General features: G+C 46.6%; 34 protein-coding genes (2 of these 34 cut by a window edge). 18 read left to right on the top strand and 16 right to left on the bottom strand.

Translation table 11 applies throughout. The features are described from left to right. From QUA27_RS07065 to treZ, 6 genes are all read right to left on the bottom strand, one after another. Positions 1 to 1,573: the 5' portion of an efflux RND transporter periplasmic adaptor subunit gene (locus tag QUA27_RS07065; RefSeq protein ID WP_333067164.1), read on the bottom strand. Its footprint begins 209 nt before the window's first position; only the first 1,573 of its 1,782 coding nucleotides appear in the window; it begins with the start codon at positions 1,571 to 1,573; its stop codon lies off the left edge, out of view. A gap of 273 nt (positions 1,574 to 1,846) precedes the next feature. Next, positions 1,847 to 2,455 carry a helix-turn-helix transcriptional regulator gene (locus QUA27_RS07060; protein WP_333067163.1) on the bottom strand — a complete coding sequence of 203 codons (609 nt, stop codon included), beginning with the start codon at positions 2,453 to 2,455 and terminating at the stop codon, positions 1,847 to 1,849. Positions 2,456 to 3,173: 718 nt separating this feature from the next. Further along, positions 3,174 to 3,686: a DUF4112 domain-containing protein gene (locus QUA27_RS07055; RefSeq protein ID WP_333067162.1), complete on the bottom strand. Its 513-nt coding sequence runs from the start codon at positions 3,684 to 3,686 to the stop codon at positions 3,174 to 3,176. 197 nt (positions 3,687 to 3,883) lie between these two features. After that, complete coding sequence (dnaK, locus tag QUA27_RS07050; protein WP_333067161.1) at positions 3,884 to 5,791, bottom strand: molecular chaperone DnaK; 1,908 nt, start codon at positions 5,789 to 5,791, stop codon at positions 3,884 to 3,886. Between the two features lie 541 nt (positions 5,792 to 6,332). Next, positions 6,333 to 9,128, bottom strand: coding sequence for a malto-oligosyltrehalose synthase (treY, locus tag QUA27_RS07045; protein WP_333067247.1), 2,796 nt, complete (start codon positions 9,126 to 9,128; stop codon positions 6,333 to 6,335). 233 nt (positions 9,129 to 9,361) lie between these two features. Next, positions 9,362 to 11,185, bottom strand: a complete 1,824-nt coding sequence (gene treZ, locus QUA27_RS07040; protein ID WP_333067160.1) for a malto-oligosyltrehalose trehalohydrolase — start codon at positions 11,183 to 11,185, stop codon at positions 9,362 to 9,364. 316 nt (positions 11,186 to 11,501) lie between these two features. Here treZ and QUA27_RS07035 point away from each other — a divergent pair, with 316 nt between their 5' ends. Then, on the top strand, positions 11,502 to 13,562 hold the full coding sequence (locus QUA27_RS07035) for an amylo-alpha-1,6-glucosidase (RefSeq protein WP_333067159.1): 2,061 nt from the start codon (positions 11,502 to 11,504) through the stop codon (positions 13,560 to 13,562). A 35-nt stretch (positions 13,563 to 13,597) separates the two neighbouring features. Next, positions 13,598 to 14,638: a glucokinase gene (locus QUA27_RS07030; RefSeq protein WP_333067158.1), complete on the top strand. Its 1,041-nt coding sequence runs from the start codon at positions 13,598 to 13,600 to the stop codon at positions 14,636 to 14,638. Between the two features lie 84 nt (positions 14,639 to 14,722). On the opposite strand, the gene QUA27_RS07025 is transcribed toward QUA27_RS07030, so the two are convergent. From QUA27_RS07025 to QUA27_RS07005, 5 genes are all read right to left on the bottom strand, one after another. Continuing rightward, on the bottom strand, positions 14,723 to 15,172 hold the full coding sequence (locus QUA27_RS07025) for an EVE domain-containing protein (protein WP_333067157.1): 450 nt from the start codon (positions 15,170 to 15,172) through the stop codon (positions 14,723 to 14,725). Next, a complete protein-coding gene (locus QUA27_RS07020; protein ID WP_333067156.1) occupies positions 15,169 to 17,520 on the bottom strand; it encodes an FHA domain-containing protein in 2,352 nt (783 codons plus the stop codon). Before QUA27_RS07020 ends, QUA27_RS07025 begins: the two co-directional genes overlap by 4 nt. Positions 17,521 to 17,597: 77 nt before the next feature. Then, positions 17,598 to 19,337, bottom strand: a complete 1,740-nt coding sequence (locus QUA27_RS07015; RefSeq protein ID WP_333067155.1) for an ABC-ATPase domain-containing protein — start codon at positions 19,335 to 19,337, stop codon at positions 17,598 to 17,600. Positions 19,338 to 19,529: 192 nt separating this feature from the next. Next, entirely contained in the window at positions 19,530 to 20,567 is a 1,038-nt protein-coding gene (locus tag QUA27_RS07010; protein WP_333067154.1) for a M28 family peptidase, read from the bottom strand. 352 nt (positions 20,568 to 20,919) lie between these two features. Further along, positions 20,920 to 21,498: a hypothetical protein gene (locus QUA27_RS07005; protein WP_333067153.1), complete on the bottom strand. Its 579-nt coding sequence runs from the start codon at positions 21,496 to 21,498 to the stop codon at positions 20,920 to 20,922. 786 nt (positions 21,499 to 22,284) lie between these two features. Here QUA27_RS07005 and QUA27_RS07000 point away from each other — a divergent pair. After that, positions 22,285 to 25,182, top strand: a complete 2,898-nt coding sequence (locus QUA27_RS07000) for a sensor domain-containing protein (RefSeq protein ID WP_333067152.1) — start codon at positions 22,285 to 22,287, stop codon at positions 25,180 to 25,182. A 381-nt stretch (positions 25,183 to 25,563) separates the two neighbouring features. After that, entirely contained in the window at positions 25,564 to 28,122 is a 2,559-nt protein-coding gene (glgP, locus tag QUA27_RS06995; RefSeq protein ID WP_333067246.1) for an alpha-glucan family phosphorylase, read from the top strand. 676 nt (positions 28,123 to 28,798) lie between these two features. Here glgP and mnmG read toward each other — a convergent pair. After that, on the bottom strand, positions 28,799 to 30,715 hold the full coding sequence (gene mnmG, locus QUA27_RS06990; protein ID WP_333067151.1) for a tRNA uridine-5-carboxymethylaminomethyl(34) synthesis enzyme MnmG: 1,917 nt from the start codon (positions 30,713 to 30,715) through the stop codon (positions 28,799 to 28,801). Between the two features lie 568 nt (positions 30,716 to 31,283). Here mnmG and QUA27_RS06985 point away from each other — a divergent pair. The 10 genes from QUA27_RS06985 to QUA27_RS06940 all read left to right on the top strand — a co-directional run bounded on the left by QUA27_RS06985 (position 31,284) and on the right by QUA27_RS06940 (position 48,205). Then, positions 31,284 to 31,613, top strand: coding sequence for a hypothetical protein (locus QUA27_RS06985; protein ID WP_039887994.1), 330 nt, complete (start codon positions 31,284 to 31,286; stop codon positions 31,611 to 31,613). A gap of 198 nt (positions 31,614 to 31,811) precedes the next feature. Beyond that, on the top strand, positions 31,812 to 33,341 hold the full coding sequence (gene psbB, locus QUA27_RS06980; RefSeq protein ID WP_333067150.1) for a photosystem II chlorophyll-binding protein CP47: 1,530 nt from the start codon (positions 31,812 to 31,814) through the stop codon (positions 33,339 to 33,341). Between the two features lie 144 nt (positions 33,342 to 33,485). Further along, positions 33,486 to 33,581 (top strand): photosystem II reaction center protein T, encoded by a 96-nt coding sequence (locus tag QUA27_RS06975; RefSeq protein ID WP_006635641.1) that lies wholly within the window; start codon positions 33,486 to 33,488, stop codon positions 33,579 to 33,581. Between the two features lie 194 nt (positions 33,582 to 33,775). Then, the gene (gene nrdR, locus QUA27_RS06970; RefSeq protein WP_333067245.1) at positions 33,776 to 34,333 is read left to right on the top strand and encodes a transcriptional regulator NrdR; all 558 of its coding nucleotides are present in this window, start codon (positions 33,776 to 33,778) and stop codon (positions 34,331 to 34,333) included. Between the two features lie 266 nt (positions 34,334 to 34,599). Then, complete coding sequence (locus QUA27_RS06965) at positions 34,600 to 35,676, top strand: 30S ribosomal protein S1 (RefSeq protein WP_333067149.1); 1,077 nt, start codon at positions 34,600 to 34,602, stop codon at positions 35,674 to 35,676. A 373-nt stretch (positions 35,677 to 36,049) separates the two neighbouring features. After that, positions 36,050 to 37,459, top strand: a complete 1,410-nt coding sequence (locus QUA27_RS06960) for an adenylate/guanylate cyclase domain-containing protein (RefSeq protein WP_333067148.1) — start codon at positions 36,050 to 36,052, stop codon at positions 37,457 to 37,459. 233 nt (positions 37,460 to 37,692) lie between these two features. Then, positions 37,693 to 41,916 carry a chemotaxis protein CheB gene (locus tag QUA27_RS06955; RefSeq protein ID WP_333067147.1) on the top strand — a complete coding sequence of 1,408 codons (4,224 nt, stop codon included), beginning with the start codon at positions 37,693 to 37,695 and terminating at the stop codon, positions 41,914 to 41,916. 410 nt (positions 41,917 to 42,326) lie between these two features. Beyond that, positions 42,327 to 46,484, top strand: coding sequence for a chemotaxis protein CheB (locus QUA27_RS06950; protein ID WP_333067146.1), 4,158 nt, complete (start codon positions 42,327 to 42,329; stop codon positions 46,482 to 46,484). A 396-nt stretch (positions 46,485 to 46,880) separates the two neighbouring features. Beyond that, entirely contained in the window at positions 46,881 to 47,264 is a 384-nt protein-coding gene (locus QUA27_RS06945) for an endonuclease domain-containing protein (protein WP_333067145.1), read from the top strand. Positions 47,265 to 47,464: 200 nt separating this feature from the next. Then, on the top strand, positions 47,465 to 48,205 hold the full coding sequence (locus QUA27_RS06940; RefSeq protein ID WP_333067144.1) for an HAD family hydrolase: 741 nt from the start codon (positions 47,465 to 47,467) through the stop codon (positions 48,203 to 48,205). 46 nt (positions 48,206 to 48,251) lie between these two features. Here the strand turns inward: QUA27_RS06940 and QUA27_RS06935 are convergent, their stop codons facing one another. Both QUA27_RS06935 and tsaD read right to left on the bottom strand, forming a co-directional pair. Further along, positions 48,252 to 48,743 carry a GNAT family N-acetyltransferase gene (locus QUA27_RS06935; protein WP_333067143.1) on the bottom strand — a complete coding sequence of 164 codons (492 nt, stop codon included), beginning with the start codon at positions 48,741 to 48,743 and terminating at the stop codon, positions 48,252 to 48,254. Between the two features lie 102 nt (positions 48,744 to 48,845). Next, on the bottom strand, positions 48,846 to 49,919 hold the full coding sequence (gene tsaD, locus QUA27_RS06930) for a tRNA (adenosine(37)-N6)-threonylcarbamoyltransferase complex transferase subunit TsaD (RefSeq protein WP_333067142.1): 1,074 nt from the start codon (positions 49,917 to 49,919) through the stop codon (positions 48,846 to 48,848). Between the two features lie 330 nt (positions 49,920 to 50,249). On the opposite strand from tsaD, the gene QUA27_RS06925 reads away from it, so the two are divergent. From QUA27_RS06925 to ilvN, 4 genes are all read left to right on the top strand, one after another. Then, positions 50,250 to 50,738, top strand: a complete 489-nt coding sequence (locus tag QUA27_RS06925) for a Photosystem I reaction center subunit III (protein ID WP_333037176.1) — start codon at positions 50,250 to 50,252, stop codon at positions 50,736 to 50,738. A gap of 117 nt (positions 50,739 to 50,855) precedes the next feature. Next, entirely contained in the window at positions 50,856 to 50,984 is a 129-nt protein-coding gene (gene psaJ, locus QUA27_RS06920) for a photosystem I reaction center subunit IX (RefSeq protein WP_333037175.1), read from the top strand. 258 nt (positions 50,985 to 51,242) lie between these two features. Then, complete coding sequence (locus tag QUA27_RS06915; RefSeq protein ID WP_333067141.1) at positions 51,243 to 52,055, top strand: carbon-nitrogen hydrolase family protein; 813 nt, start codon at positions 51,243 to 51,245, stop codon at positions 52,053 to 52,055. Between the two features lie 351 nt (positions 52,056 to 52,406). Then, positions 52,407 to 52,925 carry an acetolactate synthase small subunit gene (gene ilvN, locus QUA27_RS06910; RefSeq protein ID WP_333054405.1) on the top strand — a complete coding sequence of 173 codons (519 nt, stop codon included), beginning with the start codon at positions 52,407 to 52,409 and terminating at the stop codon, positions 52,923 to 52,925. 127 nt (positions 52,926 to 53,052) lie between these two features. Here ilvN and QUA27_RS06905 read toward each other — a convergent pair whose 3' ends face one another. Next, entirely contained in the window at positions 53,053 to 56,598 is a 3,546-nt protein-coding gene (locus QUA27_RS06905) for a sensor domain-containing protein (RefSeq protein ID WP_333067140.1), read from the bottom strand. Between the two features lie 179 nt (positions 56,599 to 56,777). Further along, a protein-coding gene (locus QUA27_RS06900) for a transposase (protein ID WP_333067139.1) crosses the window boundary here: on the bottom strand, positions 56,778 to 57,671 show its 3' portion. Its footprint extends 345 nt past the window's final position; only the last 894 of its 1,239 coding nucleotides appear in the window; the start codon falls outside the window, past its right edge — the gene reads right to left on this strand; it ends in the stop codon at positions 56,778 to 56,780.

Below are 57,671 nucleotides of genomic sequence, written 5' to 3'. Positions count from 1 at the left end.
TTTGCTGTTCCGGCTTTTGAGCTGTGAACACAAAAGTTTCCCCACCTAAGCGAGTGACTGCTGTTACTGGAACTAAAATTCCGGGGTTCTGTTTCCAGATGACTTTAGCTTTTACAAACTGGAGATTAAGCAGTTCGCCACCGGGGTTGGGAAAGGTGGCTTTAGCTAAAATTGTTTGGGAATTGGCGCTGACGTTTGGGGAGATAAAACTGATTTGACCTTGGGCGATCGCCTTACCTTGAGCGTCGAGCATTTGTACTGGCAGCCCTAAGCGTAATTGAGGCTGCCGTTCCAAAGGAATTGATAACCGCAAGTCTAGCAATTGATTCTCTGTCAGGGTGGCAATGGCGTTACCTTTTTGCAAGTAATCACCTACTTTCACTGGTATGTCGCCGATGACTCCCGCGAAGGGCGCGATGACAGCAGTTTCTTGCAGTTGTACTTCAAAGCCGCGCACTTGAGCGGCGGCTTCGGCAACTTGCGCTTCAGCTTGATCGAGCTGTTCTTGGCGCGTACCGTTGGCTAACTGCGCTAATCTGCTCTTGGCTTGTGCGACTTCTGCTTCGGCTTTGGCTATTTCCTCTGGGCGCGAACCGTTTTGCAATTGCCGCAAAGCTTGGCGCTGCTGTTGCAAGGCTGCTGTCCGGCGCTCGATCTCGGCTTGTCTGTTCTTTTGCCGCTGCTCGAACCGCCTTTGAGCTTCTCGGAGATTGGCTTTGGCGGTGCCTTCTTTTTGGGTGTATTGTTCGAGGGTGTTGGCGGATTCTGCACCTTCTTTTGCCAAGGCCTGATATCTGGCAAGCTGCTGGCTGGCTAATTTTGCTTCGGCTGTGCTTGCCTCTATTTGCGCTCTTGCTTGGGCAATGTCTTCTAAGAGGCTCCCTGTTTGAGCGTCGGCGAGGTCGGCTTCAGCTTGGCTAACGCGGGCTTGGGCTTGACCAATTTCTTCTGGCCGAGAGCCCGATCGCAGTTGGGCGAGGTTGGCTTGGGCTTGGGCGACTTGGGCTTGAGCTTGGGCGATTTCTTCGGGCCTTGCTCCTGCTTGCAATTCGGCTAAATGGGATTGAGCGCGAATCAGGTTGGCTTGGGATTCCCTCAAGTCAGCTTGGGCGCTGTCGCTTTTCATGCGGGCGATGGCTTGCCCTTTGTTTATGAAGTCCCCGGATTTGACAAAAATCTCCGTGACTAGCCCTTCTACTTGGGGTTTGATCTCTACCGAACGCTTGGCTTCTAAGCTGCTGACAAATTCTGAGGCATCTTGGACTGAGCTGGTTTGTACGGCTGCGAGCTTGACTGGTATGCCTGGGGGTTGGGCTGCTGCTGCCGGTTGCTGTGCGCGATTATGACCCGATTGCCATGAGTACCAGCCGAAACCTGCGGCGCCTGTGGCGATCGCGAGCGCGGCAATTACGGGCCACCGCGATCGTGGTTTAGCAATAGGTTCGGGGCGACCGGCAACGGCCGCAGAATCCTGCTGTTGCTCGCTGTCTGCATCGGTTGGGTGCAGTTCCGGTGTGAGAGATTTTTGCTCTTGGGCTTCAACGACGGATTCTGGGGATTTAGAATAACTCATGGGCAGCACCACTTAGATTTTTTTTTAACATCGGACTTACTGAGACTTTGGCGGAATTAAAGATTCCTCCGGTGCCCCTCAAACAGGGGGGGAATAAGGACAAGCGATTTTAAACAGGATGGAATTGAGAAAGTCCCTTTTTAATGGGGTTGGGGTATGTGAAGCGCTTTAGTCTGCCGATCGCAGTTAGCCAAGCTAGGGAGGGATTATTTTTAGGAAAGCTTTTTGTTATCTCTCAAAAGTTACGATGCCAGAGAAGATTACACATCCTTCTTATGACTCACCTGAGTGGGTGAGTTGGAAGGATTTTTCCTTGGAGTCGGCGGATTCAGGGAAGGTTGGGGACTCACGCACTCCGGCGATCGCGCTTCTTTCCTTGGCTAGCTGCTCGGTTAACCACTCTATCTCTGACGCCAGCACTGACTTGCAGCGATCGCGAGAGGCGAATTGATAGCCGTCGGTTAGTGGGTATTCGCTCTTGAGGCTTTCGATATGGTCTTGCCGGGTGTAACAGGCTCGCAAGCGGTGTTCCAACAATTTCATCCGTTCTTCGGGTTCTAAGTCCCCAAAAAAGAAAAACTTAATTCGGAACCGGGAACCACTGTTAACCCAGCTTTCTTGAGGGTGTTCGAGCATTTTTTGCCGCCAGAGTTCGCGCCCTTTGGCGGTAATTCCGTAGATTTTGCGCGGACAACCCGCATCTCCGGCTTCTTCGGCAATTACCGAAATCTCCCCTCGCTCTTCCAAGCGCTTCAGCAGCGGGTAAATTGCTCCGTAGTTGACGCTGATGCAACTGCTCATAAACAGCTCCAGTTGTTGCTTTAACCGATAGCCGTGCAGGGGTTGCAACTGTAGCAGCCCAAGGGCTGATAATTCAAGCATTTATATCAAATTGATATTATAGTCTGAATTATATAACTATATCTGACTCAAGGGCGATCTGGTCAATAGCTAATTTGAAAGAAATTATATGATGCACAGAAACTAATATTTGTCAATATCCTTAATATATATTTTTTGTATTTCAATAAAGGGCGATCGCTTTATAATTATAGAATCCATTTGAGAAATAACAATAGTGCTGATTTACCTCGATTTCGCTCAGAGGAACGGCAGAATCTCACTTGTGTTCAAAGTGAGATTCTGCCGATCTTGGATGTGTCCGAAATGATTTAAGAGACTCTGCTCAATAGGTGCGATTTCTGCCACATATCTCTTTTGGGTAAAAGCACCAGAACTTTTCTTGGCATGGGTTGGTTGAATTTTAAAACCTCATATATTTTAGTATTTCTTGAGGAGCTATCGCAGCCGCTGTTTTTTCGTAGCTGATAGTCATATCATTTATGTATTTTTTTGGCTACTAAACAAGTGTTGAGTGGATTTTAAGGTAGCGTGTTTCTAAGGTTAGAGTGTGTGAGATTGTCGCTTTTTATTGAGAAATTAAAGAATAAGAATGCACTCTATGCGTCACTTAAACTCAGATGTTATTACCTGTGAACAATCATCCTCAAATATACTTTATTAAGCACAAATTATCTCAAATAAGATGCTTTTGACATGACACCAGTAGAGTGATTTATCTCGATCCTCAAACCAAAACTCAACGTCCTGCAATCACTTGAAATAGCCAGCCAAAAAGCATCACACTCAAGAATATCACGCCTCCGACAATTAACATCAAACCCAACAGCAACACCGCCACAAATAGCCAATCGGCTTTTTTGCCTTGTTCGGGGGAACCTAAATGAGCATCCAGCAATTCTATATTTTTGACATTAGCTTTCCAAGCAACATCCAACAAATCTCCGGCTACCGGTACAGTACCAGCAACTGTATCAAATACGATATTAGCTGCCATTTTTACTAAAGTCTCTTGAGGCACTCCCATTTGAGCGGATTTAAAGACAACATATCCTGCAAAAATTGAACTAATTAAATCGCCGCCGCCCGGTATAAGTCCCAATATCGGATCGAGTCCAATGCGGTATTTTGTGCCGGGAATCGGAATTGCATTGTCTAGTAAATGGCTGATCCGGCGGAGTCGGCGCAAGGATGCAACATGAGATGGGCTGGGAGTATTTGGGGAGGAATTCTGTATAGGAGAACGTGACATTTAATTGCTCTCGATTGCTATATTACTGCTAGTTTATGATATTTATTGAACCATATTCAAGTTTTTTCACTCTGCCTCAAGCAGATTTTTCCTGATTTGGGCCGATCGGCTGTTGTTTGTTTTTGAATGAACAGAAACCCGGTTTCTGTTCAAAACCGGGTTTCTTGCTTCTAGCTACGGGCTTTTAGTTAAGCCTGTTATTTGTTGCCTTCAGTGAAGTCGGCGTCAATTACGTCGTCGCCGCCGCCTGTCGGGCCGCCGTCTCCGTAGCCACCAGGGCCGCCAGGGCCATCAGTTGGGCCGCCTGCTTGCTGGTACAGGTTGCTGCTGACAGCGTAGAATGCTTGCTGCAACTCTGTTGTTAGGGTTTTGATGCGATCGTCATCTTCACTGGCGATCGCCTCGCGCAAATCCTTGACCAACCCTTCAATCTTAGTTTTGTCATCAGCGGGAACTTTATCGCCCAATTCGGCCAACTGCTTCTCGATTTGATAGGCTTGAGAATCAGCTTGGTTTTTGCGATCGATCCTTTCGCGACGCTCTTTGTCTGCAGCCGCATTCGCCTCGGCTTCCTTGACCATTTTCTCGACTTCATTGCTGGGCAAAGTAGAAGCACCAGTAATGCTAATCGATTGCTCCTTACCAGTACCTTTATCCTTAGCAGCTACATTCAAAATACCGTTAGCATCGATATCGAAAGTAACTTCAATTTGAGGTACGCCACGGGGGGCTGGAGGAACTCCATCTAAGCGGAAGGTTCCCAAATCCTTATTATCATTCGCCATTTCCCGTTCGCCTTGCAAAACGTGAATTTCCACGTTTGTTTGGCCGTCTACAGCAGTCGAGAAAGTTTCCGACTTCTTGGTAGGAATAGTGGTGTTGCGGGGAATGATTTTGGTCATCACGCCGCCCAAGGTTTCGACGCCGAGAGACAGCGGAGTAACGTCGAGCAACAGGATGTCTTTGACTTCGCCGGAGAGTACGCCTGCTTGAATTGCTGCACCCACTGCGACCACTTCGTCCGGGTTTACCGTTTGGTTGGGTTCTTTGCCAAGGAGTTTTTTGACCAGTTCTTGCACCGCAGGAATCCGCGTAGAACCACCAACTAAGACGACTTCATTAATTGCAGATTTGTCTAATTTGGCGTCGCGGATCGCATTTTCTACGGGGATGCGAGAGCGATCGATCAAATCCGAGCACAGTTCTTCAAACTTGCCCCGCGTCAAAGTCGTGTCCAAGTGTTTTGGCCCGTCTTGAGTCGCGGTAATAAACGGCAGGTTGATTTCTGCTTGGGTAACGCTCGAAAGCTCAATCTTGGCTTTTTCTGCTGCTTCCGTCAGGCGTTGCAGTGCTTGTTTGTCTTTGCGGAGGTCAATGCCTTCTGCTCTTTGGAATTCGTTAGCAATGTAATCGACGATTTTTTTGTCGAAGTCGTCACCGCCGAGGTGAGTGTCTCCAGAAGTTGCTAACACTTCAAACACGCCGTCGCCTACTTCGAGAATAGATACGTCGAAAGTACCGCCACCTAAGTCAAATACGAGGATGGTTTCGTTGCTCTTTTTATCTAACCCGTAAGCTAAAGCTGCTGCTGTAGGTTCGTTAATAATCCGCAGCACTTCTATACCAGCAATTTTTCCCGCGTCTTTCGTAGCTTGGCGCTGGGAGTCGTTGAAATAAGCGGGAACAGTAATTACCGCTTGGGTAACTGTTTCGCCGAGGTATTTGCTGGCGTCTTCTACAAGTTTGCGGAGAACTTGTGCAGAAATTTCTTCTGGGGCAAATTGCTTGCCGCGGGCGGGACAGTCTAGTTTAAGGCTGTTGCCAACTTTGAGGACTTTGTAGGAAACTTCAGTGGTTTCATGGGCTACTTCATCAACCCGACGCCCGATAAACCGTTTTACTGAGTAAAAGGTGTTTTCGGCGTTCATCACGGCTTGACGCTTGGCGATTTGTCCGACAAGTTGATCGCCATTTTTCGCGTATGCTACTACAGAAGGTGTGGTGCGACCCCCTTCGGCGTTGGCTATGACGGTGGGTTTGCCGCCTTCCATAACTGCGACGCAGGAGTTTGTCGTACCTAAGTCAATTCCAACTACTTTTCCCATAGGGGTGTTCCGGCTCCAATCTCTACAAAATTTTGGTGTTTTATCTGTGCGATAGTCTGGTTATTCAGGACTGCGATTTTACCTCGCGGTTTACGGGTAGTGAGTCCTGCTTTAATACAGTCTTCGATAGGGTGCTGATCTCTATACTGCGGGCGGTAGACCTTGCGATGAAGGGGTATTTACCGAACCTCTTGGGGGACGGTTGCATCCGTGAGGCTTGCACCGCTACAGTTGTTGACTGCTTTGCTTTTCTTTACTCTTCCCAATGTACGGTGTGCGATCGATTCGGGTATTGTGGCAAACCGTATACGTTGTGTTGTATTTGCCGTCTTTGTTGTATAAATTTTGTTTGGTTGGTATGGGCGATCGGTTTTTTGACTTCAAATCAGGTTTAATATCAATTCTAAAAAGGGACACGGCATTGCCGTGCCCCTATGGGTTTACTTCCAGGCTGTGCCTGGGAAGGAATATATTGAGGGAGAGCCTCAAGTCCGCCTGCTGGGAATCTCGGATTATTCGGGAATTTTCCAGCTTTTAATTGCTATTTTTTACCGATCAGCAGAGCTGCTGGAAAGTAAGTCAGAGCTTCACCAATTGCCAACGTACCGTTACTTTCTACCGCCTGATTTGTAATTGCATCTTTCCAAACCGACGGCATTTGCTCGGATAATTTCAAATTAGTATCTTTCCAGACTTGTTTGCCGATCGGCATTTCTTCCGGTTTGACAATTCCCGTCAAAAACCGGGGAGCAATGACAATAACCGTAGTCTCTCCAAAGCTTCTGGCAAAGGCAACAACATTATCTTTAAACGTGCCAACTGTTTGCAGGGGCAGATAATCGCCTGATTGAAAAACTTGCAAGTATTTTTTTCTCGCTTCTAGGGCTCTTGCCGTCAAAAATAACTTAATTCTCGCATCTTCTCGCGTCGCAATCAAATCTTCAACCAGTTGCAAAATATCCGTCTGAGCTTGCTCTTTAATTTCCCGCAAAACCTCGATTCTGCGGTCAAAATCAACGGGACGGCGGTTATCCGGATCGACGTGGCTTAAATCCCAAAATTCCGTCCCTTGATAAATGTCGGGAACGCCCGGAGCCGTGATTTTCAGCAGCGTTTGAGATAAAGAATTGAAAATTCCGTAATTAGCTACTTTTTTACAGAAAGGTGTAAATTTATTGAGAAACTGATTTTGTTCCGAAGGTTCGAGAACGCTATCGACAAAGGTCATAAAACCAGCTTCGTAATCGTTATCGGGTCTCAGCCAAGCCGTATAAACTTTGGCTTCGCGGACGGCTTTAATGACATAATCTTTCAGGCGATCGACATAATCAGTGTTTTCAATTCCCTCAAAGGGAAAACTGCCGAGCAGAGTTTGGTACAGGAAGTATTCGTCATTAGTATCTGGAACCATTCGATTCACAAAGTTGACTTTCTTAGAGGAGTTTACCTCTCTCCAAGACCTGACTTGCTGTTCCCATTCATCGGGAATTTCTGACAAAACGTTTATTCTGGCTCGCACATCTTCGCCGCGTTTAGTATCGTGGGTAGCTGTCGCATTCATTTTGTGTGGCCAAGCGGCTTGCTGTTGTTTGTTGAACTCGTGAAAATCTCCCAGGGACACGCCAAACTGACTGGGATTTCCTCCCACTTCGTTGAGGGATAAAAGCCGATAGTAGACGTATAAAAGCGTGTCTTCAACGCCTTTTGCCATTAATGGGCCTGTCAACTGCTGGAGTTTCATTACGAAGTGCCTGCGCTGCTCTTTTTGTTCGGGTGTTAGAGTTTCTTCTTCTTCGAGCAACAGCACCGTTTCGATAAAATTAAGTTCCTTGAGGAGTCGCGGTACTTGTTCTTTGGCATGGGCGATCGCATATTTTACGTAAGTGCGATCGGACTCTCTCAAGCCATCTTGATTGATGTAAGTTCGGTAGACTGGAAAAATCGTCAAAACAGCCGCCAATGCTTTTTCCAAACCGGGGCGAGTAAAGTCATTCCCCTGTCTCGATTGACCGGAGATATTCTTCAAAAGTTGAGCTAGATTGTCTACATCTCCCGCCAAGTTTTTCTCAACAATCAGCCCTTTTTTATCTAAAAACAACTGTTCGTAGGGAACATTCAAGCGAGTAAATCTCTGATATATTTCGCTAAATTGCTGTTCGCGATCGCACCGACAAAAAACGCCGTTTACATAATTCAAAAAGTCGTAGCCGCTAGTTCCCTCAATCGGCCAATATGACGGCAAATCTTCTTCGTGTTCCAGAATTTTTTCAACAGTAATATAAGTGTCTCCGATTTTCTCCCGGAGCCGTTTCAAATATTCTGTGGGGTCGTAAAGTCCATCGATGTGGTCGATTCTCAATCCAGTAAACTTTCCCTCATCAACCATGTCGAATATCAGAGCATGGTTTTTGTGAAAAACTTTAATTTCTTCAACTTTTACCGAAATAAGTTCGTTTACTGTAAAAAACCTTCGGTAGTTAATTTCTTCGGCCCCGACTTTCCAGAAAGACAGACGGTAAAACTGCTCGGAAAGCAAATCGTCTAGCAGATTAAAGCTTTCGGCATTTCCCTTTTCTCCGTTAAAAACTTTGATATTTTCATCAATGAATTCCTGTACAAGGGGATTTTGATTGTAGAGTTCCCACAGCAGTCCTTTGACAAAAGCTATCTGATCGTATCTGGTTTTACCTTTAGTTTCGGAAGGTGTATTTTTAATCAAATAAAGAATTCCTAAAAACTTGATAAAATCTGGATGGCGTCTGCCTAATTCCCTGGCTAAATGCCCCAAATTATGACTGATAAATTTAGCATAAGATTCAATTCTTACTGGCAATTGTAAGCTATAATAATTTATGGTCAGCCCTATTTCGCTGTATTTGAGTTGAATCTCGCCATTTTCCAAACACTCTCCATAAAAATTGCCCAGCAGCGGAGCCAGCACTCGACCTCTGAGATGTTCGTAAGCGTGATTCCATTCAATATCGAAGTAATCGAAATAGTCGGAATCTGGCCCGTGTTCCAATACGTCTAACAGCAGCAAGTTTTGAGTGTCGTAAGCCATGTGGTTCGGGACAATATCTTGCAGCCATCCCATGTTCCGTTTCTTGATTTCGTAGGTGAGGGCTTCAAAATTTTCTGATGTTCCCAATTCGGGATTGAGCTGATTTGAGTCAACGACATCGTATCCGTGAGAGCTGCCTTTTCTTGCTTTAAATATCGGTGAAGCGTAAACGTCGGTAATTCCTAAATCTTCCAGATAGCTAAGGATTTGTTTGGCGGCTTCAAAGTTAAAACCTCCATGAAATTGAATCCGATAAGTTGTTGTGGGAATTCTCATCATGTTAATTTTACTCCAGGTTTTTTAGGGTTTTCTTTTTTAATATATGAGGCAGAGCCTCCTCGACTGCATTCCTAGGCCGAGACGGGGAATGAGAGAGGATCTGCCTCCCGTTTCTTGTGGGACTATATTCTGCGGCAGAGGCTGAGAACGAGACAGGTTCTGCCTCCTGTTTCTTGTTCCTAGGCTCTGCCGGGTAACGCCTGTATTTGAGGCTCTACCTCTGGGTTTAATTACTGTAATTCATAGAGTGCGAAACTCTGCGGTTTAATGGTCAATTTTTGCTCTGAAGTTATCTTTTCAGGCAAGCTAGAACCTGAACCCATCCATTTTTCATCAGCAGAGTCTAAAATTTTGTGACCGTTGCCTTGGGGAAGTGCAGCCGTAAAAGCTACCTCTTGCCTGTTGAAGTTTAGAATGCAGAATATCTGGCTGTCATCTGTCCAGCGACGTAGAAATAAGATTTTTTCTGCTTCAATGCTTGACACTTCTAGACTGTTTTTGTCGAGTTTTTTAAGTGCCGGTATTGTCCGCCGCAGTTGAATCAAATGTTGATGCCATTCCCAAAGGATTTTGTGTTTGCCTTCGGTTTGTTTTTCCCAGTTTAACTTACACTTATTGAAAGTCTCAGGACTCTGGGGGTCGTTAAACTCGCCTCTGCCTTCAAAGATTTTAAATTCTTGTTGTTTGTCTTTGCGGACAGCTTCAATTAAGTTTTCGTCCGAGTGGGAAATGAAGTAAAAAAACGGTGCTTCTTCTCCGTATTCTTCTCCCATAAAAAAGAAGGGAATGTAGGGAGAAATTAAAACGGTTCCGGCTGCGAGTTTCAATCCTTCAAGGTCAACTATTTTGGATAATCTGTCGCCCAAAATGCGATTGCCAATTTGGTCGTGGGTTTGGGAAAATACTAGAAATTTATGACCCGGTTCATCCTTAACAGAATTGCCGTGTTTCCGCTTTCTGTGGGGGGCGTACTGGCCGGAGTAAACAAAGCTTTCTTTGAAGGCTTTTTCTAAGTGTTCGCACTTGCCGAAATCTTGGTAGTATCGGTCGTCTTCTCCGGTGAGCAAGGCGTGCAGTGCGTGGTGGAAATCATCGCACCATTGGGCGTCTAATCCGAAGCCCCCCAGTTCTTTAGGACGTATAGTGCGGACATCATTTAAGTCACTTTCGGCTATTAAGTAAAGTTGCCGTCCAAGTTCTTGGGAAACCTCGGCTGTGGCATCGGATAGTTCTTGTAAAAAAGGTCTTGCACCTACTTCAAATATTGCTTGAATTGCATCTAATCTCAGGGCATCGATGTGATAGTCTCGGAACCAGTAGAGGGCGTTTTCAATAAAGTAGTTACGCACGCCGTCGCTGTAGGCATCGTCGAAGTTGAGGGGGTCTCCCCAAATCGAGCCGTATTTTGAGGTAAAGTAGGGGCCGAAGTCCCTGAGATAATTTCCTTCGGGGCCGAGGTGGTTGTAAACTACATCGAGAATTACTGAAATACCGTGTTCGTGGCAGGCGTTGACGAGTGTTTTGAAGCCTTCCGGGCCGCCGTAGGAGTTTTGAACGGCGTAGGGATATACGCCGTCATATCCCCAGTTTCGCTCGCCGGGGAATTGGGCTACTGGCATTATTTCGATGGCGTTTATTCCCAATTCTTTAAGTTGTTTTAGCTGGGGAATTACTGCTTCAAAGGTTCCGGCTTGGGTGAATGTACCAACGTGCAGTTCGTAAATAATCATTTCGGCTAGCGGCACGCCTTGCCAATTTGTGTCAGTCCAAGTAAAGATATTTTCATCTATTACTTGCGACGGAGCGTGTACGCCTTGGGGTTGATATTTAGAGGCTGGGTCTGGTCGGTCGGTTTTTCCTTCGATTTGGTAGGTGTAAAGGGTTCCTGGTTCGATGTCTGTAGCTGTGGTTTGCCAATAACCTTCTGCTGATTGTTGCAGGGGTATCAGGCGTTTTTTTGAGGAAACAATTTGGACTGCGATTTGTTTGACGGTGGGCGCCCAAACGGTAAATTCACATTGGTTATTGCCGAGGTAATTTGCTCCTATCTTCACTTTGAGCTGTTCTCCTTATAAAATAGGTTGGTAGTTCGATCGCCCGACGCGCTATCAAATGCTTTGCCCTTAATGTTCAGCGCCTGTTTAGACGGTAATATTACTTAATATAACAAACAACTAACTTTAGACAGAGGCATCAAAGGCTAAAATCATGTATTGGGCAAAAGTAGCGGTTAGTAATGTCTAAATTAGAGCAGGAATCGGCACGGGGGCGATCGCCAAATTAGCCACTTGCAAGGGTTAATATTTCTTTTGATATCATGTCGAGAATCTACCTAAAGGTAGGTCAAAAATCAGCGCGAGTGGGGATTGTATGGTTATTGCTTTTGGACGGGAAATCTGCTGCAATCTCGACTCGGCGGAGTCTCGGGAGTGGTTGGTCACAAACGGGATCGGCGGTTACGCTAGCGGGACGATCGCAAATCTCCTCACCCGCCGCTATCACGGCTTGCTGGTAGCTGCCCTCAAACCCCCGCTGGGACGCACTTTGATGCTCGCCAAGCTGGACGAGACGGCTGTGTATAACGATCGCGCCTATCCGCTTTATACAAACCGCTGGGCCGACGCGACGATGGAACCCCACGGCTACAACTACATCGAAAGCTTTCACCTCGAAGGAACGACGCCTGTTTGGAGGTTTGCTCTCGCTGACGCTATCCTAGAAAAGCGGATTTGGATGCAGCAAGGTGCTAACACAACATATATTCAATACCGCTTGCACCGCGCCTCACAACCGATCGCCCTCGCTGTCAAAGCCCTAGTCAACTACCGCGACTACCACCACACAACTCGCGCCGACGACTGGCAGATGAGCCTAGAAACCTTGGAACGCGGGGTTTGCGTGACTGCATTTCCCAAGGCTGCACCCCTGTACCTGCTGACGGATGCCGAAGCCGAGGCAAAATTTCGAGTTTCTGCGGCTTTATACAATTGGCATTACGGATTGGACTTAGCAGCCGAAAAGCACCGCGGATTGGATTGCTGCGAGGATCACTTGCACGCGGCGACTTTTCACATGACCATCGCACCGGGAAGTTCTCTCACATTGATAGCCAGCACCGAGAAAAATCCCGAACTCAACGGCGGTAAAGCTTTAGAAGTGCGCCAGACTTATGACCAACAACTGCTGCAAAACTGGTCAAAAGTGAGCGAATCTCCCGACTGGATCAATCACTTAGTGCTCGCCGCCGACCAATTTATCGTCAGCCGCCCGCTACCGGAGGAACCCGAAGGCAAAACGATCATCGCCGGATATCCCTGGTTCAGCGACTGGGGGCGCGATACGACGATCGCCCTACCCGGTCTCACAATCTGTACCGGGCGAGCGGAAATTGCGCGATCAATTTTGCGGACATTTGCACGGTATGTCGATCGGGGAATGCTGCCGAACCGCTTCCCGGATGCGGGCGGCGAACCGGAATACAACACTGCAGACGCCACGCTGTGGTACTTTGAGGCAATTCGCGCTTATATCGATGCCACGGGCGACGACGAACTTTTGACCGAACTCTGGCCTGTGTTATGTGAGATTGTTGACTGGCACTTGCAGGGTACTCGGTATAACATCCGCGTCGATCCCGATGACGGTTTAGTCTACGCGGGCGAAACCGGCGTGCAACTGACTTGGATGGATGCGAAAATCGGCGATTGGGTGGTGACGCCTCGGATTGGTAAGCCGATCGAACTCAGCGCGCTTTGGTACAATGCTGTACAAGCAATGGCAAGTTTTGCTCGAAAACTGGGCAAGCCTCACAATGAATACCAGCAATTGGGCGATCGAACGGCCGCCGGGTTCCCTCGCTTCTGGAACGCCTCAACCGGTTACTGTTACGACGTTCTGGACGGCCCAGACGGACACGATAGCTCCTTGCGGCCCAACCAAATATTCGCCGTATCCTTGCCCCTAAACTCGATTTCTCCTCACTGGGCCAACTCCTTGTCAGGGGGGATGCGCCAGGAAACTCGCTATACACCGTTACTTACGCCCATCCAGCGTCGCGGCGTGGTGGACGGCTGCGCTCAACAGCTTCTGACTTCTCACGGCCTCCGCAGCCTCTCGCCGCAGCACCCGCAGTATCGCGGCGCATACGGAGGCGACCAATTGCAGCGCGACAGTGCCTACCACCAGGGTACAGCTTGGGGCTGGCTGATTGGCCCGTTTGTCTTGGCGCACTTGCACGTATACAAAGACCCAGCAGAAGCTCGCGAATTCCTCAAACCAATGACACATCATATAATGACCGGCGGAGTTGGCAGTCTAGGCGAAATTTTTGAGGGCGACGCCCCCCACTCGCCGCGAGGCTGCACGGCTCAAGCTTGGACTGTGGCTGAGGTGCTGCGGGCTTGGTTGGCAATTAATACTGTGGGTGTTTAAATGGGGAATGTTATCTTTGGTGGAAAAAAAGATTTATGGCATTATTATTAGCGGGCGATATTGGCGGAACTAAGACTATTTTGCGCTTGGTGGAAAGGACTGTTAACGGTGAAATGAATGCTCTTTACGAGTTTCGCTATCCGAGCGGGGAGTTCCCTGATTTAGTACCGATGGTGCAGCAGTTTTTGACGGAAGCTGCTACTAAGTTGAATTTGGCACCACAACCTGAAAAAGCTTGTTTTGCGATCGCAGGCCCGGTGGTTAACAACACTGCAAAACTGACTAATTTGCCTTGGATGCTGGAGGCGAAGCGTCTGGAACAAGAATTAGGAATATCCCGCGTCAGTTTAATTAATGATTTTGTTGCGGTTGGCTACGGCGTTTGGGGTTTGGACGATCGAGATTTACACACTTTGCAAGTAGGAAAACCCCGCGAATACGATCCAATTGCTGTGATTGGTGCGGGGACTGGTTTGGGAAAATGTTTTGCAATTCCCGATGCAAATGGCATCAGGGTTTTTTCTTCGGAAGGGGGACACGGTGACTTTGCTCCTCGTTCGGAGTTGGAGTTTGAATTGCTGAAATATTTGTTAGCCAAACACGACATTCAAAGAATTTCGATCGAGCGTGTAGTTTCGGGACTAGGGATTGTTTCAATTTACCAGTTTTTGCGGGACAGAAAGTTTGCTCCTGAATCGCCGGAGATAGGGGAAGTTATCAAAAAATGGGAGTCAGAAATCGGTAAAAGCGACAAGAGTGTCGATCCGGGGGCGACAATTGCACAGGCGGCACTCAAAAAGTGCGATCGGCTTTCGGAACAAACAATGCAAATGTTTGTAGAAGCTTACGGTGCGGTAGCAGGAAATCTGGCTGTAACACTTTTACCTTACGGCGGTTTGTACGTAGCTGGCGGCATTGCTGCTAAGATTATGCCCCTGATTCTAGAAGGGGGTTTTATGCGAGCTTTTAGGCACAAAGGCAGGATGGATTCGCTGTTAGAAATGATGCCAGTTCGATTGGTTTTGAATGATAATGTAGGGTTAATTGGAGCGGCGGTTTGTGCGGCAGGTCTTTAGTTAATAATTGTAGGGTGCGTCAGCTTTAAGTTTATAATTTTTTGAATAAATAATGCTATGCTGACGCACCCTACTTAGCTATAGTTATGTCATCTTCAAAATCTTCTCAGCAGCACCTTCAGATACAGGCATTACCGATAACCGATTACCTTTCCTCACCACCCAAATCTCATCCGCCCTAAATTTTTGTTTCAGTTCATCTAAAGATATTAATTTAGGAAATTCCTCAACAAACTCAACTCTCACTGTTTGCCAGCGAGGTGAATCAAACTCAGATTTACGATCGTAATATTCGCTATTCATATCGAACTGAGTTGGGTCAGCAATCCCAGTCTCAACGACACGCACCAACCCAACAATTCCCGGAAGTTTAGTATTGGAATGGTAAAAAAATACTAAATCTCCCCGACTCATTTCTCGTAGAAAATTGCGAGCTTGATAGTTGCGAACGCCGTCCCAAGTACAAGTGCGATCGCTCTTCAAGTCGGCAATACTGTAAACATCCGGTTCCGACTTCATCAGCCAATAATTCATAGAATATCCTTCCGCTTCTGCAACCACAGAGTCAACATCAAATAAACAAAAATATGCACGCACAAAATACCCCAGTTCAAACCCAAATTTTCCCATGTTGAATCGTAAACCGGAGTAGGCTCAAACGGCTGAGTAAGTGTACTCCCATCCGGCAATGTAGTAGGTGCGGGAACCATCTCATTCACATTAACTAAAGAGCCGTAAGCACCCACAGACCAGCGGCTTAACATCAGCCAAGAAAACTTGCTCGCCGCACCTTCCATCTTAAACAAAACTCCAGAAAAAATAATCTGAGGCAGCAATAAGAGAGGCAAAGCGCTGTTAGCTTGAGAGCTATTCTTAACAATCGCGGAAACCACTAATCCGAGACTTATGCAGCTCATTAAAGTTAGGAATGTGGTAATACCTGCTCCCACAGGCCAGGAAATAAAACTCGGTTCGGGGGATTTAAAAGCACTCAGAATAACTCCTACCATTAATAGTGTTTGCAATACTGCCAAACCAGAAAGTATAAAGATTTTTGAACCTAAATAAGCAAACAATCCTAAATTGACCAAACGTTCGCGCAGATAAATAGCAGATTCTTTAACAATTTCTTGCAGAGAAGTTGCCAGTCCTACCCAAATAGCCGCGCAGGTAAATACAAATAAAACTCTGAGCGCTAAAGGTGCTAAAGTTGCCTCCGGTGCGCCAATTAATGGGTCTTTATCTCTGACGGCTAGCCGCAGTAAACTAATGCCGATCGGCGCTGTCAAAAGAGCTAAACTCAAGTTAACTAAGTCGCGGGAAATAAGCTGAAAATAGCGCTGGGCGAGCAAAACTAGTTGTTTTACAAAAGATTGATATTTGGGTGCTGAAGGCGTTGTTGCATTCGCCTTGCCTGTGCTGAAGTGGTTGACAATATAGCACTGATAGTAGGGAGATTTATTAAATTTTTCTGCCCAGCTTTGAACGTTGGTTTCTCCTGTTTCTAATTCGTTATAAATGTCGGCAAAATCGCCCGTTTTGACATCAAAAAAATCGATCGCTTCCCTAGGCGGGCCGAAGTAACAGAGGCGTCCGCCGCGACCCATAAACACAATCCGATCGCACATCGTGATATTTGCCGTCGCGTGAGTCACCAGAATCACCGTCCGGCCTTGATTTGCCAAATTTCGCAGCAGTTGCATCATCTTCTTATCCAAACCCGGATCGAGTCCTGAAGTCGGTTCGTCTAAAAAGAAAAGTTTCGGGTCTGCTAACAGTTCGACTCCGATGCTGACCCGCTTCCGCTGTCCGCCACTAAGCTGTTTTACCAAAGCCTTGCGACGGTGAGTCATTTCAATATCTTCTAAAGTTTTTGCAACTACCTGATTGACATCTGTATCGGGAGGTAAGCGCAATTTAGCTGCATAACTCAAGACTTCTTCTACTGTCAAATCGAGGTGCACAATATCCTCTTGAGGCACGTAACCGATTTGATTGCGGTAAATATTGAAGTTTTGGCGCAGGTTGTCGCCGTTGAGAAACACAGCGCCGTTAGTGGTTTTTTCAATGCCTAAAAGCGTCCGCATTAAAGTAGATTTGCCAGCGCCGCTACCGCCGACTAAAGCCACAAACTGCCCCGGTTCGATCGCCAAAGTGATGTTATCCAAACGCTTCGGAATCACCAGACAGTCAGCATCCAAACGAATTTGATGGCCCGAGTCTTGCATCTGCAACTCACCGCTGCGGTAAGTTAGAGTAAACGGGCCGATCCGAATTGCATCTCCCTCGGACAACTGTACAGAATTTGTCACTCGCTGACCGTTAACAAAAACCCCGTTAACGCTGTGGTCTCGCAAAATATAATTGCCGCGACTGTCTTGGTCGATTGTGGCGTGGCGTCTAGAAACAAGCGGCGCATCTAATTGCAGCGAAGCGTTTGGATCGCGGCCCAACAAAACCGACCGATTTTTAAGAAGAATTGACTGCTTGTTAGGGACAGCAACCTGATTCGCCAGCGGATTAAAATAAGTCAGCAAAACTTGATTTTGAGGATCGAGACCGATTTTAATTTCTGTGCCGTCTTTCAGACAATAACCGTCATTGGGAGTGATGCGAGTGCGATCGACAAATAAGCCATTAGTGCTCGGCCGCTGCCCGTCACCGTCGTAAATCCAGTAATTATCCCCAATTTGGCGCAAAACACCGTGAACCCCGGAAACTGCCCGCCAAGCATCGGGAATGACTAAATCAGCACGAGTGCGAGCGCGCCCCAATACGTGCTGCCGCTGTTTTAACTCTAACTGTAAAATTTCCCCTTGATTGCTTAATACTATATAAGGTCGATCGCTTAAAGCAGTCAGTTGTCCTATATTGCCTGTCATACTTCAATCGCGGTTTTTGCACTCACTTTTGTCAGCATATCAAAAGTAGGACAACAATACACTTATATTAAGCAAGTCTACTTGGCAACAACCGACAAACTGCGAAGGCGATTAATTGCCACCGCCAATTCAAACCGTCGAAACATGGCAAAATCCCCTTCAGGAAAAGGTGATAAAATATCCATTCCCTGCGCCTCAATATCTGCCATCACCAAATCTATGATTTCCGACAAAGTGCGTTTCCCGTCCATGTATTGCTGCTTAGCATAAACCATTGCCGCAGCGATCGCCCTTAACTGTCCGCTGTCCACAATTTGCTCAACAGAACCCAAATCAATCTCCTCAGTTCCGAAAGCCAATTCATCAACATCCCGCACCTTCACCCGCACATCTCGCCGTCCCCGACTCGGGTCTAAACTAGCAGGAATCGGCACTCTTTGAGTAATCTCACCAAAATTTTCTCCCCCTTCAGCAGCACGGCTAATCGAGTATTTTTTAGAAATTTCTTTCGCTTTTTCCGTCACATTATATGCGTGAAAGTTATCCATTGCAATCACAGTATCCGCAACATCAAAATAATCGCCACTTCCCCCCATTACTAAAATAGTCGATACGCCATAATCCGCATACAACTGTTTAACTTTATCAATAAACGGCGTAATCGGTTCCTTATCCTTAGCGATGAGTTCCTGCATTCGGCGATCGCGAATCATAAAATTCGTCGCTGCCGTATCCTCATCCACCAATAAAACAGGCATTCTCCCCACTTCCAAAGCCTCAATAATATTAGCAGCTTGCGACGTACTGCCACTCGCATTTTCAGTATAAAATTGTACAGTATCTCTACCTTGTGGCAAGTGGTTAATAAAAGGTAAAATATCAACTCCCGCCACACTTCTGCCATCTTCCGCTCTAATTTTAACCGCCGTAGGGTTAGCCACCACAAATTCCCGACCATCTCCCGGAATTCGGTTGTAAACTCCCAACTCGATCGCCCTGAGTAAAGTTGATTTGCCGTGATAGCCACCGCCAACAATCAAAGTAATGCCAGCGGGAATACCCATACCGGAAATCAAACCGCGATTCGGACAATTAAACTCAACTTTTAACGACGGCGGTGACTGAAAAGCCACAGCATTATTTAACAAATGGCGATCGTCAACACCCGTGCGGCGAGGCAAAATAGAACCTTCAGCCACAAACGCAACTAATCCTTTTTCAGCTAACTGTTCCCGCAGCCAGTCAGCATCTTCTACAGTTTCAACCTGACGGCGACAGTCGGCAGCATTTAAGTGAGAATATTTGAGAGAATTGCTGACAATTTGGGGAATATCTTCGCACAGCATTTCAGCAGCTTGTCGCCCTAAGATACTGCGTCCGCCTGCAGGAAGTCCGACGGCAAATCGCAGTTCAACTCCTCCTAAATCTGCGATATCGGATGTATTTGACGAAATGATAAATGCGGAAGTTCGCTCTAAAACTTCTTGTCCGAAGCCAGTCACTGCAATCATACCGCTTTTCCCAGTGCCACGCTTGCTGCTGATGCTATTTGCTGCTTTGTCAAACTGGCGAGTTAGGTAATCTCGCAGGGCTATTTCTCGACTGTGAGATTTGAAAAGTTCGCGGGGAATTTGAGCAATGTTTGGGGTAACTATGACTCTAAATTTACTGGGAGAAGCAAACGGATCTCCCTGCACGTAATCAATAATTAATGTAAATTCAGAAAATTCGTAGTTACCTTTAATGTCTTTGTAGGCTTTGTAGCCTCGATTGTCTAGTTGCAGTAAATGCCGTTGCAGGTTTTCTTTGTTAGTCATTTGTTATTGGTTATTGGTTATTAGTTATTTGTTATTTTTACCTAGTTCCTAGGCTCTGCCTAGGAACCGATTTCTAGAGGCTCTGCCTCGCTTGCTTGGCGTGGGAAAATTGGAGGCAGAGCCTCCGGATATGCGTTACCAGGCTCTGCCCGGTAACGAGTAGATTACCGATTACCAATTCCCAATTACTAATTACCGAATTTCCAATAATTTAGCCACGGCATTAACAACAATTTGAGCAGAACCGGCGAAAAAAGGTCGATCGATAGTTGCTAATGTATCGCTAGATTGATGATAGTGGGGCGATCGCAAATTTGCAGTATCCGTCACCAACACAGCACCAATCCCTTTATACCAAAAAGGCGCGTGGTCGCTCCGCAAAACATCGGGAGTCAGCAACCCTTTGAGGGGAACCGGCAGCGCCACCACCGCAGGCAAATCGGCTTTTCCCGACTCCGCAAAACTTTTCAACAGCAGCGGATGTTCCGCATCCCCAATCACAGCGATAAACTCGCCTTTGTCGGGAGATTTTACCCCCGATGCTTCTAGAAAAGGTTGCGCTGTCAATCCTTCGGGATATTGCTGGCATCCGGGCGTGCGGCAGGCATAACCTACCATATCTAGGACGATCGCTCCCTGCAAATTTTTTAACCGCGCGTCGCTACCTGTAAATGCTAAACTGCCTAAAAGTCCGAGTTCTTCCCTGTCGAAAAAAGCTACTTGCAATGTCCGAGGCGTGGGACGAGAACCCAGCAATCTTGCTACTTCTAAAACTACTGCAACTCCCGTCGCATTGTCGTCAGCGCCTGGGGAGTTTGGTACCGTATCATAGTGCGCTGCGACTAAAATTGCACCGGCGTTTGAGTTAGTGCCTTTTCTCTCAGCGAAGACGTTGATTCCGCGATCGAACCGCTGCAAATCTGCGGAAAATCCTAAAGTTTGCAATTGCTGGGAAATGTAGTCTCTAGTAAAAGAGCGAGATCGTTCTCCATCGCTTTCTCCTGCTAAAGTCTCGACGTGTTTCCACAGCCTGGACGGGTCAATTTCCGACTGAAAAAAAGTATTTTTTTCAGCAGGAAGCGGTAAGGGAGAAGGATTTTGGGAAGTGTGGATATTGCGATCGATCCCAACTTCAGGTACAGCCGACAACCGCTGCCACGAGTCAGAACGCCAACCCACAGCCACCATCGCAACTAGAATAAATAGCGCTATCCAAATCAATTGTTTCATCAGTAAGTCTATGTGAGATTTTAGACAGAGCTTATGCACTCCTTGCTCTCATCAACCGGGTGTTTTAGCAGAAGCGAGGGCTGCAACAAAGTCTTTTCGTCAAACCCGGTTGATGCGTCCAGAACTGTTATATTTTAGATTTTATGTTGAGACCAGAGCTACAAATAAACCTGTTTCAAAAAATGAAACTCAAAAATATTAAAATTAGCGGTGCCACAGGCAGTTTTGTATTTTTGATTTAAACAAGCAGGTAAAAGTCTTGGGATGTTGCCGTCGAATCTATCTTGGTTATTGGAGCGTTCAACGGCGACATTCAAATCACTAATTTACCTTTAAAATTTACAAGTCAAAACTACTTTTTTTCCCACTCAATCTCCTTATTATCCAAGATTAAGCCACTGCTACTGGGAAAAGCATAAGGAATAGTTTTTGCAGAAAATTCAACTATTTGAGTTGGTTGTTGAAACCACTCGGAATAACTCGGGTTGAGTTGGTCGTACAGTGCTTTCAAAGCTTGAATTTCTGCCTCTAGCTGCGCTGCTGCTTGATTGATTCTACGAGCTTGTGCTTGCAAGCGTTTTTCCCCGGTTTGAACGTGGTTTTCCACTTCTTGCCAGTGCTGTCCGGCCAGCAATTTGTCTAATTCGCCTTGTTTGTAATTGAGTACAGCCTGTCTTTGTTCCAGTTGCTTTTCAATATTTTTAGTTTCTCGGTCAATCTCCTGGATTTGCTGCAACCACTGCTCCCCAAAAGCAGCAGTTTGCTGGTGGAACTCAGCAATGGCTTCAGGAGTATTATTTTTGGGAAAACTGACTGCCACTCGGCACTCAGAGCGCTGTATGCCAAGTTTTTCCCGCGACTCTTGCAGGGCGGTAACTTCTGCTTGCAGCGCGCGGACTTCTTTTTGGAGTTCTGGGATGGTCTGACTCATGGGTTCAATTAGTGGACCTCTGCATCGATTTTAAGCTAATTGTTTATTTTTCTAACAAGTCCCGGTCGCCTCCTTGCGGGAATTATCTAATTTTAGCGCTCCCACCCGGTGTCTAGGCAGAATGGCGGATAATTTGTGGCACAATGGCTGATGACATATTTTAGATTAAGATTAAAATTGTAATTAGTTATAAAGCTAAATTATTAGCTTGGCAAATTTTAATTTACAAATCCACATAAATTCCGGGTGGCTGGGTTTTCCTATGGTAGAGAAAGTTCTGCTAAACTTTTTGAGATTTATGATTGTTAAAAAAATATTTAAAATTAGGAAATAGAGCCAATGAAAATAATTTTTCAATTAATGTTGGGATATTTCGCGGTTGCTATTTTTGGTGTGGGATGTGGCATAAATCCAAAAATGTTACCGACAAGTCTAGGAGATGGGCATGGAACTCTCCTTGTAGAATGGATTTTGATTCGATCTCAGAAACATAGCTATTTGCCCTCGGCATCTCGCCCCCTTACTTCTGCAAGCGCCACATTATTTTTGGATAAATTATCCCCAATTGAGCCAGTAGAATTACCGACTTACAATTATATACAATCTCAGGAAAGTCAGATAAAAGAACCTAATTTTAGCTTAAAAATAATCGGTAATTATCTGGTTTTCATTTTTTTTATCTCATTATTAATTAGGGGTAAAATAGTAAATATATTATCCAAGAATATGAGGTTAATTAAAACGAAGTCTGAAACAGATAATGACAAGCTACCAAAAGGAGAAAAAGTGTTGTATCCAAAAAAAGAACTGGATATCTGGCATACTATTGCCCAAATGACCCAAGATTTGCAGCAAGCTGCCGAATATGCTCTCGATATTTGCGAGGAAATGAACGTCTCGATAATTGCGACCACCCCGGGCGGCCATATCCTGTCGTTAAACCAAGCTACCTGTCAACTTCTGGGATACTCTAAAAAAGAGCTGTTAGGCAAACCAATAGCTGGACTTTTTAAGAAAAATGAATCACCGCCACCCGAGCTAGAGTTAGCAAGTTTAACAGTCGAAAGTTCTGTTCGCAACGTCGAAAAAGTCTACCTTTCTAAACACCGAAAAAAAATAATTGTACAGCTTTCTATTTTAATTATTCGCGACGGTCAAGGCAAGGTCAGCGGTAAGTTATACATAGCACAAGATATTACCGATAGCAAGCGGGCTGAAAGAAATTTGCGGCGCAGTGAAAAAAAGTTTCGCCAACTGATAGAAACTGTTAATGCTGTTGCGTTTATCTATCACCGCAGACAGTTCCGCTATGTCAATGCTCAGACTGAAGCTCTGACAGGATATACTCGCGAAGAATTACTAGCATTGGATTTATACGACATAATTCATCGAGATTTTATAGAAATAGTTAAAAACTGGGGTAAATCCAGCCACGCACGCTCAAATGCAGGGTCAAAATATGAATTAATAATAGTCGCGAAAACCGGACAAATGCGCTGGATTGAAGCAACTGTAGATATTATAAAATTTGAAAAAAAAGCCTCAATATTAATCACAGCATTTGACATCAGCGATCGCAAATTAGCAGAGTTAGAACTAGAAACATCTGTTTCATTGCTTCAAGCAACCATTGAATCTACTGCTGACGGTATTCTGGCGGTTGACAGTGGAGGAAACGTTGTCAGCTTTAACCGTAAATTTGCCGAAATGTGGCAGTTGCCGGATTTACTGGTTGATTCGAGAGATAACCACCAAATTGTGGGGTTTGGAATCAACCAGTTAAAATATCCGGAAATATTTCTCAACCGTGCTAAAGAATTGTCCGATCGCCCCACAGAAGAAAGTTACGATCTCATCGAGTTGAGAGATGGCAGGATCTTCGAGCGCTACTCGTTGCCCCAGCGCACGAAAGGCAAAATTACTGGTCGAGTATTCAGTTTTCGGGATGTAACGGAACGGGTGCAATCCGAAGAAAAACTGCGCAAAAGCGAAGAACGCTTTCACCTGCTGACGCGGGCGACCAATGATGCCGTATGGGATTTTGATTTGTTAAAAAATGAGTATTGGTTAAGCGTAGAATTTGAAAAAGTTTTTGGATACAAACTCAACGAAACTCAGACGATAGAATTAGAATCTTGGTGGCTAAATATTCATCCAGAAGAACGGGCAAGAGTGATGTTAAGCTTCAACCAAGCAATGAACTCAGATGCTCAATGTTGGTCTGAAGAATACAGCTTTCACCGTGCAGAGGGGGGATATGTTTTTGTGCTCGATCGCGGCTATATCATCCGCAATGAAAGTGGCAAAGCAGTAAGGGCGATCGGTACGATGATGGACATCACTCAGCGCAAGCAAGCTGAAGAAATTATTCGCTATCAAGCTGTTTATGACCAACTCACCGGTTTACCGAACCGGATACTTTTTAACGAGCGGCTGCTGGCCTCATTAAGAGAAGCTAAAAAAACAAAAAAAATGCTAGCTGTGATGTTTTTAGACTTAGACAGGTTCAAAAAGATTAATGATACACTAGGTCACGCTGCGGGCGATCGCCTTTTAGAAGGTTTTGCCGGACGCATCAGCGACACTTTGCGATCGACTGATACGGTAGCCCGCTGGGGAGGCGACGAATTTACCATACTGCTTCCCGACATCAATTGCTTAGAAGATGCAGTTAAAACAGCTCAAAGAATATTCAACAATTTAAAGCCACCATTTAAACTAGAAGGACAACCGTTTCACGTCAGCAGCAGCATCGGCATTGCCCTTTATCCCGATGACGGTGAAGATGCCGAAACTTTAGTCAAAAATGCCGATGCCGCCTTGTACCGCGCTAAAGAAATGGGAAGAAATAACTATCAGTTATATACTTCAACGATTAATCCCCAAGACAGCCAGTTACTAACTATAGAACACAGGCTGCACGAGGCTTTAGAACAGGGAGAATTTGAGGTTTTCTACCAGCCCAAAGTCAACATCACTACTTGGGAAATTCAGGGCATGGAAGCCCTGCTGCGCTGGCAACATCCACACTTAGGTTTAGTTACTCCCGCTACATTTATTCCGATCGCCGAAGATAACGGATTAATTGTAGCTATTGGGGAATGGGTGCTGCAAACAGCCTGCACTCAAAATAAAGCTTGGCAGGATGCTTTGCAGCCAGATTTGCGGGTAGCAGTCAACGTGTCGGCTCGGCAGTTCCAGCAATTTAATTTATTAGAAATGGTAGCGAATTGCTTGGAAAAAAGCGGTTTAGCACCCAAGTATTTAGAGTTAGAAATTACCGAGACTACAGCTATGCAAGATGTGGACTATACCACAAAAGTTCTCAGGGAGTTGCAGAATATGGGAGTGCAAATTGCGCTGGATGATTTCGGCACGGGTTATTGTTCTCTAAATTATCTCAAAAAGTTTCCCTTGAATATCTTAAAAATAGATAAATCCTTTGTCAGCGGATTGACGACCGATCCCTGCGAACGGGCGATCGCCAAGGCTATAGCGACGCTAGGGCGAGATTTGAACTTGAGCGTGGTAGCCGAAGGAGTAGAAACTAAAGAGCAGTTGGAGTGTTTGCGCGAACTCCACTGTCAAGAAATTCAGGGTTATTATTTCAGCCCTGCCCTCTCGGCTGGTGAGGCTAGCAAACTTTTGGTAAATTCTATGTTGAGGAAAGTGCAAATTGCTTAATTAGTCATTAGTTATTAGTTATGGTTCTTGACCGCGAATCTTAGTCTCGCGACTTATTTTCCTCCGCTGCACCCCCAACATCATCACTGCTATAGCGCTGCAGCGAGCCTAAGTTGTCCGGCTATTCGTTAAGATGCTTGCCCAAAAAGTGACACAGCGCTCTTAACTTGAGGGATTTTCAGCTCCGAGGCATCAAGTCCTCGCTCCCGCCACCGCAGTTAAAAGCTTAGCTTGGTTAGGGACACGGCACGGCGTCGTGTGCTTAATGATGGTCGATCGCGATCGCCCGCCCTTGTTAAAACTTAAAATAGTGTGCAGAATAACGGACTTGTACCTAAAGACAGAGGAAAATATCGCTACCCCAACATAAACGCTTTGTCTATGCAGCCAATTCGCACATTTAACGTTTCCCCGTCGCTACCGACAATTCTCGAACCCCTACGCAAGCTTGCCTACAACTTGCACTGGGACTGGAACGTCGATACCAAAGACCTCTTCCGCCGCCTCGATCGAGACCTCTGGGACTCCAGCAACCAAAACCCGGTGCTGATGCTCGGAACCATATCTCAAGAGCGACTGCAAGAAATGGCAGAAGACGAAGGCTTCATTGCCCAAATGAACCGAGCAGCCCAGCAGTTAGACGATTATCTCAAAAATCGCGCCTGGTACCGCAAACAGCGCGGCACCGAGCAGCAAGAATGCTACGCTTACTTTTCGATGGAATTCGGCTTAGTTAAAGCCCTACCGATTTATTCGGGCGGTTTGGGCGTGCTCGCAGGCGACCACCTCAAATCAGCTAGCGATTTGGGCTTGCCCTTAGTCGGTGTCGGCTTGCTATACCAAGAAGGTTATTTTTCGCAGTATCTCAACGCCGACGGCTGGCAGCAAGAACGCTATCCGCTCAACGATTTCTACAATATGCCGCTGCACCCAGAACGCAATCCCGACGGTTCGGAATTGCGGATTGAGGTGGACTATCCCGGCCGCAAGGTGTATGCCCGGATTTGGCGGGTACAAGTGGGAACGGTTCCTTTGTACCTAATGGATACAAATATTGAACCTAACAGCCGCTACGACCAAGATATTACCGACCAACTGTACGGCGGCGATAAAACTCTGCGGATGCACCAAGAAATCATGCTGGGCATCGGTGGCGTTAAAATGCTCAAGGCATTGGGGCTGACAGTTACGGCTTATCACATGAATGAAGGCCACGCGGCTTTCATGGCTTTGGAACGCATTCGGATGCTGATGGAGGAATATCACCTGAGTTTCGTGGAAGCGGAACAGGTGGTGGTTTCGAGCAGTATGTTTACGACTCACACGCCGGTGCCTGCTGGGTTTGACTTGTTCGAGCCGGATATGGTGATGCACTATCTCGATCATTATCCTAGGATGTTTGGCTTGTCGCAAGATGAGTTTCTGGGATTGGGCAGGGAGAATACTAGCGATTTGTCCGCACCTCTGAATATGGCAATTTTGGCAATTAAAATGTCGAGTTTTGTCAACGGGGTGGCGGCTTTGCACGGTGTGGTGTCGCGCCCGATGTTTCAGGGTTTGTGGCCGGGTTTGCCACAGGAAGAAGTGCCGATTACTTCGATTACCAACGGGGTGCACGCTCGCAGTTGTGTGGCGAAGTCTACTCAGGAGTTATACGATCGCTACCTGGGCCCGGATTGGGAAATGACTCGCAAGGACGATCGTCTCTGGGACAGGATGTCGTCGATTCCTGATGAGGAACTATGGCGCAATCACGAACGCTGTCGATCGGAGTTGGTGGTGTTCGCGCGGGAGTGGCTGGAAAAGACTTTGCGCGAGCGCGGTGCGGCCCAAACGGAAATCGAACACGCGCGGGAGGCACTCAATCCGAAGGTGCTGACGATCGGGTTTGCGCGTCGCTTTGCTACTTACAAGCGGGCGACGCTATTTTTGCGCGATGTCGATCGAATCATGCGGATCATGCGGGATCAAAATCGCCCGGTGCAGTTTGTGATTGCTGGGAAGGCTCACCCGATGGATATTCCGGGTAAGGAATTGATTCGAGATATCGTTCACTTCATCCGCGAGCACGAGACGATGAGCTCGATGGTGTTTTTACCGAACTACGACATTAACGTTGCTCGGATGATGGTGTCTGGGTGCGATGTGTGGCTGAATACGCCGCGCCGCCCGCGTGAGGCTTCCGGTACTTCCGGGATGAAAGCTTCGATGAATGGTTTGCCGAATCTCAGCATTCTTGACGGATGGTGGGATGAGGCTGATTATGTTCGTACCGGTTGGCCGATCGGACATGGGGAGTTTTACGAAGATACTAAGTATCAGGATGAGGTCGAGGCGAATGCTTTGTACGACTTGATGGAAAAGGAAGTTGTACCCCTATTTTACAACCGGGATGCTGATGGAATTCCCCGCGGTTGGACGGCGAAAATGAAGGATTCGATTCGCTTGAACTGTCCTTTCTTCAATACTGCTCGGATGGTGAAAGATTACGCGCGGCGGGCATATTTCCCGGTGAGCGATCGGTTCTTCACGATGACTTCGGATAATTGCGCTCCTGCCAAGGATTTGTCTCACTGGAAGAAGCACGTTCTCGCGAAGTGGAAGGATATTAAGATTGAGGCTGTTGATATTTCCCAGGATAAGGAAGTTAAGGTCAATCAGTCGATCTCTGTTAAATCTCGGATTAATCTGATGGGATTGACGCCTGCGGACGTGCAAGTCGAACTTTATCAAGGTTCGGTTGATGCTAACGGAGATATTGTCGGCGGCGTGCCGGTGGTAATGGAGTATTTGGGAGAAGATGCTAACAATGCTAGCCTTTATACGGCTGACATTACTTATACTTCTAGTGGTTTGCAAGGTTTGTCGTTGCGGGTTTTGCCGAAGCACGATAATCTCAGCAGTCCTTATGAAGCTGGCGTGATTCTCTGGGCACATTAAAGGAAGGAAGAAGGAAGAAGGAAGAGGGAAGAAGGAAGAAGGGCACGGATACACGGATGAATTTAACTGTGTTTCCCAATTCTCCCCCTCTCCCCCTCTCCCTCTCGCTGTCTCCTCCTCTCTCTCGCACTCTTTATGGAAGTTGGGGAATGACTATGTAGCCGGTTGTGCAACGATCGCCCAATACCAGATTCCGCTCTATTCCCAGTACCACCAGTTAGCGCGTATATAAGCGTACAGCAAGGCATCTTGCTGGTCTTCTAAGGCTTGGAGGGGGGCAAAAGTGGTGGGATTTCGGGGATGTTTGAAGCACGGATCAACGCTGATTATTATGCAGGATGTTTGTGAAATTCAGAGTTGGCTCGATGATTGCTCAATATCTACAATATACTGGCAGAATTTCATCAATTAGAGTTGACATTCTGCCAGTTTTCCTTGTTTTTGGCGTTGCTGAATACAGGTATAAATTCAAGATTTCGGAAGTTTTCTAAGCCCAGTCGGGTGAGTTTTGTAACTTCCGATAAAAGTTGATTCCTACCGTGAATCAGCAAAGCCTAGAATCTATATCCATCAATATGAAAGCCGCCGCACAAAATAGTGGTTCCACAATAGTCACACTTTTTCATACTGCTATTTCATAAAATTCAAGGGAGCCTTGAGACACCTCTAGTTTAGCTTATTTACCAACACCCGCTGGCTGCTGACGGTTTCGCACTTCCAGAAAAATCAACAAAGCATTAACATCAGCCGGATTTACCCCACCAATTCTGGCAGCTTGGCCAATCGTCAGCGGTTTCACCTTGGCCAACTTTTCCCGCGATTCTTTGGAGAGAGTTGTAATTGCCATGTAATCCAAATCAGCAGGCAATTGTCGGCGTTCGTGTTTGGCAATGTCATCGATTTGATTTTGCTGTCTTTGCAGATAGCCGGAATATTTGATGTCAATTTCTGCACCATCTTTCTCAGCCAACTTCAGACTAGAATTGCCTAAATTGTAGCGTTCCAAGTCCACATAATGAAAACCAGGACGACGTAACAAATCAGCCAGAGTAATTGAACCTTTAATTGCTTGTTGAGTGTCCGCAAAAATTGCCTTGCCAACTTCCTCGTGCTCTTTCACCCGCGTCGAGTACAAGCGTTCCTTCTCTGCCACAATATTAGCTTGTTTGCGATCGAATAACTGCCAGCGGCGATCGTCAATCAAACCAATTTCCCGTCCCAGCGGCGTCAAGCGTTGGTCAGCATTGTCCGATCGCAATAATAGCCGATATTCCGATCGCGAAGTCAACATCCGGTAAGGTTCCCGCAAATCCTTCGTACACAAATCATCGATCAAAGTGCCGATATAACTTTGCTCGCGAGGAAACACAATCATCTCCTGATTTTTCGCAAACCTGGCCGCATTAATCCCCGCCACAATCCCCTGTGCCGCCGCCTCCTCATATCCAGTTGTACCGTTCACCTGACCCGCGCAAAACAGCCCTTCTATCTTCTTAGTCATCAGCGTGGGAAAGCACTGAGTAGCAGGCAAATAATCGTACTCCACAGCATAAGCAGGGCGCATCATCTCGCACTTTTCCAAACCCGGAAGAGTCCGCAGCATTTGCAATTGCAAATTTTCCGGTAAACCAGTAGAAAATCCTTGGATATAAAGTTCAGGAATATCTCTACCTTCGGGTTCAATAAAAATCTGGTGACTTTCCTTATCCGCAAACCGCACAATCTTATCTTCAATACTCGGACAATAGCGTGGCCCCTTCGCATCAACCCAGCCGCCGTAGACTGGAGAAAGGTGCAAATTGTCTCTAATTAACTGATGAGTAGCTGGCGTAGTTCGAGTCAAATAACAAGGCATTTGTTCCCGTTCGACCCAAACTTCTGGATCGAAACTAAACCAGCGAACCTCTGCATCTCCCGGCTGCGGTTCTAGGTTGGTATAATCCAGAGTACGCTTGTCAACTCTTGCCGGAGTTCCTGTTTTTAACCTGCCTGTTTCAAAGCCCAAACGATTGAGAGTTTCCGTCAAGCCAAGGGCGGCAAATTCTCCCGCACGTCCGGCGGGCATCGACTTATTGCCCACCCAAATCGTGCCACCTAAAAAAGTGCCTGTGGTCAGAATTACTGCTTTGCATTCAAAGGCGACGCCGAAGTATGTTTCAACTCCGATTACTTCTTCGTTTTTACCCAAAACTAAGTCTGTTACCATCGCTTCCCGGATGGTTAAATTCTCTTGATTTTCGACAATATTATTCATTACAGCGGCGTATTCCCGCTTGTCAGTTTGTGCTCTCAGCGCCCAAACTGCGGGGCCTCTCGAAGCGTTGAGGACGCGCTTTTGTAAGTAGGTGCGATCGGCCATTTTGCCAATTTCCCCGCCTAACGCATCAACTTCGTTAGTAAGTTGGGTTTTAGCCGGGCCTCCGACAGCCGGATTGCAAGGTTGCCACGCAATTTTGTCGAGGTTGAGGGTGAGGAGAAGGGTGCGACAGCCGAGGCGAGAAGTGGCGAGGGCGGCTTCGCAGCCGGAGTGTCCGCCACCTACTACGATGATGTCGAAACTGTCTTGGAATTGTACTGGAGTTTGTGCGGTCATGGTCTGCGTTTGAGCGGCAAGGACTCGTACTTTATTTTAGCAGTAATGTTGATCGTTTTGGGATTGGGTTTTTGGCAAAAATATTCATGGGGGATTTTTAACCGCAGATGAACGCAGATGAACGCGGATGGATGTCTGGTTTAATCTGAATTTGGCTGGTTGATTAGGCTCAAATTCAGGCAGATTAATCAAGATTAACATTATGCTCGATAATTCGATCGACAGCCAGCGACCAAAAGAGCAAAATTACCACAATTTTGTTAGGGCTATAATACACATTTGGATAGTTAGAACTTTCTAACCCAAGAGAGCCGCTGTGACGAGTATTCCTCCTCGAAATGCTGGGAACTGCACTCAACTTGAAAAACCTAAGATTGGAGGTTTTGCCGATTAGCCAGACCGAAACTTATCTGACAATTCTGTAGATTTACCCCCAACAGCTTGCAGATTACCTACATCTTCTCTACTCTTCTTTTTTCTCGTCCTTGGCGCCTTCGCGGTTCAATCATTCCGTACTGTTGCAGTTTTGCGCTATGTTAGACAAAAAAATCTCAACAAGCGTACACAAGTGAAATACTTCTTCTTATCCGACGGCTGGAAAGTAGGGCGCGTCTGGGGGGTAGGTGGCGAGTGGAGTCACGCCGCCTGGAGGCGGGCGCCGGACATCCAACAGCTCAACCTCTGTCTTTCCGATCGCAACGAAAAAATGTGGCTCTACCGCGTAGAAGACGCCGTACTCATGGTAGAAGTCCAACCAGCAGTCCGTCCCGATCCCGCCGATCCTGCCAAAAATATCGGCAATGTCACCCTCACCAGACTGATCGATGCCGAGCAAGTCCTCGAACGCCTCGGGACGATCGCCGCCCGCTGCGAAATGGGCAACCCGCAACTAATGTAATGCTCAACATATTGCAATCGGTTCTAACACTCGATACACTTCTTTAAATAACTTTCATTTTTATGCCTCCACCTGTGAAGGTAGATGGCAGTCGGCAAAAGGCAGAGTTTAAACCCTGCAGGTAACTGCTGCGGATTCAGAATCTGATTTTTCCGTAAAAATAGACATCATCACTTACACCTTGGAGAACCGCAGTCAATGGGACTACCCTGGTATCGCGTACACACAGTCGTCTTAAATGACCCAGGCCGATTGATTTCTGTACACTTAATGCACACTGCCCTCGTGGCAGGTTGGGCCGGCTCAATGGCCCTTTATGAACTAGCAGTTTTTGACCCCACAGACCCAGTTCTGAACCCAATGTGGCGTCAAGGGATGTTCGTGTTGCCCTTCATGACTCGCTTGGGAGTTACGGGTTCTTGGGGCGGTTGGAGCATCACCGGCGAAGGTAACGTCGATCCGGGCTTCTGGTCCTTTGAAGGCGTCGCCGTCGCTCACATCGTTCTCTCGGGCCTGCTGTTCTTAGCAGCAGTTTGGCACTGGGTATTTTGGGACTTAGAACTTTTCAGAGACCCTCGCACCGGTGAACCAGCCCTCGACTTGCCAAAAATGTTTGGCATTCACCTGTTCCTCTCCGGCTTGCTCTGCTTCGGCTTCGGCGCATTTCACCTTTCGGGACTTTTTGGTCCGGGAATGTGGGTGTCCGACCCCTACGGCCTGACCGGTCACGTCCAGCCAGTGGCGCCTTCTTGGGGCCCTGAAGGCTTCGATCCCTTCAATCCGGGCGGCATCGTGGCTCACCACATTGCAGCGGGCGTAGTCGGCGTAATTGCCGGTTTGTTCCACTTGACAGTGCGGCCGCCGGAACGTCTTTACAAAGCCCTGCGGATGGGGAATATCGAAACTGTACTTTCTAGCAGTATCGCTGCCGTATTCTTCGCAGCCTTTGTGGTTGCAGGTACGATGTGGTACGGTTCTGCTGCGACTCCGATCGAACTTTTTGGCCCGACTCGCTATCAGTGGGACAGCGGCTATTTCCAACAAGAAATCGATCGCAGAGCTCAAGCTAGCTTGGCCGGGGGCCAAAACTTCCAAGAAGCTTACGAACAAATTCCTGAAAAATTGGCTTTCTACGACTACGTGGGCAACTCTCCTGCTAAAGGCGGTTTGTTCCGGGCCGGCGCGATGGTCAACGGCGACGGTATTGCTAAATCTTGGCTGGGCCATCCAGTATTTACTGATAGCGAAGGTCGGGTATTGTCGGTTCGCCGCCTCCCCAACTTCTTTGAAACTTTCCCAGTAATTTTGACGGACAAAGATGGGGTCGTTCGCGCTGACATCCCCTTCCGCCGTGCTGAATCAAAATACAGCTTTGAACAAAGCGGAGTTACCGTCAGCTTCTACGGTGGCGAACTTAACGGTCAAACCTTTGATAATCCTCTAGATGTTAAAAAGTTTGCTCGCGCTGCTCAAAAAGGTGAAGTGTTTGAATTCGATCGTGAAACCTTGAACTCTGACGGGGTGTTCCGCACTTCGACTCGCGGTTGGTTCACTTTCGGACACGTTTGCTTTGCTTTGCTGTTCTTCTTCGGCCATATCTGGCACGGTTCTCGGACAATCTTCCGCGACGTGTTTGCTGGGGTTGAGGCTGACATGGAAGAACAAGTCGAGTGGGGCTTGTTCCAAAAACTGGGCGACGTAACCACCAGAAGAGAAGAACCTCTCTAAATTTCGCCAGCCTCTGGCTAGGGGGGAAACTTCCCCGCTACACAAAAACCCGGTTTCTTGAAGAAACCGGGTTTTTTTTAGTTAATAATAAAACCAGCAATTAAGATAAAATAATACGGCAAGGGAAGATAGGGAAAATTTAACATGGAAAGCGTTGCTTACATTTTGATTCTGGCTTTAGCCATAGGCGTACTATTTTTTGCGATCGCCTTTCGGGAACCTCCCCGGATTGGCAAATAATTAGCTATACGCCTCCAGCAAGTCCAAAATATCTTGAACCGGACTGCGGTTAGCCCGCATCATAGTGATCTAATTTGGTGCGGGACTATTTCACCGCTGTGTGCTAAGTGATTTTTCTAGTCCAGCCATTCATCAGACCCCAGGCGGTTAGATGAATGGCAATTTGCTGGCAATGCCTGTTAAAATCAGCAATCATGCGCTGTTCCTCCTGCCAACACACAAATAGCCGCGTTCTAGAATCGCGTTCAGCCGAATCAGGTCAAAGCATCCGTCGGCGGCGTGAGTGTTTGAGCTGCCAGCACCGCTTCACAACTTACGAACGCATAGAATTTGTACCGATTACGGTGATCAAGCGGGACGGCAAGCGCGAATCTTTTGACAGGTCAAAATTAGTCAGGGGATTGATTCGCGCCTGCGAAAAAACAGGTTTGTCTTCCGGGCATCTCGAAACTCTAGCCGAAGAAATCGAGGCGCAACTCCAAGGTCGATCGCTCCGAGAAATCGCCAGTTCAGAAATAGGGGAACTGGTGCTGTTGCACCTGCGGCCGCTCAGCGAAGTCGCTTATGTCCGTTTTGCCTCGGTATATCGGCAATTTCGAGGCATCCGAGATTTTGTAGATACCCTAAATCACCTTCAGAATCCCCTCAACGAAGCTGAAGTTACAGCAACTGGGACAAATTTTGACGCAGATTTGCCGGATTTGGAAGCAGTCGATCGAGAAAGCCCAGCATCCTGCGGTAGTCCCAGCTAAGCTCGCTTAAATTAATTTTAAACCAGTATGCGGGTAAGTTATAATAGTCTACTTGACTCGGAATGTTAAGATTCAACGTTTTAACACAGAGTATGGAGTAACAGTAATGGCAAGCGCTGGTGTGCAGTTGCACCTGGCAAAAGTTAGCAAAAACTGACTTTAGTAAAAGATTTTGAAAAAAGTTAATCGCTTTTTCACCAAAATCTCTAATATCTGCCGGCACAAACGAAAAACATGAAGGAGAGAAATCCTAGGAAACTATTCGCATGGTCAATCTCAAAACCACAGTCAAAGACATCGGCTTTACTCACGAAGATTTTGCAGCCCTACTTGATAAATATGACTATCACTTTAGCCCGGGCGATGTAGTAGCGGGTACAGTTTTTAGTATAGAACCCAGGGGCGCTCTGATTGATATCGGTGCTAAAACAGCAGCGTACATTCCCATTCAGGAAATGTCCATCAATCGAGTGGAAAGCCCTGAAGAGGTATTGCAATCAAACGAAACCAGAGAATTTTTCATTCTAACCGATGAAAATGAAGACGGACAATTAACCCTGTCCATCCGGCGCATCGAGTATATGCGGGCGTGGGAAAGAGTGCGACAACTGCAAGCAGAAGATGCCACAGTACGATCGCAAGTATTTGCCACCAACCGCGGCGGCGCACTCGTGAGAATAGAAGGCTTGCGAGGCTTTATTCCCGGTTCTCATATAAGTACCCGCAAACCGAAGGAAGAATTAGTCGCCGAAGAATTACCATTAAAATTCTTAGAGGTAGACGAAGACCGCAACCGCCTAGTTTTGAGTCATCGTCGCGCCTTAGTTGAGCGCAAGATGAACCGCCTCGAAGTCGGAGAAGTGGTCATCGGTACAGTACGCGGTATCAAGCCTTACGGTGCCTTTATCGACATCGGCGGCGTCAGCGGCTTGCTGCACATCTCGGAAATTTCGCACGATCACATCGATACGCCTCATAGCGTCTTCAATGTCAACGACGAAGTGAAAGTGATGATCATTGACTTGGATGCCGAGAGGGGCCGGATTTCTCTCTCCACCAAGCAGTTGGAACCGGAACCGGGCGCGATGGTCAAAAATCGCGAATTGGTGTACGAAAAAGCTGAGGAAATGGCAGCTAAGTTCCGCGAGAAAATGCTGGCTCAAAAGCAAGCTAAAGCAGGCATAGACATTCCTGTAGACTCCATCGATGCTGATGATATCTCCGACGAACTCGAAGACGTACCCTCAGCAATGGAAGAGGATCTGCCGGAAGCAGCACCCGAAGCAGCACCCGAAGCAGTATTAGATGTAGAGGAAGAAATCCCTCCTGCGACGGAAGAATAACATCGCAGTTTGTGTGATTAAAAGAGGGAATTTTCCCTCTTTTTTTTTGATTTAGTCATTAGTTATTAGTCATTAGTCGCTGCTGGGTAGTTGACAATTCCCAATTCCCAATTCCCAATTCTTAATTACCGAAATTTAATATATTTCTGTAGAGCGATGCAGTGATAGCTCTTTGAATTAATACAAGTTGCAGATCGCTCTGCCTAAATAAACATGGCTTTCATGCTGCTAATTTGTTAAGATTTATAAACATCAGGGACATTCGCACAGGTGAAAACCATCCAAATGCTGAGGCAAGAACAAAGCAGAGAAGCAAAGTATACAACAAAATGCTTATAAATTTCTTGCCCTGATGCTCTGAGGCAAGCCGATAATGAACATCGAACTATTAAAAGAAAAATTAGAACAGCTAAAAAAACGTCCCAATTGTAGCAAAGGAACGATCGACCAAATCGAAAAATGGTTAATCGGTTCCCACATTTTGCAGAGATTGCGGATTAACCCTTACTACGTCGCAGGGGATACAGTCAAGAATATTAAAAGAATTACTTCGGAATTTCTGCACGGAGTAAAATCCGGCGCCTTCGACTTGCACTGGGATATTCACTGTCCCCACTGCAACATGATTACAGAAGAATTTAAGGACTTGGCAGACACATCAGAAATGTCTTTGTGCCCGATGTGCGAGCGCGAGTTTAAAATTGATTTGCTCGATCGCGTCGAAGTTACTTTTTCCCTAAACAAAGAAATCGAAGACCCGCAACTGCGGCCCGTCTGCGCTCCCCCTCCCGTACTCCAGAGCAAACTGCAACTGGTAACGCCTTTATACTGCACCGAATCCGAGACTGTCACCTTAGAAGAAGGTAGATATCGTTACTGCTGTCCCCTGACTTTAGCTAAAGGGATTTTAAAGGTTGAAGGCGAAGAAACAGAAGAAATACAAGAAATTAAACTCCAGCAGTTAGCCGGGCCAGATTTTGACAAAAAAGAGCTCGCCGTGCGTCCGGGAAAAGTTAAGATTGAACTAACTAATACCGAGCACAATTTGTCCGGGTTGATTTTGCATTCAGATGAATTGCCCGATGAATTGACAGTAGAACAACTGCCCCTGCGGCTGTCAGGAATGCAACTGCTTCATCACCCGGATTATAAGCGTTTGTTCGGCGATCAAGTAATATCGGAAAGAGAGCGAGTAAAGATTCGGGCGATTACTATTATGTTTACTGATATTACTGGTTCTACCAGAATGTACGAAACACTTGGAGATACTAAAGCTTACAATATTGTGCGCGACCATTTTGAAATTTTCTTTGAGTCGATCGAGAATTTTGGCGGTAAAATAATTAAAACCATCGGCGATGCCGTCATGGCTTCATTTATCAGCAACGAACAAGCAATTATGGCGGCCGTCGGTGCTGTGGCCCGTTTCAGAGAATACAATTCAACTCGGCAACAAACAGAGTGGATTCAAGTCAGAATTGGTATTCATCGAGGTACGGCTTTGCTCGTAAATCTTAATAATTCGATCGACTATTTTGGTTCCACAGTTAACAAAGCTGCCAGGATTCAAAATCTTTCTAAAAGTGACGAAGTTTCGTTTTCCGAAGATGTTTACAGCGACCAAGCATTTTTGACAGCATTAAAAGCTGCTGGAGTGTCCGAAATTCACAAACGAGTTGAAGATTTAAAGGGCATACAAGGGGCACAAGTCACCTATACTGCTAGAATTAATACGGAATCAGTAATCGCACTTTCTGCTAAACTGGTTGCCGAAAGAAGCTAAGCAGGTAAGCAGATATACTACTTAGTTATTGCCAGCCTCTCGTTGCGATCGTCCCGACAGCAGATAGAGTTCTTCGATCGCCCTCAGAGCATGGCTGCAAAAGTTTAGCTCATCCTGAAGCGACTGCCGTTATAATGGCAACCTAAGCTCTGATAAAAATAGTCTGAATTAATCAGCCGCACGCTTACCAGATATGTTGGCGGCTCAATAACTGAAGTCGAGGACTTCACATCATGACTTCTCCTCAATTATCTCCAGAAAATACACCCGAACCGATCGCACCACCCGCCCTCGACATCGAACAATCAGCAAAAACCGATGCCCCCTTTCCCATAGTTGGGATTGCCGCCTCAGCAGGAGGGTTGGAAGCATTCACGCAGTTACTGAGCAATTTACCTGCAGATACGGGTATGGCGTTTGTGCTGATTCAGCATTTAGCCCCCGATCACAAAAGTCTGCTGAGCGAGATTCTCGCGAGAACGACGCAAATGCCTGTTAATGAGGTAAAAGACGGCATAGCTGTAGAGCCAAATCAAGTCTACGTTATTCCGCCCAACACCAAGATGGTGGTATCTAACGGCGCGCTGAAACTATCGCCCCGCGAGAAGATTTATGGTAAATATATGCCGGGAGATGCGTTTTTTACCTCATTGGCAGTCGATCGCGGACACAAAGCAATCGCCGTAGTATTATCCGGGGGAGACGGAGACGGTTCACTCGGGCTCAACGCCATCAAAGCAGCCGGAGGCATGACTTTTGCTCAATGTCAAGACACGGCAAAATTCGATAGTATGCCGATTACCGCTGTTGCCACAGGCAATGTCGATTTCGTTCTGCCACCGGAAAAAATTGCCGAGGAATTGGCAAACTATAGTCGCAATCCCCTTCTCACTGGTTCGCTTCACCTAAGAAAAGTTGAGGAATCGCCCGAAGAGGGAGAGGCCTTGGCAAGTATTTTTGCGCTGCTAAAATCGACCACCGGCGTAGATTTCAGCCACTACAAACCCACTACGCTCGCTCGACGCATCCAGCGGCGGATGGTGTTGTACAAGCTCGAAAGCTTGGATGATTACGCCCAACACCTCCGACAAAATTCGGCTGAAGTCAAAGCTTTATATGAAGAAATCTTGATCCACGTTACCAGTTTTTTCCGCGATCCCGAAGCCTTTGAAAAGTTAAAAGAGCTGGTTTTCCCCACGATTACCCAAAATAAATCGGCCGAAACTCCGATTCGGATTTGGGTGGCGGGATGTTCCACAGGTGAAGAAGTTTATTCGATCGCCATTTGCTTGTTAGAGTTTTTGGGCGATCGAGCTATCCAGCCACCGATCCAGATTTTTGCCACGGACATTGGCGAACACGCGATCGGCAAAGCGAGGTCTGGCCTCTACTCAGAAAACCAGATGGTAGATGTTTCACCAGAGCGACGTACTCGCTTCTTTATTGCCCAAGAGGAAGGTAGCTATAGAATCAGCAAGGCAGTCCGCGAACTCTGTATATTTGCCCGACAAGACTTAGGCAGCGACCCGCCTTTTTCCAATCTCGATTTAGTTAGCTGTCGCAATGTGCTGATCTACTTGGGAGAGTCATTACAAAAAAAAGTGATGCCGATTTTCCATTACAGTCTTAACCCAACGGGCTTTCTCCTGTTAGGCACTTCTGAGAGTACCGGAGAATTTTCCTACTTGTTTACTTCAGTGGATAAAAAGTGTAAAGTTTATGCGAAAAATTTGACTGCGAGTTGTCCCACTTTTTCGTTTACGCCGAGTTCTTATCCCGTCGCTAAAGCTGCTCAACAGCAGGGAGCGAATGAAGAAAAATTAATGAATAGCTTTGACTTACAGCGAGCAACTGACCAACTGATTGTGAATCGCTATTCCCCACCAAGTGTGGTTGTCAACGAGCAGATGAAAATCATGCAAGTGCGGGGAGACATCGATCCTTACTTGAGAGTGGCAGCCGGAACGCCGGACTTAAACTTGCTGAATATGGCAAGGGCAGGCTTGCTGGTTGAGCTTCGCACCGCGATTTATCAGGCACAAACGCAGAACGTAACCATTAGGAAAGAAGGGGTATTGCTTGAATCGGGCGGACGATCGAGTCTCGTCAATTTTGAGGTGATCCCCTTCCGGCCACAGGCAGTCGAAGGACGCTACTTTTTGGTGGTATTTGAAGATGGTTTACCGCCGCTGCTTAACTTGAGTACCCTCACTTCTGAAAGCTTCGAGCAAGCTGATTTAGTGCGCGAAATTGAGCTGCGGAGGCAGCAACTTGCAGTCGCTAACCAAGAAAAAAATGCCGCTCAAGCCCAACTGCAAGCGGTTATCCAGGCTCAGGAAAGTCTCAACCAAGACCTCAAAGTTGCGAACGAAGAAATCCTATCGAGCAACGAGGAGTTGCAAAGCACCAATGAGGAATTAGAAACTGCCAAAGAAGAGATTCAAGCCACTAATGAGGAACTCACTACCACTAACGAGGAACTTCGCAGCCGAAATATTGAACAAAGCCTGGTCAATAACGATCTGATAAATTTGCTTTCCAGTATCAATATCCCTATCTTAATGCTGACAAACGATTTACAGATTCGACGTTTTACGCCAACGGCACCGCAAATTTTTAGTCTGATTCCCACAGATGTGGGACGACCCTTTAGCGACATCCGATCGACTCTGAACGTGAACGCTCCCGACTTGGAACAGATGATTTTGGAGGTGATTGATACTCTCCAGACGAAAGAACAAGAAGTTCAAACTTTATCGGGATATTGGTACAACCTCCGCATTCGTCCTTACCGGACAACGGAAAACCTGATTGACGGTGTGGTCATGGTTTTGATTGATATTGACGCGCTCAAACGCAGTACCAAAACCTTAGAGGCAGCACGAAATTATGCTGAGGCGATCGTGGAAACTGTGCAAACGCCTTTAGTGGTGCTAGATGCTAATTTTCGAGTGAATAAAGCAAATCGAGCCTTCTATAAAACGTTTCAGATTTCATCCTCAGAAATAGCGCAATATTCGCTGTTTGAGCTAGGAAACGGGCAGTGGAATATCCCCCAATTACGATGGATATTGGAAGATATTCTGGTTAGCGATGTTCAGCTTCAAAACTTTGAGTGGGAGCACGTTTTTGACCAGATAGGGCAAAAAACTATGCTGCTTAATGCTTGTAAACTTCAACAAGAAGACCAAGCTTTAATGATTCTGTTGTCGATCGAGGATATCACCGAGCGCAAGCAGTTGGAGATACTACGATGGCAGTTATTGGAGCAGGAACAGTTGGCCCGCCAACAAGCAGAAAGTGCTAACCGTGCTAAAGATGAATTTCTCGCGAATCTCTCCCACGAACTCCGCAACCCCCTGACTCCGATCCTGGGATGGGCACAAGTCCTGCGCTCCGGCGTGCTTAAGGAAGCAGCGGCTAATCGCGCTCTAAAAGTGATCGAGCGCTGCGCTAGGACGCAATCTCAGTTAATCGAAGATATCCTGGATATTGCCAGGATTACGAGCGGCAAGCTCGCTCTTAATAGCAGTTTGATGGATCTGGTTTTGGTGGTGCAAGCTGCGCTGGACGGGGTTGAATTATCAGCGGAGGCAAAAAATATTGAACTTGTTTCGCAGTTGAGCGGTGCGACTGTTTTAGGTGATGCTGCTCGCTTGCAGCAAGTTGTGTGGAATCTTCTGTCTAATGCCATTAAGTTTACTCCTGCGGGGGGACGAGTAGAAGTCACGCTGTCGGCGATCGAGAATCAGGCTCAACTTCAAATCAGCGACACGGGAAAAGGCATTCGGCCCGACTTTTTGCCGTATATTTTCGATCGTTTCCGTCAAGTCGATTCCAGCATCACTAAGCGGAATCAAGGGTTAGGATTGGGTTTGTCGATCGTGCGTCACCTGGTTGAATTGCACGGAGGAACGGTGCAAGCCGAAAGTCCCGGTGACGGACAAGGAACTACACTGACTGTGAGATTGCCGTTGCGATTGTTGCCTCAAGAGTTGACTTCGGCAATCAATTTAAAGTCAACTGTTTTGGTAGGGTCTTTAAACCCCTCAAATGATACCGTCCCGTCTCTCGAAGGCTTGCACGTTTTAGTTGTAGACGATCAGATCGATACCCGGGAACTCTTAGAATTTGTGCTAGAAAGCTACGGGGCGGAGGTTTCGACGGTGGAATCTGCCAGAAGTGCGCTCGTTGCTATGAAGGAAAACCCCGGCAGATATGACGTACTAATCTCGGATATCGGAATGCCAGAGGATAATGGGTATTTCTTAATTCGAGAAGTGCGAGCTCTTGCAGCAGAAGCCGGAGGAGAAATCCCAGCCGTTGCGCTAACTGCTTATGCGAGCGATCGAGAACGCTCTAGAGCGATCGAAGCCGGTTTTCAAATGCATATATCCAAACCTGTCCAGCCAGATCAAATAGCATTAATAGTTGCCAATTTAGCGGGAAGATATTAATTTTTTTGGAGTTTAGATTTATGATGTTTGAGATTAAATTAGGCAGTTAAAATCTTGTCCCCCCCCTTATTAAGGGGGGCTAGGGGGGATCGGATTCTATGGGGAATCATAAAAAATTGGTATTACGTAGAAACCTGTTTTTTCTGCAAAAAAAAATCGCCGACAAAAAAAATATAAAAAAACAGATTTATTCCGTATTTTTACATAAATCCTATAATCGCTATCACACTGCGCCTAATCCTTAAGACGGTTGCACCATGCGAGTAACTCAAGGTGAAATTACAATAGTCCGCATGACATTCTTCGAGGCTGACGATATTGGTTGGCTGCGAATAAGTGCGGTTTAAGTGGATCTTATGAACTTATTTCCACAAAATACACGATAATAGATCGCGCCAGCTACCATCGACATGAAACCATCAGCAAAAAACGATGCCCCCTTTCCGATAGTTGGGATTGCCGCCTCAGCAGGAGGGTTGGAAGCATTCAGGGGGTTACTGAGCAATTTACCTGCAGATACGGGTATGGCGTTTGTGCTGATTCAGCATTTAGCGCCCGATCACAAGAGTATGCTCGCCGAGATTCTCGCGAGAGTCACGGAAATGCCTGTTAGTGAGGCAGAAGACGGCATGGCTGTAGAGCAGAATCAAGTCTACGTCATTGCGCCCAACACCAAGATGGTGCTGTCTAAAGGCGTGCTGCAACTATCACCCCGCGAGAAGGTTTATGGCAAATATATGCCGGGAGATGCGTTTTTTACGTCATTGGCAACCGATCGCGGACACAAAGCGATCGGCGTAGTATTATCCGGGGGAGACGGAGACGGTTCACAGGGGCTGAGGGCAATAAAAGCAGCCGGAGGCATGACTTTTGCTCAATGTGAAGACACGGCAAAATTCGATAGTATGCCGAATACCGCTGTTGCCACAGGGAATGTCGATTTCATTCTGCCACCGGAAAAAATTGCCGAGGAACTGGCAAACTACAGTCGCAGTCCCCTTCTCTCTTCCACGATTTCTCTGAAAAAAGTTGAGGAATCCCCCCAACAGGCAGATGCCCTGGCAACTATTTTTGCGCTGCTAAAATCGAGCGCAGGCGTAGATTTTAGACACTATAAACCCACGACGATCGCTCGGCGCATCCAGCGGCGGATGGTGTTGTACAAGCTGGAAAGCTTGGAAGATTACGCCCAAAACCTCCGAGAAAATTTGGCTGAAGTCAAAGCTTTATATGAAGAAATCCTGATCCACGTTACCAGTTTCTTCCGCGATCCCGAAGTATTTGAAAAGTTAAAAGAGCTGGTTTTCCCCACAATTACCCAAAATAAATCGGCAAACGATCCGATTCGGATTTGGGTGGCGGGATGTTCCACAGGTGAAGAAGTTTATTCGATAGCCATGTGCTTGTTAGAGTTTTTGAGCGATCGAATCACCCAGCCGCCGATCCAGATTTTTGCCACCGACATTAGCGAAAACGCGATCGCCAAAGCGAGGTCTGGTTTCTACTTAGAAAACCAGATGGTAGACGTTTCACCAGAACGGCGTACTCGCTTCTTTGTTCGCGCCCAACAAGCAGACGGTTATAGAATCTGCAAGGCAGTGCGCGAACTGTGTGTATTTGCCCGACAAGACTTAGGCAGCGACCCGCCTTTTTCCAATGTCGATTTAGTTAGCTGTCGCAATGTAATGATCTACTTGGCAGAGCCATTGCAAAAAAGAGTGATGCCGACTTTTCATTACAGTCTTAACCCAACGGGCTTTCTCCTGTTAGGCACTTCTGAGAGTACCGGAAAATTTTCAGACTTGTTTACTTCAGTGGATAAAAAGTGTAAAGTTTATGCGAAAAAGTTGACTGCGAGTCGCCCCTCTTTTGCCTTTACGCGGAATTCCTATCCCGTCGCTAAAGCTGCTCAACAGCAGGGAGCGAATGAAGAAAAGTTGATAAATAGCTTTGACTTGCAGCGAGCAACTGACCAACTGATTGTGAATCGATATTCCCCACCAAGTGTGGTTGTCAACGAGCAGATGAAAATCATGCAAGTGCGGGGAGACATCGATCCTTACTTGAGAGTGGCAGCCGGAACGCCCGACTTAAACTTGCTGACTATGGCAAGAGAAGGCTTGATAGTTGAGCTGCGGACTGCGATTTCTCAGGCACAAATGCAAAACGTTACTGTTAGGAAAGAAAGGGTATCGGTGGCAGCGGGCGGACGATATAATATCGTCAATATTGAGGTGATACCGTTCCCGTCACACCCCGCCGCCGCACGCTATTTTTTGGTGCTATTTGAAGACGCTTTACCCGGAGCACTCAACTTCGGCACGCTCTCTTCTGAAAGCTCCGATCGAGGTGATTTAGATCCTGAAATTAAACTGCTGAGGCAGGCACTTGCCAGCGCTAACGAAGAAAAAATGGCGGCTCAAGCGCATTTGCAAGCGCTGCTCCTGGAGCAGGAAATTCTCAACCAAGACCTCACAATTGCGAACGAAGAAATCCTATCGAGCAACGAGGAGTTGCAAAGCACCAACGAGGAGCTAGAAACTGCCCAAGAAGAGATTCAAGCCACTAACGAGGAACTCACCACTACTAACGATGAACTTCGCAATCGAAATTTTGAACAGCAGCAGCTCAATAACGATCTGACAAATTTGCTTGCTAGTATTAATATCCCAGTCTTAATGCTGGCAAACGATTTACAGATTCGACGATTTACGCCAACGGCTCAGGAAGTTTTTAATCTGATTCCGACAGATATTGGACGGCCTTTTAACGATATTCGCTCGGCTCTTGATGTTCCTGATTTGTCAGGGATGATTTTGGAGGTGATTCGTACTCTCCAGACGAAAGAACAAGAAGTTCAAACTTTATCGGGATATTGGTACAACCTCCGCATTCGTCCTTACCGCACAGCGGAAAACAGGATTGACGGTGTGGTAATAGTTTTGCTCGATATTGATGCTCTTAAACGCAGTGCCACAACCTTGGAGGAGGCCCGAAGCTACGCTGAAACCATCGTGGAAACTGTGCAAACGCCTTTAGTCGCGCTAGATGCTGATTTGCTAGTGAATAAAGCAAATCGAGCGTTCTATAAAACGTTTCAGGTTTCACAGTCAGAAACAACAAAATGTTCGCTGTTTGAGCTAGGCAACGGGCAGTGGAATATCCCCGAATTGCGATCGATATTGGAAGATATTCTGGTTAGTGATGTTGAGCTTCAAAACTTTGAGTTGGAACACGTTTTTGAGCAGATAGGGCAGAAAACTATGCTGCTCAATGCTTGTAAACTTCAACGAGAAGACCGAGCTTTAATGATCCTGTTGTCGATCGAGGATATCACAGAGCGCAAGCAGTTTGAGACAGAGCGATCGCAGTTATTGGAGCAGGAACAGTTGGCCCGCCAACAAGCAGAAACCGCTAACCGTGCTAAAGATGAATTTCTCGCGAATCTCTCCCACGAACTCCGCAATCCCCTGACTCCGATCCTTGGGTGGGCAAACATCCTGCGTACCGGCGTGCTTAAGGAAGCAGCAGCGGATCGCGCTCTAGAGGTGATCGAGCGCAGCGCGCAGACGCAATCTCAGTTAATCGAAGATATCCTGGATTTTGCCAGGATTACCAATGGGAAGCTGGCTCTTAATATCAATTGGATCGATCTGGTTGTGGTGGTGCAAGCTGCGCTCGATGTGGTTCAATTATCAGCCGCAGCAAAAAACATTGAAATTGTTTCGCAGTTGAGTGATGCGACTGTTTTAGGTGATGCTGCTCGCTTGCAGCAAGTTGTGTGGAATCTTCTGTCTAATGCCATTAAGTTTACTCCTGCGGGGGGGCGAGTAGAAGTCACGCTGTCGGCGATCGAGAATCAGGCTCAACTTCAAGTCAGCGACACGGGAAAAGGCATTCGGCCCGACTTTTTGCCGTATATTTTCGATCGTTTCCATCAAGTCGATTCCAGCAGCACTAAGCGGAATCAAGGGCTAGGATTGGGTTTGTCGATCGTGCGCCATCTGGTAGAATTGCACGGAGGAACGGTGCAAGCTGAAAGTCCGGGTGAGGGACAAGGAACTACACTGACTGTGAGATTGCCGCTGCGATTGTTGCCTCAAGAGTTGACTTCGGCAATCAATTTAAAGTCAACTGTTTTGGTAGGGCCTTTAAACCCCTCAAATCATGTCGTCCCCTCTCTCGAAGGCTTGCACGTTTTAGTTGTAGACGATCAGATCGATACCCGGGAACTCTTAGAATTTGTGTTCCAAAGCTACGGGGCGGAGGTTTCGACGGTGGGCTCTGCCAGAAGTGCGATCGTTGCTATGAAGGAAAACCCCGGCAGATATGACGTGCTAATCTCGGATATCGGAATGCCAAAGGATGATGGGTATTTCTTAATTCGAGAAGTGCGAGCTCTTGCAGCAGAAGCCGGAGGAGAAATCCCAGCCGTTGCGCTGACTGCGTATGCGAGCGATAAAGAACGCGAAAGGGCGATCGAAGCGGGTTTTCAAATACATATTTCCAAACCTGTTCAGCCCGATCAAATAGCATTAATAGTTGCCAACTTAGCGGGAAGATCTTAATTGATTTGGAGTTGAGATTTATGATATTTGAGATTAGATTAGGCAGTTAAACTCTTGTCCCCCCCTTCTTAAGGGGGGTTAGGGGGGATCGATCCGAGATTAGGAGGATGATGACCAAATACGCTGGCGTTAATACCAATTTAACGTGAAGTTGCACATATCTCGATCCCCCTAAATCCCCCTTAAGAAGGGGGACTTTGAGCGGAATCTTGTCCCCCCCTTATTAAGGGGGGCTAGGGGGGATCGAGATATGTGCAGTCTCATAAAAAATTGGTATAACACTCCTTATCCCCCGGAGATCCCCCTCGCATCCCCCTTAAGAAGGGGAGTAGGGGTTGACTTTGAGAAGAGTATTGTCCCCCCTTCTTAAGGGGGGATCGATCCGAGATTAGGAGGATGATGACCAAATTAAACGACTCGAATTTCCACCTACCTTACAACCCAAAACTGATCCCTATCGCCAAGGAACTTCGGAAAAATCCAACTCCAGCCGAAAAGAAACTTTGGGAAGATTTTCTGAGAAATTTCCCTTTTCGAGTTTTGAGACAGCGGCCGATTGACAATTTTATTGTAGATTTTTATTGTGCTGCTTTAAGATTGGTAATTGAGGTTGATGGCGAGAGTCATTTTACCGAACAGGGGAAACAATATGATGCGGAAAGAACAGGGATTTTCGAGGGGTATGGACTGCAAGTTGTCAGGTTTACGAATGTTGATGTGTTGCAGTGTTTTGAGGGAGTTTGTCAGGAGTTGTTGGCTGCGTGCGATCGTCATTCTTAGGGCCAGCTCCCCCCTAACCCCCCTTAATAAGGGGGGGACAAGAGTGCGATCGGGCATCTCGTAATAGTTAAGGCCAGCTCCCCCCTAACCCCCCTTAATAAGGGGGGGACAAGAGAGTAAGGTTGCGCTAAAAACAATTGCTAAAAATACCACAATATGAGACTATACAAAAAAATATAATAATTACGGAGTTCAGATTCTTGGTAAATATTAAATGTCGGGGCATTACCTTCTCAAATATCGAAGCCGTAATCTTTGACAAAGACGGCACTCTAGAGGATTCTCAAGAATTTTTGAGACTGTTGGGGATTAAGCGATCGCGCCTCGCAGACGCTCAAATTCCGGGGGTTGGAGAGCCTTTACAAATGGCTTTCGGTATCGAAAGCGGCAGCATTGACCCCACGGGCTTGCTAGCAGTCGGTAGTCGCAGGGAAAATGAGATTGTTGCAGCGGGATACATCGCCGAAACCGGCAGGGGATGGCTGGAATCTTTAACTATTGCGCGCCGCGCTTTTGACGAAGCGGACGAAATGTTTAAAAATAGTGCTGTTTCTCCTTTATTTGTCGGCAGTTTGGAGGTGCTGAAATATCTTTCGGAAGCGGGTTTAAAACTGGGAATTCTTTCGGCGGCTACGACGGACGTAGTGCATAAATTTGTGAAACACCACGCATTAGGTGACTACATTCAGTTAGAAATGGGAGTGGATTCAACGGTTCACAAACCAGATCCGAAATTGTTTTTGGAAGCTTGTGAGAAACTCGGAGTAAATCCCGCAGCAACTTTGATGGTGGGAGATTCAGCGGGCGATATTCAGATGGGTAAAAATGCGGGCGCGGCTGGGTGTATCGGGATTTGTTGGGGGAAAGCCCAGGTTAGTCATTTGGAAAATGCGGATGTGGCGATCGCGTCTTTGGATGAAATTAAAATTTTACCAGATTGAGCAAACATCGCATCAATTCCGGTGGCACCGGAATTGATATCAGTTCCTACAAACAACGCAAACCCAGAATTACGACATCTCTTTCAACGCCGTCAAGTTCGGCAACTTGTGGCATATATCCCCACCGCTGAAAGCCAAATTTCTCAAACAATCTTACACTCGGTTGATTGTGAGCAAAAATTATTCCTATGAGAGTTTTAAGCTTCAATTCTGGACACCGCACAATTGCCGATTGCAATAAATTTTGTCCGATTCCGCAGCGTTGGCGATCGGGTGCGACGTAGATGCTAACTTCTGCTGTATGCTGATAGGCGGCGCGTCCGTAGAAAAGCTGAAAACTCAGCCAGCCAACAATATTTTGTTCTGATTCCATTACCAAAATCGGCCAGGAATTGGGCGAGTGTTCTCTGTACCACGGGAGGCGGCTTTCGACTGAGACTGGCTTTAAATCTGCTGTGGCCATTCTGCCCGGTATTGCTGCGTTATATATTTGGACAATTGCTGGCAAATCGCTTTCTTCTGCGTCGCGAATTTTCATCGTTTGGTTGACTGTTAACTGTTGACTGTTGACTGTTAACTAATGACTGTTGACTGTTAACTAATGACTGTTGACTGTTAACTAATGACTGTTGACTGTTAACTAATGACTCTTGTACAGTTCCATAATATCGCTGAGGGCCATTCTTGAATTTGCTCCCAAAGTCAGTGGCGATGTGTGTCCTCGCTGCAAGTGTTCTGCTGCCGCACAGCCGATCATTGCTGCGTTGTCTGTACAATATTTTAATGGCGGAAACAATACTCGCAAGTTGTGTTTTGCTGCTGCTGCTTGTAAGTGTTTTCGCAGTCCGCTGTTGGCTGCAACTCCCCCACCGACTACAATAGTGGTAAGCCCGAAATTTACGGCACAGTCGATCGCTCTTTTTGTTAAACCCTTGGCTACTGTTTCCTGAAAGCTAGCCGCAATATCATTAATTGTAGAGGCAGGCAAGATGCCTTCAGCACCCACATTGTTATTTTGTTTCTTGAGTTTCTGTACTAATTGCAAAACTGCGGTTTTCAAGCCGCTAAAACTGCTGTCGTAAGGATGGTAGCCGCCACCAGGCAATGAAATTCTGCCTTCTGGTAGAGGGTATGCTTGGGGATTGCCAAGGGCGGCCAATTTGTCAATCAGCGGCCCGCCAGGATATCCTAGCTGCAACAGTCTCGCAACTTTATCAAAAGCTTCGCCGGCGGCGTCGTCGCGCGTGTGTCCTACAGTTTCATAAACGCCGCAATCTTTGACATAAATAAAGCTAGTGTGTCCCCCCGAAACTAACAAACACAAAAACGGTGGCTGCAAGTCTGGTTCGGTAAGGTAAGAAGCGTAGATGTGCCCTTCGAGGTGGTGGACGCCTAAAAAAGGTTTTTGATGGACTATTGCCAAGCTTTTTGCCGCTGTCAGCCCGACCAACAATGCACCTACTAAACCGGGGGCACAAGTCGCTGCAATGCCGTCAATTTCTGACCAACTCAGGTTTGCTTCACCGAGACACTGGGCAATTACCTGATTTAGCATTTCTAGGTGACTCCGCGAAGCCACTTCCGGCACTACTCCGCCAAACTGCTCGTGGATTTTAATTTGTGATGCTACAACATTGCTGCAAACTTGACGATTCTTAACAATTGCTGCTGCTGTTTCGTCACAACTTGTTTCGATTGCGAAAATGGTTGCCATTAACTGGTAATTTTATTTGATAGGTTAGTTATTGCTAGCTTAACTAATTCGGCGCAAGTCCCCTCCTCTACCTGTACTCAGGTTATAGTTAAGGGATTTTTGACCGATCGACAGGTAAGGTCATCATGTGATGCAAGGAAGAAATATCCTCGCGGTATTGCTAGCTCAGCATTGACCTATGAAAATGCTAATCCCTCATTCTATTGGGATTTGCCGCATCAATGATGGATACTTTACACTGTCAACAAACACGGTAATCTGGATTCCAGATCGGCAAGTTGAAATGCTTGTACAAAAACTTATTGTTTTGTAACAAAAGGAAACAATTCCATGCGACGATTGTTTGCTGCAATTTTAGTGTTGAGTGTCTGGATCAGTTTTGCTCCAGTTGCTTCGGCTTACAATTTAGTGCCGTGCAAGGACTCTCCCGAATTCAAGGAACTGGCTAAAAATGCACGTTCTACCAATGGCGACCCGGCATCTGCGAAAGCAAGATTCGATCGCTATTCCCAAGCTATGTGCGGCCCGGAAGGATACCCGCACTTAATCGTAGACGGCAACTTGAGCAAAGCAGGGGACTTCTTGATTCCTAGCATACTGTTCTTGTATATCGCAGGTTGGATTGGTTGGGTGGGCCGTTCTTATCTGCAAGTTACCAAAAAATCAGCAACCCCAGAGGAAAAAGAGATTATTATCGACGTTCCTTTGGCAATCAAATGTATGCTGAGCGGCGTTTTATGGCCTCTGGCAGCTCTCACATCAATCACCAGCGGTGAAATGTTTGCGAAGGACGACGAAATTACTGTTTCCCCCCGCTAAAATTGGGAAATGGAGAAGAGCTAATAGCTAACAGTTAATTCATTAACTGGAAATTAGCAATTAGCCATAGACCGATCGGCAATTACCAACTGTCTCGAATTTTCAGGAGCAGAATTCATGCAATACTTTGTCAAGTTTCTTTCGACAGCACCAGTATTGGCTATCCTTTGGATATCTATTCAAGCTGCGGCTTTAATTGAATTTAACCGCTTTTTCCCAGACCTGCTTTTCCATCCAATGCCTTAAGATTTGAGACCAATTAGGTTGCAAAACCTAGGAGGTAAAAGTTGAGAGTTTTGATTTTTGAATTATGAGTTACAGGTTAATTTAAAGCTCAAATATCAAAACTCTCAAACCCTACCAGTTCGTGCTAGACAGCGTATAACTGGGTAAAATCCAAGGATATCAACTATTTAGTTATCAAATTAGTTACCAATGACTAATGACTAATGATTACTGACTAATGACTAATGACTAATGACTAATGACTAATATTGTGAATCGATGAAGTCTTATCTCGCCGCAGCAATTCAAATGACTAGCTTGCCTGACCTGCAAAAAAATTTGGTTCAGGCAGAGGAATTAATCGACCTGGCAGTACGTCGGGGTGCCGAGTTAGTTTCCTTACCAGAAAATTTCTCGTTTATGGGAGAAGAAGAGGAAAAGATTGCTTCAGCAGAGGCGATCGGGCTCCTGAGCGAAAAATTCCTCAAAACGATGGCCCAACGGTTCCAGGTAACGATTCTGGGCGGCGGATTTCCAGTGCCGACTCCAGGGGGGAAGGTATACAATACTTGTTTGCTGGTAGACCCAAACGGCACTGAAGTGGCAAGGTACAGAAAAGTACATTTGTTCGATGTGGATGTTCCCGACGGCATTACTTACAGGGAATCGAACACTGTGAAAGCTGGTGAAGATTTGCCGTCGGTTTATGTGTCGCCGGATTTGGGGACGCTGGGACTTTCAGTGTGCTATGACGTGCGGTTCCCGGAAGTCTACAGGCATTTGTCGTACAAGGGGGCTGATATTTTGTTCGTGCCAGCGGCGTTTACTGCTTACACTGGCAAGGATCACTGGAAGGTTTTATTGCAAGCTAGGGCGATCGAGAATACTTGTTATATGATTGCCCCTGCACAAACTGGCCGCCACTACGGTCGCCGTCAAACTCACGGTCACGCGATGATTGTAGACCCTTGGGGTGTGGTTTTGGCAGATGCAGGTGACGAACCTGGTGTGGCGATTGCAGAAATTAATCCTGATAGACTAGAACAAGTCCGCCGCCAGATGCCGTCGCTGCAACACCGGGTTTTTCTGTGAAGGAATTTTGAGATTAATTGGTCTCAAAATTTCATTCCCCGTCAGCGACAAGACCTGAAAAGTTTTTATTCTAGCGAGAAATTGTGTAGGTTCGTACACAAAAAAAACTTAGATCGTGTGGGTGCGATCGACAAAAATAAGCGGGTGGGGGCGGATTTACGCCGATCTATGAGTGATATTGTCGATCGGACGTGACTAGGCGCCCCAACACCTTAATATATTGTTTTTTCCCGCAGATGAACGGCCAATAACTCGCGATAAAATATCTAATGCAGGTTCAATGGGCGTGCACTTCTGCTAAAAGGCGAATTAGCGAAAGTAGAATTGCACGAAATGCGTCTTTTTGGAGAAATGAAACACACTCTTTCGGTTTTAGTTGAAGATGAAGCGGGTGTCCTCACTCGAATTGCTGGTTTGTTTGCCCGTCGGGGTTTTAATATTGAAAGTCTGGCCGTTGGCCCGGCTGAGCAAGGGGGAGTGTCTCGGATTACGATGGTTGTACCCGGAGATGACCAAGTTATCGAGCAGTTGACAAAGCAACTGTACAAGTTGATTAACGTGCTTAAAGTTCAGGATATAACGGAAATTCCCTGTGTGGAACGGGAGTTGATGTTGCTGAAAGTTAATGCTGCTAGCGGGACGCGATCGGAGATCATTGAGTTAGCTCAAATTTTTAGAGCGCGAGTTGTGGATATTGGTGATGATACGCTGACATTGGAAGTTGTCGGAGATCCCGGTAAAATGGTCGCGATCGTCCAGGTTCTGAATAGATTTGGGATTAAGGAAATTGCTCGTACTGGGAAAATTGCCCTGACGCGAGAGTCGGGGGTAAATACTGAGTTTCTCAAGTCTTTGGAAGCGAAAGTTTAAGGAAGAAGGAAGGAGGAAGAAGGAAGAAGGAAGAATGTTTTAATTCCCAATTGCTAATTCCCGATTCCCTTTTCCCAATTCCCTTTTACCACTGACTACTAACTGATGACTAATGACTCCTGACTAATTACCATTTAGGTTGACTTTCTATCAAAAGTGAGGCTGCGATGCTGTCTATCGGCTTTGAGAAAAAGTATCCTTGTCCGTATTCGCATTGCAGCGCTCTGAGTAAATTAAGCTGTTCGATAGTTTCGATGCCTTCAGCAATTACATCCATACCTAAATGACTGGCTAAAATTAAAATAGTCTGTACAATCGCTTCGTTTCCTTCATCTTCAGTCATGCGACTAACAAAAGCTCGATCAATTTTTAAAGCATCAGTTGGAAAAGTGTGCAGGCGGCTCAAAGAAGAATAGCCAGTTCCGAAATCGTCAATATATAATTGAATTTCTAAATTTTTCAATTCTGCGAGTATAGCCACTGCAGATTCGGCATTCTCCATGATGACGCCTTCAGTAATTTCTACCTTTAAAGTGCGGGGATCTAGCTGAGTTTCTTGTAAAATTTCGCGAATGCGATCGATTAAATCCGGTTGTTTAAATTGTTGGTTAGAAAGGTTGACGCTGACAGTCAACGGCGGATTGGCTGGGAATTTTTGGTGCCACTCATGGATCTGATGACAAGCCGATCGCATCATCCACCAGCCCATAGGTATAATCAATCTAGTTTCTTCAGCTACTAAAATAAACTCGCCAGGAGATACGACACCCCGCTGCGGGTGATACCACCGCAGCAGCGCTTCAAAACCGCTGATTTTACCGGTAATTAGAGAGACGATGGGCTGATAGTAAAGCTGAAATTCCTGGCAGTCTAAAGCGCGTCGCAGGTCGTTTTCCAGTTGTAAAAGGGCGACGGCACGAGTGTGCATACTTAAGTCAAAAACTTCGTGGCGAGCTTTGCCCAATCCCTTAGCATGATACATGGCAGCATCTGCATCTCGGAGCAGTTCTTCCGGTCGATCGTACAATATGGACAACGGGACATTGGAAACAGGAGAGTCGGAAGATAAGCAAGACAAAGAAGTTTCCCGATCGATATTTCCCAGATTTTCGGGACTCGACAGTTTGCGGGTTTCCGTTGGACACGGAGGAACACCAGAACAAACAATCCCAATGCTAGCACTGGTAAAAACTTGATACTCGTTAAGGTAAAAAGGCTCTGCCAGTTCCGCTTGCACTCGTTCGGCAATCTGGATCGCATCCTCGGTGCTTTTGATATTTTCCAGCAAAATAGCGAATTCGTCGCCGCCGAGACGGGCAACGGTATCTCCAGCGCGCAAACAGATTCCCAGGCGCTGGGCGATCGCGATCAGCAACCGATCGCCCACTAAATGCCCCAAACTGTCGTTAACAACCTTAAACCGATCGAGATCGATAAACAGCACCGCAAACAAAATCTCGGGACGGCGTTTTGAAAGCTCGATCGCGTGTCCCAAGCGATCCATAAATAAAGATCGGTTGGGCAAACCGGTTAGCATATCGTGCAAAGCATCGTGTACTAACTTATCTTCGGCTATTTTGCGGAGGGTAATATCTTCGACAGTGCCTTCGTAGTAAAGTAAATTTCCGTCAGGGTCGCGAACTGCCCTGCCGTTCTCGGAAACCCAGATAGTAGTGCCGTCAGCGCGGTAAACTTGGGACTCGAACTCAGACACAAAACCGTGTTTTTCGATCGCGCGCAAAAACTCGACGCGCCGGTTGGGATCGACGTAGAGTTGGCGGTCTATGTCTTGGATGTTCGCGATCAATTCGGCGGCCGACTCGTAGCCGTAAATTCTCGCCAAAGCAGGGTTAGCGCTGAGGTAGCGGCCGTCGGGCGTTGTCTGAAAAATGCCTTCGATCGCATTTTCAAAGATACTGCGGTATTTCTCTTCCGCCTGTTGCAGGGCGAATTCTGCCTGCTTGCGATCGGTGATATCGGTCAACGTGCCTAGATAGCCTAGAACTTCCCCGCTTTTGGTCATTTCTGGCACTGCTTGCCAAAATACCCAGGTTGTGAAGTCACCGTTGCAAAAGCGGTATTCTAACTTACAGGGCAACTTCTCTGCGACAGCGCGATACCACTGGCTCAAAACACGCTCGCGGTCTTCCGGATGCAAACTTTGCGCCCAACCTTCGCCTAGTGCGTTTGGCGCAGTCAGTCCCGCCATCTCCAAAAATCGCTCATTGACGTACAAGCAATCTCCAGCAGCGTCGGCGCGGAAAATCCCGACCGGCAGTATTTTTGCCAAGGTGTAATAGCGGTATTCGCTTTCTAGCAGCGCGCTGGCAGCTACTTTCGTCTCGGTGATGTCAAACATTGCGCCTTGAAGGATGACAGACTTGCTTGCTTCATCGCGAACTGCGGTCGCTCGATCGCGGAACCAGACGACTCGGCCGTTGCGGGCGATCGCGCGGTATTCTGAAACCAGCGACCCCTCGCAGAAGATATCTTCTCCATCGCTGAATTTCTGTGTGGCATTTTCAACTAACACGCGGTCGCGGTCTTCTGGGTGAACGAGTTTCAGCCACAGGTCGGGGTCTGCTCTCCATTCAGCTACAGAATAACCCAGAAAAGTCTCGATTTGCGGGCTGATGTAAAGTTTGGCAGCCTTGCGGTTGAGGGGAGAAATGTAGGTGACAGCGGGCATTTGTTCTACCAGGGCGCAGTATTTCGCTTCTACAGTGGACAGTGCTGCTTCTAGGCGCTGCCGCTCTAATTCGGCGGCGGCCCGTCCCGCAAAGATGCTGAGAATTAATCGGAATTTGGCAAGATCTGGTTCGACCAAGGGTCGATCGTGAAAAATACAAATAATGCCTAAAGGTTCCCCGTAAGAGTTCTTCAGCAAGACTCCCAGGAAACTGCGCGCACCTTTAACTACCGGTCTGCGGTCTTCTGGAAAGGTTTCCCAGAGGTAGTCGGGACACGAATACATTCCCGCCTCGAGCACCCGCGCTTCGGGAGTATTGGCGGTGTCGAACTCAAAGTTTGGCTGCTGCTGTCCGTCGCTCCAAAAACTGATAAGTTGCAATCTATTGGTCGCAGCATTGGTGCGTGCCTTCGACTTAATCGATTTGGCAGCGACGGCGGTGCGAACTCCGAGTGCTGAGGCTAAGTGGCAAACTAAGGCATCAAAGAATTCAGCTCCCCCCGGCGAATCAGTAGCTGCTAGGATTTCGCCCAGCAAATGTTCTTCTAATTGCTCGGAAGCAGTAACTTTGGGAGGATTCTCGGCATTCGGGCGATCGGGATTGTCTCTCATCGAACCCGAAATGCTCAGATTTAGGGTTTTGCTAGTTCCAGGCCCCAAAAGAGGCGAAGAATTCACACTGAGGCGCTCTTGCTTGGTCAAGAATACAGCGCGGCCCATACCTAAAACTTTACCCAAGAAGCTGTCAGTTGCCGGCCACTGATTTGAGTTGGAGAAAATCAAAAAATTTTTCCGCATTTTCAATCCCACCGATAAATCGTCGGGCTTTAATTCTGCCAACTGCCTTTGCTCTTGGGCTAGCGGTAGACTGGGAGGCCTTCGGCGCCACTTGAGATAAATCGCGGACACCAAGGCTAAAATCGCCGATAATCCCAGAAGATATGCAAGAATCTCAAAGTAAAAAAATAAATCTAGCTCGAACATCGATTAGCACCGCTCGACAATTATTGTAGTTATCTGAAGCCAATCTATTTAAAAATAACTAAGTATCGTCACGGATGGGTAACGAATACAAGGTAAGATCGCCGTGAAGGCGACAAGAAAGTTAACAGTTGACAAAAACCGGGCAAGAATTGACATTACCGAACTTTTTATGTTTTTTTTTATACAGGATCAACCCGTACAGGTGAAACTGCAAACACATCTCTAGGGTTGGGGCACTCCTCTAAGGGTGAGTTTACGTTGAATTTTATAATCATCTTTAACCCTGCATTCACATCAGCATTAATCAGCCTTTTATTCAAAGACCGAAATAACCCACGTTTACCTCTCTTATGCTGGTAAGACTCTTGTTTACCGACAGGCTCTAAATCCAAAAAGCTGCACTTACTTGTATAATATGCTTCTGTAACTGTTACCTTGATACGTACTAACTCAGCTTTGTCAGTAATATTATTTACCAGTTGGATGTGAGGAATTACTACCAAAGTCTGATTCGTTTTTTTTCTTGATTCTATATTTTTTGTTCCAAAAAATTTTGTGCCAATAACTAGCTGCACAATTTTCTCATCCACAAACCGCTTGACAATCAAAATGCTGGTTTGATGAAAGTAGTTTTCTAATCGCTTGTTTCGATTAAAGGTGATTTGCTGGATTTGGCAGGTGGTAGATTTTTCCTGGTCAAGTTTTGACAGTAAAACTGATCGGCGCTGATTGAAACCTTGATTAATTGATTTGAAATGTTTTTTATCAGTGGGAGTAAATATTTGCTTATTGGATGCCAAAGCGACGAGGTGATCGCTCCCTAAATCTATACCTGCTATGAGGTGAGAATTTAAATCCACCAACCTTACAAGCTTTTGATGGGCAGCCTCAACAAAGTAGATCGCTGTTTCAAGACCTATCCCTACCTTGATTAACTTTGGGAAGTTTGTAGAAATTATTACGTCATTTTGATATAAATAAAGGAGTTCATTACTTTTGTCACCTCCTCTTTTTTGTAGCGATTGGTTATCATGACATAACTTGTTAGGTCCCCAGATTTGATGTTTGTATTG

Source organism: Microcoleus harperi Pol14_C6, from assembly GCF_036701295.1.
In the GTDB taxonomy this organism is placed as follows: Bacteria; Cyanobacteriota; Cyanobacteriia; order Cyanobacteriales; family Microcoleaceae; genus Microcoleus.
Note: the sequence above shows the minus strand (reverse complement) of the source record. Positions and strands in the feature narration are given on the sequence as shown.

What these genes read in the sequence shown, in the direction of transcription:
- QUA27_RS07060 (WP_333067163.1), bottom strand. Translation starts at nt 2,455, where the DNA reads ATGCTTGAATTATCAGCCCTTGGGCTGCTACAGTTGCAACCCCTGCAC.
- QUA27_RS07055 (WP_333067162.1), bottom strand. Translation starts at nt 3,686, where the DNA reads ATGTCACGTTCTCCTATACAGAATTCCTCCCCAAATACTCCCAGCCCA.
- dnaK (WP_333067161.1), bottom strand. Translation starts at nt 5,791, where the DNA reads ATGGGAAAAGTAGTTGGAATTGACTTAGGTACGACAAACTCCTGCGTC.
- treY (WP_333067247.1), bottom strand. Translation starts at nt 9,128, where the DNA reads ATGAGAATTCCCACAACAACTTATCGGATTCAATTTCATGGAGGTTTT.
- QUA27_RS07035 (WP_333067159.1), top strand. Translation starts at nt 11,502, where the DNA reads ATGGTTATTGCTTTTGGACGGGAAATCTGCTGCAATCTCGACTCGGCG.
- QUA27_RS07030 (WP_333067158.1), top strand. Translation starts at nt 13,598, where the DNA reads ATGGCATTATTATTAGCGGGCGATATTGGCGGAACTAAGACTATTTTG.
- QUA27_RS07025 (WP_333067157.1), bottom strand. Translation starts at nt 15,172, where the DNA reads ATGAATTATTGGCTGATGAAGTCGGAACCGGATGTTTACAGTATTGCC.
- QUA27_RS07020 (WP_333067156.1), bottom strand. Translation starts at nt 17,520, where the DNA reads ATGACAGGCAATATAGGACAACTGACTGCTTTAAGCGATCGACCTTAT.
- QUA27_RS07015 (WP_333067155.1), bottom strand. Translation starts at nt 19,337, where the DNA reads ATGACTAACAAAGAAAACCTGCAACGGCATTTACTGCAACTAGACAAT.
- QUA27_RS07010 (WP_333067154.1), bottom strand. Translation starts at nt 20,567, where the DNA reads ATGAAACAATTGATTTGGATAGCGCTATTTATTCTAGTTGCGATGGTG.
- QUA27_RS07005 (WP_333067153.1), bottom strand. Translation starts at nt 21,498, where the DNA reads ATGAGTCAGACCATCCCAGAACTCCAAAAAGAAGTCCGCGCGCTGCAA.
- glgP (WP_333067246.1), top strand. Translation starts at nt 25,564, where the DNA reads ATGCAGCCAATTCGCACATTTAACGTTTCCCCGTCGCTACCGACAATT.
- mnmG (WP_333067151.1), bottom strand. Translation starts at nt 30,715, where the DNA reads ATGACCGCACAAACTCCAGTACAATTCCAAGACAGTTTCGACATCATC.
- psbB (WP_333067150.1), top strand. Translation starts at nt 31,812, where the DNA reads ATGGGACTACCCTGGTATCGCGTACACACAGTCGTCTTAAATGACCCA.
- QUA27_RS06975 (WP_006635641.1), top strand. Translation starts at nt 33,486, where the DNA reads ATGGAAAGCGTTGCTTACATTTTGATTCTGGCTTTAGCCATAGGCGTA.
- nrdR (WP_333067245.1), top strand. Translation starts at nt 33,776, where the DNA reads ATGCGCTGTTCCTCCTGCCAACACACAAATAGCCGCGTTCTAGAATCG.
- QUA27_RS06965 (WP_333067149.1), top strand. Translation starts at nt 34,600, where the DNA reads ATGGTCAATCTCAAAACCACAGTCAAAGACATCGGCTTTACTCACGAA.
- QUA27_RS06960 (WP_333067148.1), top strand. Translation starts at nt 36,050, where the DNA reads ATGAACATCGAACTATTAAAAGAAAAATTAGAACAGCTAAAAAAACGT.
- QUA27_RS06955 (WP_333067147.1), top strand. Translation starts at nt 37,693, where the DNA reads ATGACTTCTCCTCAATTATCTCCAGAAAATACACCCGAACCGATCGCA.
- QUA27_RS06950 (WP_333067146.1), top strand. Translation starts at nt 42,327, where the DNA reads ATGAAACCATCAGCAAAAAACGATGCCCCCTTTCCGATAGTTGGGATT.
- QUA27_RS06945 (WP_333067145.1), top strand. Translation starts at nt 46,881, where the DNA reads ATGATGACCAAATTAAACGACTCGAATTTCCACCTACCTTACAACCCA.
- QUA27_RS06935 (WP_333067143.1), bottom strand. Translation starts at nt 48,743, where the DNA reads ATGAAAATTCGCGACGCAGAAGAAAGCGATTTGCCAGCAATTGTCCAA.
- tsaD (WP_333067142.1), bottom strand. Translation starts at nt 49,919, where the DNA reads ATGGCAACCATTTTCGCAATCGAAACAAGTTGTGACGAAACAGCAGCA.
- QUA27_RS06925 (WP_333037176.1), top strand. Translation starts at nt 50,250, where the DNA reads ATGCGACGATTGTTTGCTGCAATTTTAGTGTTGAGTGTCTGGATCAGT.
- psaJ (WP_333037175.1), top strand. Translation starts at nt 50,856, where the DNA reads ATGCAATACTTTGTCAAGTTTCTTTCGACAGCACCAGTATTGGCTATC.
- QUA27_RS06915 (WP_333067141.1), top strand. Translation starts at nt 51,243, where the DNA reads ATGAAGTCTTATCTCGCCGCAGCAATTCAAATGACTAGCTTGCCTGAC.
- ilvN (WP_333054405.1), top strand. Translation starts at nt 52,407, where the DNA reads ATGAAACACACTCTTTCGGTTTTAGTTGAAGATGAAGCGGGTGTCCTC.
- QUA27_RS06905 (WP_333067140.1), bottom strand. Translation starts at nt 56,598, where the DNA reads ATGTTCGAGCTAGATTTATTTTTTTACTTTGAGATTCTTGCATATCTT.